This is a genomic window from Paenibacillus sediminis (assembly GCF_017873765.1).
GTDB classification, from domain to species: domain Bacteria; phylum Bacillota; class Bacilli; order Paenibacillales; family Paenibacillaceae; genus Paenibacillus_AG; species Paenibacillus_AG sediminis.
Genome location: NZ_JAGGKP010000003.1, coordinates 115,343 through 173,013 on the forward strand (window position 1 = coordinate 115,343; position 57,671 = coordinate 173,013).

The window sequence follows — 57,671 nt, forward strand, 5'->3', positions numbered from 1 at the left end:
TGCCTTATTTGTAAATAACAGCTCAGCAACTAAGCAGAGCTCTCTTTAATTTGCTCGATCCGTTTCTTGCCCCAATCATACATCATTTCAATAATCGGCAGCAGTGTCATGCCAAGCTCTGTCATCGAATACTCGACACGCGGAGGCACGTCAGGAATGACTTCCCTATGAATAATACCGTCCTCCATCAACTCTTTTAGCTGATTCGTGAGCATTTTGTGAGTGATCTTAGGGAACAACCGCTGCAGCTCACTAAACCGATGAGTCCCTTCCACACCAAGGTGCCATAAAATAACAACCTTCCACTTCCCGCTAATAATGGACAGAGTGAGCTCCTTTTCACAGTTGAAATCACCATTTTTAATTTTCTCGTGTATTTCCTTACGTAATGTATCTGCCATAGCCGTATAATCAGCTCCTTAAATCATAGGTTACTTTTGAGGTACCTCCGCACTAAAAAGTGCATTCTTCCGTATGTGGATGATTACCAGTACAATGATATCGTAATGAGGACGAAATGAAAAATTTCATTTATTCCTTTCAAATTACAATTATATATAGCCTAGGAGGATCATCATATGAGTAAAAAAGCTCTATTAATTATACCACCAGAACGCTTCAACGAGGATGAACTCAACCATCCGAAAGAAGAATTAGAAAAAGCCGGCATCGAAGTAACGATTGCCAGCACTGTAACAGGCGAAATTACAGGCGACTACGAAGGTAAAGCGACAGCTACGACTTTATTTAACAAAGAAACAGCTACCGACTATGACGTTATTGGCGTAATCGGCGGCAGCGGTACAGTTGATCACCTATGGGGCAACCAAGAACTTATTCAATATTTGCAAAAAGCATACGACCAAAAAGTACTCGTGACTGGCATTTGCGCTGGTTCCGTTGTTGTCGCAAAAACAGGTCTGCTTGAATCCAGACAAGGTACTTGCTACCCTGTTGACACAATGATCAATGAACTTAAAGCTAACAATGTTGAATACTTGGAACAAAATGTTGTCGCTTATGACGATGTCATTACAAGCAACGGACCCATGGGTGCGAAAGAATACGGTCAAACATTGGTTAAAGCATTAAGCTAATCGCTTGATCTGAAAATTCAATACGAAAACTAGTCAAAACTGCTGTCGATAAAAGTATTCATCGGCCGATTTTGTTTTAAACTTGAGTAATAAATTTCCATATGATAGGATAATATTGAATAAGGAGCCGTGCGTTAACACGACTCCCAGCACAATATCCGCTGTAAGAGCGGTAGGCTTCGGAAAGCTGATCGTAAAATAGACCGTTTCCTATGGGTAGGGCGGTCTATTTTCGTTTATTCAACGAAATCAGCGTTATGAGTAACAACCCGAAGGTCAGCATTAAACTTAAACCATCGAATCATCCTCATCATTATAACTTCTCAGATACCAGCTTCGCTTGGGTGAACAGCAGCAAATAATCGCGTCCGCCAGCTTTGGAGTCAGTGCCTGACATATTAAATCCGCCAAATGGATGGGTACCGACCAAAGCTCCTGTGCATTTGCGGTTAAAGTACAGGTTGCCTACAAAAAATTCCTCCCTTGCCTTCTCCAAATGAGCGCGGTTATTGGAAATGACAGCACCCGTTAGACCGTATTCGGTATTGTTTGCGATCTCGAGCGCTTCATCAAACGAAGAAGCTTTCATAAACGCCAAGACAGGTCCAAATATCTCTTCTTGTGCAATAGCCGCCTCTGGGTCAACGTCCGCGAATATCGTCGGCTCGATGAAATATCCTCTCTCATCTCCTGTGCTTCCGCCTTGAACAAGTCTTCCTTCTCTCTTGCCGATTTCTATATATTGAATAATTTTGTGATACGATCTGTCATCGATCACAGGACCAATATGATGAGCTAAACTCTCGGGGTTACCCATCGCTAATTGCTGTGTACGTTGAGCAACCTTTGCCAGTACAGTGTCATATACATCCTCATGCACAATAGCTCTGGAACAGGCGGAACATTTCTGCCCGGAAAATCCGAATGCAGATGCGGTAATCGCTTCTGCAGCAAGATCGAGATCACAGTCACTATCGACGATAATCGAATCTTTGCCGCCCATTTCTGCGACGACTCGCTTCAACCATTTCTGTCCTGGTACTGTTCTCGCTGCACGTTCATGAATACGAAGTCCAACATCGCGTGAGCCAGTGAAACTGATGAAACGAGTTAAGGGATGATCCACCAAATAATCTCCAACTTCTCCCCCAGGTCCAGGCAAGTAATTGACGACTCCAGGAGGGAGGCTGACCTCTTGGAGCAGCTCCACGAATTTAGCCGCGATGACTGGCGTATTGCTTGCAGGCTTCAGTACGACTGTATTTCCGGCGACGATTGCGGCAGACGTCATGCCAGCCATAATGGCAAGCGGGAAATTCCAAGGAGGAATGACGATGCCTACCCCAAGCGGAATATAGTACAGCTCATTGTCCTCATCACGAATGCGAGTGAGCTCCTGCGGTTCACTAAGTCGCTCCATTTCACGTGCATAGAACTCCATAAAGTCTATGGCTTCTGCCGTTTCTGCATCGGCTTCCGGCCATGTCTTCCCTGCTTCTACGACAAGCCATGCCGAGAACTCATGCTTTCTCCGGCGCATAATTGCAGCTGCTTTATATAGATAACGTGCGCGCTCGTGCGGGGAAGTTTTTTTCCATGTAGTGAAAGTATTTGATGCTGTCTGAATAGCCTTTTCGGCTAGATCTGTGTCTGCTTGCGATACGATGCCCACAACTTGATCAATACTCGCTGGATTCACCGATTGGAATTGGCGGCTCGTCGTTATTTGTTCACTTCCGATCACGAGCGGATACTCTTTGCCTAGCCAAAGCTTAACCTTCTGTAATGCCGTCTCGGAAGCTCGTCTTTGTCCTTCCTGCGCGAAATCCGTAAACGGCTCGTTCGTAAAATTTACTTTCATTCACCATTTTCCTCCTTATTTGTGGTCATATATAACCATAATCCTCTATATCTAACATATGCATAAAACAAGCAAGTAGAAATGATATCTATAAAACGTGTTTTTCTTACTATGTGGTAAAGGAGATTATTTGCATGGATTTAGGGACAAAGCTATTTCGAACGACACTATTAACGCTCGCAGGGAATAAGGCAGTAGAGTCATTCGCATTAAAATACGGGCTTAAATGGGGAGCGAATAAGTTCGTTGCGGGGAAAACGCTGGAAGAAGCTCTTGAACAGGTAAAGATTCTAAATAATAAAGGCATCAAAGTTACACTTGATCACTTGGGGGAAGGAATCCGTCAATTGGAGGAGGCTGCCTCCTTTAAAGATGAATATTTGCGGATTATTAAGGCGATTCACGCGGCGAAACTAGATTCCAATGTGTCCTTAAAACCAACACAAATGGGGCTGCAGCTAAATCCAGCTGCTTGTTATGAGAACATTCGGGAAATTGTGCGCGAGGCGAACAGATTAGGCAATTTTGTAAGGCTTGATATGGAGGACAGCCCTTACACCGAGGCGACGATCCATATCGTTCGCCGTCTGCATGCAGAGGGACTTACAAATGTGGGCACGGTCATTCAAGCTTATTTACATCGCTCTGAGCAAGATATACTCAAGCTTACCGCAGAACATATTTCGCTGCGCCTTGTGAAAGGGGCATACAAAGAACCGAAGCAAATCGCCTATCAAGAAATGTCACAGGTGAACGACAATTTCAGACGCATCATTCAAATGCGATTAGACAGCGGGGTCTATACAGCGATCGCGACGCACGATGATCGTGTCATTGAGTGGACGAAAAATTACGCAGCACAGCACAATATAAAGAAGGCAGCCTTCGAGTTCCAAATGCTCTATGGCGTGCGTATGCCGCTTCAAGAGGAGTTGGCCCGCGAAGGCTGCCGAGTTCGCTGCTATGTTCCTTATGGACGGATGTGGTATCCGTATTTCATCCGCCGATTGGCGGAAAGACCAGCTAATGTGCTGTTTGTCATTCGGAATATGATGAAGAAATAATTGGCTAGAATGGTTATTCCATCACATTATGTTCTTTTCTTGCGACACCAGAATCATAAGCAGCCTGTGTAACAGCATGCTTCACCTTTTCTACCACTTCGCTATTGAACACCGTTGGAACGATATATTGTTCATTCAGCTCGTGTTCTTTCACGACACTTGCAATCGCATGAGCCGCTGCCAGCTTCATCTGTTCTGTAATTCTCGTCGCTCTGCAATCTAGAACGCCGCGGAATATGCCAGGGAAGCAGAGAACGTTATTAATTTGATTCGGATAATCAGATCTTCCTGTTGCCATAATCCGTACATACGGTTCAGCCTCTTCAGGATCAATTTCCGGCATCGGATTCGCCATCGCGAACACAATGGCATCCGGTGCCATCTGCTTCACGTCCTCAACCTTCAGCAGGTTGGCGCGTGATACACCAATAAAGATGTCTGCACCCTTGATCACTTCAGACAGTGAGCCTGTTTCCTTGTTCGGATTCGTATAACTAGCATATTCATTCCACACTTCATTGTCATACCGTTCAGTAGATGTAATAGCGCCATTGACATCAACACCAATGACATTGCGAACACCTGCCGCGACGAGCAGTTGTGTACAAGCAACACCTGCTGCACCTACGCCGCAAATAACCACTTTGCAGTCTTCTAACTTTTTACCGACAATTTTCATACTATTAATGAGCCCTGCTAGAATGACAACTGCTGTGCCATGCTGATCATCATGAAAAACGGGAATATCCAGCTCTTCACTTAACCGTCTCTCGATTTCAAAACATCTTGGTGCCGCGATATCTTCCAAATTAATGCCGCCGAATACCGGTGCAATATTTTTGATCGTTCGAATAATTTCTTCTGTATCTTGTGTATCAAGACATATTGGAAATGCGTCGACGTCAGCTAGCTGCTTAAACAAGAGCGCCTTGCCTTCCATCACTGGAATCGCGCCAAGCCCTCCTAAATTGCCAAGTCCAAGTACAGCCGTGCCGTCCGACACCACTGCAATCGTATTGCGTTTGATCGTTAGAGAGAACGCCCTAGATGGTTGTTCATAGATCGCTGAGCAGATCTTAGCTACACCGGGCGTGTACACATGGGACAAGTCATCACGGTTTTTAATCGGTACTTTAGGTGCAATTTCAATTTTGCCGCCTAAATGCATGAGGAACGTTTTGTCCGATATGTTGACGACTTTGACGCCGCCCAGCTTGCCCAGCGCCTCAACAATCGTCTGTGTTACGAGTGCATCCTGTACTTTAAAGGTAATATCGCGAATCGTTTTCGACTTGCCTGCACGAATGACGTCCAGTGCGATGATGTCTCCTCCCGATTTGCCTATCGTTGTTGCGATTTCACCGAACGTAATTTTAGAATGATCGATTTCAAGTCGTACAATCATGTTCGTGCTTCCTGTTGAAAACTTTCCCATATCGGTTTCCCTTCTTTCACATCAAATAGATGTCTACGAGCTATATTTTCCATCAAAAGGGCTCTCATTTCAACCTGTTAATGACTGTTTTAACGTAAATCTATCATAGAACTGTAAATTTTTGTAGCAAAATTGGTAGATTTTACTTTATAATTCAGACAGGTTTCATGAACTTCTACCTCCAGGAGGTCAAAACAATGATTGAAGTCAAAGATCTGTCGAAAGATTACATCATTCTGAAACGCAAACCTGGACTAAGCGGTGCGATACGAAGTCTGTTTATTCGCGAGAAAGAGATAAAGCAAGCCGTGGATCATATCAGCTTCGAGATTAAGCCCGGGGAAGTCGTTGGTTATATCGGGCCCAATGGGGCTGGTAAATCAACAACGATTAAAATGTTATGCGGCATCTTGACTCCAAGCCATGGCGAGATTAGGGTAAACGGCGTTGTTCCTTATCAAAACCGCAAGCAAAATGCGATAAATATCGGAGCTGTATACGGGCAGCGGACACAGCTATTCTGGGATATACCCGTCCGTGAATCCTATGAATTACTCCGCCATATTTATGAAATTCCGAAAAATGACTTTGAAGCTCGGATGAAACATTTTACCGAATATTTAAATCTAGGTCCTATACTTGATATTCCCGTCAGGCAATTATCACTCGGTCAAAAAATGCGCTGCGAGCTTGCCGCTTCATTCCTTCACAATCCCGCAGTTGTGTTCCTGGACGAGCCTACAATCGGACTTGATGTCGCTGTTAAAGAAAACATTCGCAAGTTCATTCGGGAAATGAATCATTTATATGGCACAACAGTAATTCTTACGACGCATGATATGGAAGATATCGAACAATTATGTCAGCGAATTATTATTATCGATAATGGCTCTATTCTATACGATGGAGACCTTGTGGCCGTTAAAGAGCGCTTTGGACATCAAAGAACGATTCATTTCGAAATGCCGCAGACGGATCATTTCAAGCTGCCAGCTTCTCTTGAATCTACGGTAGACGTAGCAGAAATCACCGAATCGCGCGTCTCCTTATTATTCAGCAGCAGAGACATTAAAGGCGCAGAGGTGATTGCAATCATGATGGCCGAATATGAAGTGAACGATCTGACCATTAAGGATACTAGCATCGAAACGATTGTTAAAGAGATTTACGAACGAGGAATTTAATAAGATGAGAAAATACATAGCCATTTTCAAATCACAAATTCAAATTACTTTTGCATATTCAGCTTGGTTCTGGGCATCCATGATTTCAGCCGTATTTCAGCTCATTATATTATTCTACTTCTGGCATGCTGTCTATCAAAATTCAGACACAATCGGAAATATGAACATTAAACAAATGATCACCTATGTCATGATTGCTACCATTCTCGGAAAATTTATGAATGGTGCAGGTTCCCAGCTCGCCGGAGACATTAGAACAGGGCAAATCGCCACTGAGCTCATGCGCCCGTATAACCTTCTCCATAAATTGATGGCGATGGACCTCGGAGGGAAAACATCTGATTTTATTCAGAGTGCCGTCCCTTTGTTAGTCGTTGCCGGCCTGTTCTTCAGCATTACACTGCCTGAATCGTTAACTGCAGGCATATTATTTGTCGTGAGCAGTATTCTAGGTATTCTCCTTGCAGGCGTATTCGATTTAATTATCGGTCTGCTCGCATTTTGGACGATTAACACATGGGGACTGCGCATATTGCGTAACGCGATCGTTTTATTTTTCTCCGGATCGCTCATTCCAATTTCGCTTTTTCCCCCATCCATGCAGCTCATCAGCCAGTACCTTCCTTTCCAATCGATGGTTTACGTACCTGTGTCCATTTATACAGGCGCAATCAGCGGTCAGGACGCGTGGATGGCAATGGGTGCGCAGTTATTTTGGATCGTGTTCATATATGCTGTGCTGAGAGCCTCGTGGTCGCAAGCATTGCGTAAAGTGACGATTTTCGGAGGGTAGGAGTGAAAAGTATGGTGCGTTATATGAAGCTATATTGGCATTTCTTCGCTGCACAGGTGAAAGTGATGACCGAATATTGGGTCGATTTTATTATCGGCTTTATGTCGGTGTTCTTCATTCAGTTCACTTCTGTCTACTTCATCAAAGTCGTCTTTGACCACATTGATGTGCTTAACGGTTGGACATTCTATGAGATTCTATTCATCTACGGTATTGCTTCAACAGGCAGGTCGATTCATCAAATTTTCTTCGATAATTTGTGGCTCGTTGGCAGAGATTACATCCGGACAGGTAACTTTGACCGTTTATTAATTCGTCCGCTCAATCCCCTATTTCATCTCATTGCGGATAAAGTGCAGCAGGACGGTGTAGGAAATCTTGTACTGGGCACCATTCTACTTGGGATCTCAATGAATCACTTAGCGTTCGATTGGGGCTTTTGGGACATTGTTCTACTGATCGTAATGGTTATATCTAGCGGACTCATCTATTCAGGCATTAATTTATTTTTCGTAACGTTTTCTTTCTGGATGGTTGATAGTTTCCCGCTCATGCAGACCGCTTTTAACGTGAGCCAATTCGCTCGGTATCCGTTAACGATTTACAGCAAGCCGATTCGGATCATTCTAACATGGGTTGTTCCTTATGGATTTACTTCGTTCTATCCGGCAACGCTATTCACCGGTCATAAAAATTATACGACGCTAGCACTAATAACCCCTGCCGTAGCTGCCATCATATGCGTTATTGCCTATGGATTCTGGATCATTGGACTTCGAGCATATACGAGCACAGGGAATTAAAATAAGGGGCTACACTGTAGCCCCTTGAATGATTTTCTTCAAATACGTATGTCTTGCTACAAGAAAATAAACAGTCTGCATCGCTAAATAAACAAGCAGCACAATGCCAGCATACGTCCACACATTGAAGAACAAGATGTTGCTTAGTGCTTTCATCGCGAAAGCGGCATGAATCGCACCTACGACGCAAGGAACATAGAACAGAATTCCAATTTGTGACGTTACAATTTTCTTCAACTCACCAGTGGTGAGCCCAATCCGGTTCAATGCGCGAAATTGTGCTTGGTCCTCTTGAATTTCTGTGAACATTTTGAAGAACAATAAACTTCCTGACGCCATAAAGAACAACACACTGATAAAGATGGCAATAAACATCGTCAGGGCAGTCATTTGTTTTATGGCATAATAAGAATCTGTACGTAAATCTATGAGTGCACGTTTATTTTCCGGTACGAGATTGATGATTTGTTTAGCCGCTTCAAAGGCGGATGCGGACTCCCACTCTTTGATCTCGTAGCCGTACACCACTACTTTATCGGTATCTCTCGTTTTCGATGCGATTGCCTCATATTGATCATTATTAAGTACAGCAAGATAAGTAGACGGTCCGTACGCTTTCGTAATCATACCCGATCTTTCCCCTTCGAACTCCAGCTGCATAGGTTCTCCCGCTGCTTTTAAAGCAACACGGTCTCCCTTCGATCCAAATGACATAAAGGACTCCTTATAGGGGTGAACAATATAGGTGGATCCCTTACTGAGAGCAACGGGTTCGATACCTTCCATACGTGCGGCCTGCATATTATAATCCGTCTCCGAAATGAGCATGACCTTCTCCTCTTTTCCGGTCTTCGGAAAAGTCATTTCTGCCGTAACACCCACAAGCTTCAGTTCATAATCGAGCGTCAAATGATGCTGATGAATGATCCTTTTTACCTGATCAGGATCAATGACGTCATGCGAATTCAGCCCTTTCTCTACAAAGGCGATCGTTTGCGGCTGATGGTCAATGAGCTGCTGGCGATTTCCGCTGAAGAACACATTAATTGTACTCGATGCCGTTAGAATAACAGCACATAACAGAGTCACCAGAAACAACACCCGGGCATTATCTTTTATTTTGTGTGCCATTTGAGAGATGACAATCATATTCGTACTATGATAATGAATACTTTTTCTTTTCTTGAGCAAGTTCATGACAGCTACGCTTAATTGGGTGAACAGAAAATACGTTCCAATGATGACCAAAATAACGATCGGCTGCATCGTAATGATCATACTTCTTACATCCATCATGTAAGCCAGCACATAACCGGCTCCTAGACACGCAGCACAAAGCAGTACAAGCCACCTAGAAGCATGGGGCATTGTTTTCGGTTGTTTCGAAGCCTGCATTAGCTGGACAATCTCATCTCTTCCTACTCTTCTCATCGACAGGACGGTAATAAGCAGGAACAGAATCAAATAACCTCCGCCTGTAATGAACGCAGCCTTAACAGGAATATAGAATCCAATCGGATTGCTCACTTTCATAATATGAGAAATAGCCATGAAGAACAGTTTGCTGAACAAGATGCCAAGACCAATTCCCGCAGCCGAAGATGTTAAGCAGATCAGCATATTTTCATAGATGACAAGACGTCTCAGCTGACTCTTCGTAAAACCAAACAGAAACAGAAGTCCAAATTCCTTCTTCCTAGCTTTCAAAAATGCGGACAGCGAGTACAGCACAAAGAAAAACGAAAAAATAAAAATAATATACTCGCATATCATCATCCCGATTCTTACGCCGGAACCGCCCATAATTTCACCATGTATAACATCGGGATGAAAAATGAACGCCGAGAAAATGAAGAAAATCATAATCGAGAACGTACTGCTTAGAAAAAATGCGCTGTATTGATGCCTGTTGCCAATCACATTTTTAATAGCGAGCTGGCGAAACTTCATCGTAGTTCCCTCCTAGCACGCTGAGCGAATCTAATATTTGCTGGAAAAAGGCTTGGCGGTTCGCCCCCCTGCGAATCTCTGAAAATAACTTGCCATCCCGAATAAAAATAATACGTTTGCAGTAACTAGCAGCAAAAGGATCGTGCGTTACCATCATAATGGTCGACCCTCGCTGCACATTCAAGTGTTCCAGCGATTCCATCACGTCTTTCGCTGCTTTCGAATCAAGGCTTCCTGTTAACTCGTCAGCAAATAAGATCGAAGGCTTATGAATCATCGCTCTCGCAATGGCTGTTCTCTGCTTCTGACCGCCGGATACCTCGTAAGTTCGTTTATCAAGAATTTCACCAATATTTAAAATGTCCGCGCTATCCTTAAGCCTAGCTTCGATCTCCTTAATCGGCATATTGTCAAGCACAAGCGGCAAAATGATGTTTTCTTTAATCGACAACGTATCAAGCAGGTTGAAATCTTGAAAGACGAATCCGAGTTCACGCCGGCGGAATAACGCCAGCTCTTTATTGGAGAAGGCGTTAGGATCCACTCCATTCATTTGCACGCGTCCAGATGTCGGCTTATCTAATGTTGCCAAAATATTAAGCAGCGTCGTTTTCCCGCTCCCCGAAGGCCCCATAATCCCGACAAACTCACCTTCGCCAATTTGCAGATGAACATCTTCCAGAGCTTTAAACAGCATCTGTTTTTTCGTTCCATATATTTTCGCAATTCCTTCCGCCTTAAGCACCGTATCCTTCACCAATGGACCCTCCCTATGACTAGCTTCTATATTCAGTGTAAGGTATAAGGATATTTGCTCCCATCGTTTAACCTTTCAATTTGTATGCGAAACCTTACAATGATGTCACATTACTTGTTATTCGTGAAATGATGGATACTTTTATTGCGAAAAACAATAGTGAAAGTGGTGCCAATACCTTGTTCGGACGTTACGTTGATTGGATGACCCAAGCGTCTACATACTTCATGAGTCAAATAGAGGCCCATTCCCGTTGATTCTCCTGTTTTACGCCCATTTTCTCCAGTAAAGTAGGGGTCAAAAATACGCGGTAAATCTTGTTCAGGAATTCCAATGCCTTCGTCTGTAATCCGAATAGCGTACCCTCCATCGGTCTGCTCAATGTCGATGTATAATTTTTTGCTGCCGGGTTTTATTTTGGAATATTTGATCGCATTGGAGACGAGCTGGCTGCATACAAAAATGAGCCACTTCTCATCCGTTTCTACATACACGTTAGGACCAGAAATTTGGGGGAATATCGAGGAGCGAACGAGAGCTTGTTTATGTCCGTTTATAACGAAGCGGAGCAGTTCCTTCACATCTAGACGTTTAATTTGGACATCCATCTCGAATTTTTCCAGCCGGGCTTGATGGAGCATCATATCCAGGCCGTGAGCAAGGCGCTCATTTTCTTCTTGAACGCTTAACAGAAGCCGTCCTGTCTCATCCACCGTTTCCATCTGATCAGACTGTTGAACCAATAAGTCGATAACCGACACCGGAGTTTTCATCTGATGGACCCACTGGTTTATAAAAAGATTCCGTCCGTCTACGATCAGTCGTTGTTCATTCAGCTTGTCCATATACAATCTATACTGCGACTCCAATATGTACCGAAACGCATTTTGTTCGTAAGTAGCCCCCTCCTCCAAAGCGAGGACGGACTCAAGCTCTGCTCCATAAGCGCTCTGACGCATACGATTCAGTTGTTTCAAAAACGAGGACTGCCTCAAATAATCAATAACAAGTGCTAATAGACTAAAGAATGACGCCAAAATAAACATATAGATGATATTGCCTGTCGATACCTTTCCTACGTCTAGTGAAATAACGAGTATTAATATGAGTGCACACACCAAGAAGGTGACAACATAGATGATGCGGTCCAGCACAAATGTTCCGAAGTGATATGTCTTCCCGCTCATCCCTTATCCTCCGATTGCCCGCTATTCCACACCATATTTAGTCGATATCCTTGTCCTCTGACCGTCTCTATGGCATCATTAATGCCGATTTCCTCCAGCTTTTTGCGCAGACGCGTCACGTTGACGGTCAGTGTATTATCATCCACGAACTGTACGTCATCCCATAGCATCCCGAGCAGCTTTTCCCTGCTCATAATTCGCCCTGTCTTCATCGTAAGCGCATCAAACAATAGACATTCATTGCGTGTAAGGTCGACAATTTTCCCGTTCCATTCGAGACTGTTTCGAGTTCTATCAAACGACAATCCGTGTACATTCAAGGTATCGCTCTGCTCCTGAGAGGCTGAATATTCTCCATAGGCGCGGCGCAGCGCACTTTTTATTTTGGCAAGAACGATTTCTAGATGAAATGGTTTCGTAATATAGTCATCCCCGCCGTTTTCAATAGCCATGACCTGATCCATTTCTCCTGTACGCGCGGATATGAATATTATAGGGGCGTTCGATATCGTCCGAATTTGCCGACACCAATAAAACCCGTCATAATGCGGCAAGTTAATATCAAGCAGTACTAAGTCCGGCTTATGTTCTGCAAACTCTTGTTTTATATCATCCATGCGGACAGCCCGCACCGTATCGTAGCCGTACCTCTTTATATAGCTGCCTAATATTTCAGCGATTTTATCGTCATCTTCAACAATCATAATTTGATAGCCCATTTCAAGAATGACCTCCTGGCCCGTTGTACGCATATTATCTGTATACTACTTTCATTTCTCTAATCGTTTTTCGAGTGAGATACGCCATTCCTCCGCCAATTCCTCTACTTCTAGAATTTTGCGCATTGCGTCAACATCTTGCGGACGGCGGAAATACGTCTCATTCGTGTACATCACGGATATTTGTGCAGGATGCCGCTTGAGCAAAGTGATCTCAGAGTCTTTCCGTACGGTTCCTTCCTGCAAGACTCTGCATAGATAGCCTGTGAACCCTTCTTGGACCATCCTTTTCATAAGTCTGGGGAACCCAGTTCTATTCGTAATGGTGCTGCACGGAACTCTTGCCTGCGTCACTTGAATGACAGCATCGCCGCATTGATATACATCCCCAATACAGACATCCTCTTCCAGCATGTTCGTGACCGTTAAGTTCTCACCAAAAGTTGCTGGTGGGAGTTTAACGTCAAACTCTTGCTCCCAGAGGGCATAATGTTCGTAAGGATAAATGCAGACAGCCCGATCGCGTCCTCCGTGATGTTTCAAATCGGCAACGCCGTCGCCTCTGAAACCATCCACCGTTAAAAACACTTCTTCTATTTCTTCTTTACATATCGCTGAATCCATTTCCTTACCTTCGCTATACGTTACTTTCTTAGGCAAACCTACGGCTAAGTTCATGATTTTCACAGATTTGGACATGTACAATTCACCGCTTTCTATACAAAGAGTCTCATTCACCGTTTTTGTTGACAATATCTGTATTATACAATAACAATCAGAGGGATAAATGAAGATCAGAATATATTTAACAAAATTATATAAACTCGAGATAGCCTATCGCCCAAGCATTCCCTTTTCCTACTTCATAATGTGTGTTGTAGTCATTTATGAGAAGGAGTTGATTGATATTGGCGGTACGTGTTCTCGATAAAGCTGCAGTTCAACCGCGCAGCAGATTCAACTTATCCAGAGCCTTTACGATCCCCCGTTCACCAGGAAGAGTTACCATTGCAACGATTCGGCTAAGAATTCCTGCGAATTCAACGCCGAATCGCGTTGAATTAGTAGCAACTGTGGGAGTACGCGGAGTTAGAGGAATTGCTCAAGTTCTCTTTAGAATCTTCCGCGATGGAAGAGAAATTTTCAATACTAGACAAGGTATCGAATCCGATCCTGAATCTGAAGTAAACTATGTTGTAACGTTCCAGGGAATCGATAGAAATGTAAGTACAGGTAATCATGTATACACTGTGACTGCAGAAAATCTCACTGCAAATACGAGAGCTGATGTTGTTGGTCCTATTTCTTTTAGCGGATTAGCAGTTAGAACGAGAAGTTAACATTATTAAGTCATGAGTAACTGATTGTGGAACAATTTTATGTAAAATGAAATAAGCTGAGGACCTGCCCTAGCGGCAGACCTCAGCTTTGTCTATCTATTTATGAATTGTGATGGATTAATTTAAAATCATCATAATGGAATCCGGGAGCGACAACACACGAAACGAGGACAGGCTCATTGCCCAGCGGTCGTGCCATTTGCCATTCTGTTGCCGGTACAAGCACTTGCGGATGTTGACCATTCTCTACATCTGGCCCGAGCACAATTTCTTGTCTAATCTCAGGTGTCTCGCCGGTTCCGCCTAATGTGAGCACAATTGGACTTCCGGAATGCCATAACCACAGTTCGTCAGAAAGCACGGTATGCCAGTCCGAGAACTCGTCAGGATGGAGCAAAAAGTAAATGGAAGATGCCGCAAACCGCGGTCCAGAGTACGGCTTACCAAGCACCTCTTGCGGAATTTCAAATGAAGCTTTCCAAATCTCCTTATACCATCCGCCTTCGACATGCGGCTTCAAATCAAGCGCCTTCACCAAAGGCGAAATCTCTCTACCACTCTTATCCATCTATTAACCCTCTTTCTATGTATTCATAGACTTTATTTTACCAGTTAATTTGGAAAAGCATAAGTCTACCTCTTGTTCTCCAGCAATACGTCGATTTGGGATGCTGCTTGATCCAGACCTTCTTGGACGCCTATTTTTCCTTGGCGCTTGCCAAATATAACCTTCCATTGTAAATTATTAATAACCAAATATGAAAACGGGGGCTTGATGAAGTCAGGCTGAGATTGCGACCGTATGTCGCTGACCGTCGATCTGATCTGGGTAATGCCAGCGTAGAAATTTTGTGGTGTATGATTTTTTTGCATGCATACGTCTGCCTGCCCAGATTGGGGCAGGTTTTTTTGTTTTGCCTAATCTAATTCAAATCATGAGAGGAAGTTGAAGAACGATGACAAACCAATCAAGTAGAGCAGGACTCAAACTAACCGACATCTTAGTCACGATCGTCATTGCTGCCGTGTTCGGTGTTGTGTACAAAATTTGGGGACCGACGTACGATTTAATGAAGCCGTTTGGATTCCAAGCAGAGCAATTGATTTACGGCATGTGGTTCATTGCAGGCACATTTGCGTTCCTAATTATCCGTAAGCCAGGAATAGCGATATTGGCTGAAGTTGCTGCAGCTACAGTCAGTGCGTTTCTAGGCAGCGAATGGGGAATTTCCACGCTTGTTTATGGATTCATCCAAGGGCTCGGAGCCGAAATTATTTTCATGTTATTTTTGTATCGGTCTGCTAACCTTTTTACGGTTTCGCTGGCCGCAGCAGGGGCTGCAGCTGCATCTCTCGTCCTCGATTTCTCCTACGGATATATCGAATCGTTGTCCGCTTGGAACTATACCTTATTGATTGGCTTCAGACTGCTTGGCAGTATCGTGATTGCGGGAATTGTTGCCTATTATTTGGCGAAAGCACTAGAGCTCACGGGTGTAACCAAATCACTTCGTCCAGCGTCCAAGGACGATTATGAGGCTTTGTAATGATTAAGGACACACAGACAGCTGCGGGTATTACGAACCTCAGATTAAAATTTCCAGGGAATGACGCCTTGTTATTCAAAGGCTTGTCCCTTTCTGTTCAGAAAGGGGAAAAAGTGCTGCTGCTCGGTCCAAGCGGATGCGGGAAATCGACATTATTGCAAGTACTGAGCGGCTTGATACCGCGCTCCGTCGAAGTGCCGATGAAATGTGATGACGCCGTTATTCCAGTGCGTCCTGGCTTCATCTTTCAAGATCCCGATACACAATTTTGCATGCCTTACGCAGATGAGGAGCTGGCTTTCGTATTCGAAAATTTGCATGTAAAACCAAATGATATGCCAGCAAAAATTCGCCATTATTTAAATGAGGTCGGTCTTCACCTTGACGATCCGCATACGCTCATTCAAACGATGTCTCAAGGAATGAAGCAGCGACTAGCCATTGCTTCTGCACTGGCCATGGAGCCGGATGTGCTTCTCTTGGACGAGCCAACCGCGCTCCTTGACCAAGCAGGAACTGTACAAGTGTGGGATACCATTAAGCAACTAGCTTCTGACACCACACTCATTATTGTGGAACATAAAATAGATGAGATTGCAGATTATGTGGACCGAATCGTCGTCTTCTCCCCGGAAGGGAATATTATTGCAGATGGGCACGGCGAAGAAGTATTTGTCCGTCATAAGAAGCAGTTAGCTGATTACGGCATTTGGTACCCGGGTGTTTGGCAAGATTATTTGGAAGAGTATGGGCCGAAGGAAACTGAGTCAAATTCGGCGCAAAAAGAATATTATCATTCCGAGCAGATCTCGATTCCCATCATTGAACTAGAGCGGTTCAGCGCCCTTCGCTCTGGGGATCCCGTCATATATGTAGACAAAGTAAGTGTGTCGCCCGGTGATTGGATCGGTATAGTAGGAAAAAATGGCGCAGGCAAAAGCTCATTATTGTTAGCATTAATGCGACTGTTAAAGACGGAAGGCGCCTATCAATTCGAAGGAAAACAAGCAGGCAAAGTAGAACAGCTCGCTGAGAAAATCGCCTTTGTATTCCAAAATCCCGAGTTTCAATTTGTCACACATTCGGTTCAGGATGAAGTCGAATATTCGCTTTTGTTTGAACCTATGAATGCTGAGAAAAGACAGTCTAAGGTCAATGCCATGCTGGAGCAATTCGATCTGCAGTCTTATACCGATCGCCATCCGTACCAATTGTCCATGGGACAAAAGCGACGCCTCAGCGTCGCAGCCTCGATGATACGTGACCAAGCTGTACTGCTGCTGGACGAGCCTACCTTCGGTCAAGATGCAAAGAACACGTTTGCCATTCTTGAGAAGCTGGAGGAACTCAGAGCTCAAGGTACAGCAATCGTCATGGTAACGCACGACCTTGAAATTGTGAATCACTTTTGCACCAAGGTATGGAACATTAAGAATGGGAGGCTCTCCAATGCAGTTCATGATACAGCACGTAGAAACGTGGCTTCATCGCGTGAATCCCGCTCTTAAGCTTATTTTATTCACCTTATTTTTCGTAGCTGTTATCTTCATTCATAATCCAAATGTACTGCTCTATGTCACATGTGGAACAATGCTGATGTTGTTCTGGTCAGGACATCCTTGGAAAAGGGTACTGCTCTACGCATCTCCTTTTATCCTTGTCTTCATTTCCACATCGACTGGGATGATGTTCTTCGGAGAAGGCAAAATCACATGGCTGAAATACGGACTTATTCATATTACACAGGAAAGCTTTTACCGTGGTCTCCATCTTGGACTTCGCGCGCTCAGTCTAGCGGCAATCGGACTATTGTTTGGACTCACGACGCGCCCTGTAAATCTCTTTTATTCCTTGATGCAGCAGTTAAAGCTTCCTCCGAAATATGCTTACAGCTTCTTGGCAGCCATGCGAATGGTACCGATTCTAATTGAGGAATTTCAGACGCTCCGGCATGCATTAAAAATTAGAGGAACGAAGAGACAGGGACGTTTCCCTAATATATATAAGACGATCAAAAGATACTCAATTCCACTGCTCGCCCAAAGCATTCGCCGTGCCCAAAGAATCGCGGTTGCGATGGAAGCAAAGGGGTTCACGAACGACTCTAAACGGACTTACTATTACCGGATCGGATATTCCTTGGTCGACATATGGTTCAGCGTTTACTTCGTTATTCTGTTCGTGCTCGCGTATGAGCTTGGAGCATGGTTCCCCTTTGTTGGTATTACAGATGTGCGGTGAGTTATTTAAAAAATCCTTTAAATAAAACCCGTTATTGGTATTTCCATTATACCTCTCCTCTTCATTTTACATTCTGTTATACAGTATGAGAGGGGAAAAGAAGAAGTTCATGAGAAGACATAAAAAAATCCTTTATGATGGATGAACATCATCCAAGATAAAGGATTTTTTCGTTATTACGTAAACCTGTTATTTCAGTCGATATACCCGTGCTTCGTACGGATTCAAATTGAAGCCATTCGATTGATCTGCATAATTCGCAATAATCAATTCTTTGATTTCGGAAGATACGGATTCAGGAAGCTCGCATGTTACAGATTGATCAGATACGTTAAGTACAACAAGCCACTTCTCACCTTCAAACTCTCTGATATAAGCATAGATTTGCGGGTGATCTTCGAGGATCGGCTCATAGCTTCCGTATACCATCACTTGGTGTTTCTTTCTAAGCTGAATAAGCTTTTTGTAATAGTAGAAGACGGAATCTGGATCTGCCAAAGCATCAGCGACGTTAATTTGTTTATAGTTTGGATTCACTTTAATCCACGGCGTTCCGCTTGTAAATCCGGCATTGTCCGAATCATCCCACTGCACAGGCGTTCTGGAGTTATCGCGCGACAGATGGAGCAGACTCTCGAACACTTCCTTAGGATCTCTGCCTTTTTCCACTTCTTCTTTATATTTATTCTTCATCGCAATATCATTGTAATCATCAATGGAGTCAAAACGAACACCTGTCATGCCGATTTCTTCCCCTTGATAAATGTACGGCATGCCTGGCAATGTATGCAGCATAGTCGCAAACAATTTAGCGGACTGTACGCGATATTCCTTGTCGTTGCCGAACCGAGTTACAAGCCGTGTGTGGTCATGGTTGTTTAGGAACTGCGAGTTCCAACCTTTGCCCCACATGCCTTCATACCATCTCTTCTGAATATCTTTGAACTTCGCCATGTCCCAATACGCCATATAGTCACATACTTCGAAATGGAACAACGTATTCAGCTCACCGCGGTCTTCCCCTACGTACAATAGTCCGTCTTCAGGGGTAACAAACGGAATTTCTCCTACCGTAAACACATCATAGTGCTTCAGCACTTTGTCATGCATTTCCCCAAGATATTCGTGGATTCCCGGGTTATTCCCCAAGTAGGAAATATCTTCCGGATTCTCCGCATCTGGAAAACCTGCTTGCTTCGCCAGCAAATTAATGACGTCCATTCGGAATCCGTCGATGCCTTTATCGAGCCAAAAGCGCATCATGTCGTAAACTTCTTCACGAACCTTCGGATTTTCCCAGTTCAAATCGGGCTGCTGCGTTGCAAAGGAATGGAAGTAGTACTCGCCTGTTGTCTCATCATATTCCCATGTAGAAGGCGTAAAATAAGATCTCCAGTTATTCGGCTCTTTGCGCCAAATATAATAATCCCGCTTCGGATTATCTTTGGATGAACGCGATTCAATAAACCATGGATGCTGATCGGACGTATGGTTCACAACTAAATCCATAATCAGCTTCATGCCGCGGGCGTGAACTTCCTTAAGAAGTCGATCAAAGGTGTCCATCGTACCTGCTTTAGCCATCACGGACCGATAATCAGAAATATCGTACCCGTTATCTACATCCGGAGATCCGTAGATCGGATTCAGCCAAATGACATCAACGCCAAGCTCTTTAATATAATCTAATTTCTGAATAACGCCTTCTAGATCGCCATAGCCGTCGCCATCTGTATCATAAAAGCTTCTCCAATATACCTGATAGACAACTGCTTCTTTCCACCATGTTTTCTTCATGCCTACACTCCTAATTTTAGAACTGAATGACTTCAAAGCCAGTCGAGTTTTCAAGAATCTCCACGTTGAAGGAGTTCTCATCATTATGATTACGAGTCACTCTTACCGATAAATGCCCTGCTCCAATATGAATATGTTCCGTGGTCAGTTCATCCATATGTTCAGGCAAGAACGGATTAATCGATATTTGTCTAGTCAAGGCGTCAGGATTGAGTCCTAACATCGCTTGTAAGAACACAATCGATGTTGCCGCTGACCACGCTTGCGGCGAGCAAGTTGTAGGATATGATACTGGGTAGCCAAGCTCTGAGTCATGACCGCAGAACAATTCAGGCATACGCTGATATTCGAACGATTTGGATACTTCCAGCAGGCTGGAGATCACAATGCTCGCTTCTTTCTTGAAGCCTAGACGACTTAATCCGAGCAGAATCATCCCATTATCGTGAGGCCATACGCTGCCGTTATGGTAACTCATCGGATAATAACCGGCCGCTTCTGTGCTCATGGTACGAATGCCGTATCCGCCAAACATATCTTTAGCAACAAGTCTCTTCGCTACTTGCTCCGCTCGAGCTGCGTCTGGCAAGCCTGTCATTAATAGGTGCCCTGGATTCGAAGTCACCGTTTCTACTTTACGCTGCTCTTTATCCAGCGCAAGCGCGTAAAATTGTTCATCCTCCATCCAGAACGCTTGTTCAAACTTCGCTTTGAATTCTTCGGCTTCTTTCTCTAGCTTATTAGCAAGCGCCTTATCTCCCATTTGGGCGAAAATTGGCGCCAAGCTTGTTTTCGCTTGGTACACATAGCCTTGCACCTCTGACAGTGCAATCGGTGATGCCGCGTATTCGCCAGACTTGTGAACGATCGAGTTGCTCGAATCTTTCCAGCCTTGGTTCGGGAATCCCTTCTCCGCTTCTTGATGATACGTAAGGAATCCTGCTCCCGCTTGACTGAAGTGATCAATCCAGTCCAGCGCACGCTCTATATTTGGTTTTAATTCCTGAACGAGAGACAGGTCGCCCGTCCAGCGAACGTATTCTCCAATTAGAACTAGAAATAACGGTGTTGCATCTACCGACCCGTAATAAGGACCAAAAGGGGACTGATTCGTATTTACCAGTTCTCCAAAACGGATCTCATGCATGATTTTACCGGGCTGTTCATCGCGCCAAGCATCTACCTTATCACCTTGGTATGCAGCCAGCGTTCTGAGCGTCCCCTTCACGAGTTCCGGATTTAGCGGAAGCATGAATAACGAAGTGATGATGCTGTCTCTGCCAAAAGGAACGGCAAACCACGGCAATCCGGCCACTGGCATTTCTCCGTAACCGACATCTGTCATGAGCATGCGTAAATCTTGAACCCCGCGTTCGTACAAACCATTGAACACATCTGAATTTGACGTTACGCGAGTCGTGCCTCCGAGCCACTGTTCATAAGATTTCTCCAGCTTGGCCAGACCTTCTTCATAAGAAAGAATCGCACCCGCTTCGCCGTTTATTACAGGAGTAATGAAGAAGCAAATCTGCTTCGTCTCTTTACGCCCTAACGATAGATTAAAATGAACGGTGCCGCTGTCATCCAATTTCGACTCGTTCTGATCCCACTGAATGCGGGTCTCTCTAACAATATCGTCAGCTCCTTGATAGCGAATCGACAGACCGCGGTCTATCTTTTCTCGGCCAATCATTTGCCCTACTTCACCCGTGCGATATTTCCGTACAATGAACATGTCCTGAAAATCCGCATCAAAAGATGCAGAGAAATCAAATTGTACGGATTTTGGGAAAAAGTTCGTCAGCGTCATTCTCTCATACAGCACACCATCAACGATGAACCGTTCTCTGTGGATCTCAATAGCTCCCTCATCTTTCCGATCTTTCATTAGGCGAAAGGAAGCGACGTAGCTTCTATTAGCGGTAGAGGAGAGCAACGTTGGCTTCTCTCCATCTACGAATATTTCCATGCGGCTTAAAAACCGTGTATCCTTCGTGTATAAGCCGTGACCGCCTTCATTATTTCCAGTAATATCTCCATTGGTTTGCGACAGTAAAAATAAATCGCCTTCTTTAATAACACGGTATTCCATGAACTATGCCTCATTCCTATTGAAGTAGTGTAAGTGAGATCAGCCTTAGCCTTTTACCCCGGAACTCGATACACCCTCGATATATTGCTTCTGGAATATGAAGAAGAAGACCAATATAGGAATAGTCGTTAAGACGACCCCTGCCATAATCAGCGGTGTATTCTCAAAGAACATATCCTTCACACTGTTGAGTCCGACCACGAGTACATATTTCGCCGGATCGCTAGTCAGTGTACTTGGAATCAGATAACTGTTCCATGTACCTGAGAAAGCCAAAATCGACATCGTAATGAGCGGTGATTTAGCCAAAGGATATACGATGCGCCAGAATGCGCCTACTTTCGTTAATCCATCAAGTCTAGCTGCTTCAATGAACTCGTTCGGAACGCTGATGAAAAATTGTCTAAGCATGAAAATGTAAAGACATTGATACAGGAACGGAACAGTCAGCCCTGCAAACGAGTTAAGCCAGCCCAGATGAGCCACATTCACATAAACCGGAATCAAAATCATGTGATATGGAACCATCATCGTTGCAACAACGATCCAATAGATCAGTTTCTTACCCGCGAAATCCAATTTTGCGAGCGCAAAAGCAGCCATCGGGTTAATGATTAAGTTACCGACAATGACAATACCTGTCATAATCACCGTATTCAAAAGCCATTTAGGCACGTTATATGCGTCGTTAGTAAAGAACGTTTTATAATTGCTGAAGGTCCAGTGAGAAATCCCTACAATTTTATTCACATCTTGCATTGTCACGAAAGAAGTGTATAACGTATATAAAAATGGGAGAGCAAACAGTAATCCAACGATAATAATGAGCGTGTAATTACCAAACAAGAAGATGCCTTTTTTTGCTTTCAATGTTGTCACTCCTTATCATCCAACAATTTTTTTTGAAGGAATGTAATGATCATAATAATGAAGAAGAACAACACGACAGCTGCGCTTCCGTAACCAATATTCATATAGCGGATACCATTTTGATAGAAATAAGTAACGACCGTATTGGTAGCCCCTGCTGGTGATCCGAGCGCTCCATATCTAGAAATTGCGGCAATTTGGTCATAGATTTGGAACCCTAGGATGGTTGATACGGAAACAACAAAGAACGTAATTGGTTTAACATAAGGAACCGTAATATAACGGAATTGTTCCCACTTGGAAGCTCCGTCCATTTGACCTGCTTCATATAGATCTTTCGGAACTTCTTGAAGCGCCGATAGATAGACGATCATACTAAATCCGCATTGTTGGAAAATAAATAGGATAGCTACAAATAATAGAGCATAGTGCGTATCCGCATACCATGTCACATTACCGAAGCCGAATAAACCAAAGAACTTAGTCACAAATGTACCTTGCTTGAACAGCATCATAAATACGGTTGTTACTGCAATTTGAGAAGTAATATAAGGAATGAAAAAGACTGTTCTGAAAATGCCTTTTCCTTTTATTTTCTGATTCACTAGAATAGCCATGAGCAATCCTAAAATCGTCTGAACGGGTACAGCAATCACAACAATCTCCAAGGAATGCAGCACAGCTCGGTAAAACTCATGATCCTTTAATATATTGACGTAGTTTTGAAAACCGATAAATTTCGCTTGGTCGAGTGAAGCAAAGTTAGCATCCTGAAAGCTTCGAATGAATGATTGCAAGAAGGGATATAAGAACCACCATACCCATAACACTAAAAACGGTAAGGCGAACAGCCAACCAACTGCAAAATCTGAATCAACAATTGTACGGATCCATGATTGCTTTTTTCTGTTTACTTTATTTTCATAGGCAGCCATTGTGACCCTCCTAAAATCCATAATTTGTTATTAGGTCCCAAGAATACAACTGTTCCCGTTTCTCACAGGGGAAACGGGAACAGAGGGATAATTTAAGGTAATGAATTATTTAAATTGTTGTTGAATACCGTCAAGAACTTCTTTAGGAGATTTATTCGATCCACCTAAAACGGATGCTTCAATTTCATTTACCAATTCATCTTTAAATTTCTTCGTTTCTTCAGGGTATCCGAAGTCTGTGCTGTATTGTAGAGCTGGCTCTACCGCTTTAAACTCAGGATTTTCTTCAAAGAATTTCGAAGTCAGACTTGCTACCGCTGAGTTGTTGCCAAGCTTGATGAAATCTGTTTGTGTTTTTTCATTTGTCAAATAGGCTGCTGCTTGAAGTGCTGCTTGTTTGTCTTTAGCATCTTTCAATACGACGTAAGCATCGGAAATCATTGTGCTGCCATTCGTTGTACCTTTAGGTACTGGAAGAGCTACATATTTCAAATCTGGAGCTGCATCTTTCAAGAAGCCTTTATACCAGTAACCGCCTGTAGTCATCGCTGCTTTCTTGTTAGAGAATACTTCTCCGTCCCAACCATAACCAAGAGATTTAGGAGTTACAGCCACACCTTCTTTGTACATATCAAAGATTTTTTGCAATGCTTGTACGTTTTGATCGGAGTTGATTGTTTTACCATTGCCCCAACCGCCGCCATAGCTCTTCACATAGTTCGTAATGTGGTAAGCATCGATATTAATTGCAATACCGTAATGATCTTTGTTTGTCAGCTTCTTAGCTGCCGCTTCGACTTCATCCCAAGTTGTTGGATATGCGCCAAGCCCTGCTTTTTTCCACATATCTTCGTTAATGAAGAACATCGCTGGTGTACTGGAGTTTGGAATACCATATTGTTTGCCGTCCACTTTCCAAACATCTGTAACCGATGGAGTGTAGATGCTCATATCTACGCCTGCTGGTTTAATAAGGTCATCAAGCGGAGTGAACAATCCTTTTTTAATATATTCGTACGCGCCTTCGTTCGTAATTTTAATGAAATCCGGTGCTACACCCGCTGCAATTTCACCTGGAAGCGTGTTCCAGAATTGATCACTGCTCGGATATTGTTTAATTTTAAGTTCGATGTTCGGGTACTTTTGCGAAATGGAAGCCGCAGCTTCTTGATACACTTTGAGATCTTGCGCTGTTCCCCAGAAACCGAACGTAATCGTTGTTTTCTTATCGCTCTTCGTGCTCGTTTGATCACCGCTGCTAGCACTGTTGCTATTACCGCAGGCTGCTAAGCTAACTATTAAAATAAACGAAAGCACTAGCATTCCTGTAAGTTTTCCTAACTTCTTCATGCTTTTCCCCCCAAAATATTGTTCCATGTCACGAGATGATGTTAACGGTTTCACTCATCTCTGAAATTCATGTTACCGGTTTCAAGTCGAAAAAAAAATTAATCAAATGATGATTAATTTAATAAGATTGACTTTGTTTGTCGAATGATTCCGTTTTCATCTACTTTTTTTTAACCATATTTACTTTTCTTTAACAAAACCATTTAAACCGTTTCTTTTCGATAATCTTTCGGTGACATCCCCACAAATTTATTAAAAACAATCGCAAAATGAACTTGGCTGTTGAACCCCACCATTTCAGCGACTTCATATATTTTGTATTGATAATTCTTTAACAATTCCTTCGCCTTCTGGATGCGTATTTCGTTCAGATACGTAAATAATCCCCGCCCCACTTCTTGCTTAAACAGTCTGCTTATATAATTGGGGCTTGCATGGAACTGTTCTCCCAAGCTGTTCAAAGAAATATCTTCTTTATAATTTTTCTCTATATATTGCAGGATGTTTCTAATGAGCGGGCTATAGTCTTTATTTTTAACTGCATAACGACATTTCAACGTGTCACCGAACACTTTATGGTAAAAGGCAGAGCATTCGTTGAAATCGTCAATTTCCTCCAGTTTATTCCGGTACTCGAGATATTCCTCGCCATCTTCCATCATGAAGATTAAACCTTCGTAAATTTTTTTAACATCCTTTTCGCTCATGCACTCATATTTTCTAAGAAACTGCTCCCACTCTGTGAGATTACGGGCGAATTCGTCATACTTTTCATCTTTCAGTCCATTCTTCATGGCTACGATATAGGCGTTAAGCTGCTCTAATGTTTGTTCATTCGCCAAATGACGGTTCTTAAAATAGAAAATATAGTCCTCGGGATGATAGAACTTTTGCTCCAAAGCTTGCTTCGCTTGGCTAACCGCTTGTTTCATTCCATGAAAAGATTGAAATGGCTCACTCACTCCGAAAAACGTATCGATATTGACAAAGCGCTTTAGAGAACTGTTTATAAGCAATATAAAATCGTTGACACGCGTGAATGAAGCTTGTGCACTTTTGGATTCACTATGACTGATGATGACAGAAAATAAGTTATCCTCAATTTGTACAAACTCCACTTCTTTCTCTTTCGACAGCAGTTCCGATAAAATGTTCGCTATCGTATTCGGCAGAATGGATGCATTTTCTTTCGTATATCTCTTGAGAATCTGCGAATATTTACCGATCGTAAACAGCAGGACATACATATTGCCTTCCTTCAGCTTCGTTAGATGGGCTCCGTCGATATGGCCAGAGAGCATCTGCCGAAGGACCACTTCTTTATCACGAGACTCTGACTTATGTCCAGGAATCTCGCCTTGACTCATCTGATCTCTCTCTAATTCATCCTTAATCTTTCGCAGTACACTCGTCATTTCTTGTTCATTCATGCTTGGCTTATGGAAATAGTCAACGGCTCCGAGCTGCATTGCTTTTTTCACAAAAGTGAAATCATCGAAGCTGCTTAATATAATGACTTTCGCCTGAATTCCCTTTTCTCTCATCTCTAACAACACATCAAGACCGTCTTTTTTCGGCATCTTAATATCTAAAATAACGACATCCGGCTTCTGCTCCATCATGAGTCTCAGCGCTTCAATGCCATCAGCAGCTTCTCCAACAATGTGCATTCCATTTGCTTCCCACTCGATTGCGGATTTGATGCCAATTCGAACTAGCGGTTCGTCATCTACAATTAGTACTCTCATCACAGCTCACCTGATTGTTTGATTTTTGGATCATTTTTTATCGCTGGAATTACGATTTTTGCAGTTGTACCTTTCTTCTCTTCGCTTGTAATCCACAGGCCGTAGCCTTCCCCATAGTTCAGTTCAATGCGTTTACGAATATTTTTAATACCAATGGAATTTAGCTTGTCTATGGACCCTTGCTGCTTAAGCCCCTCTTGTTCGGTCTGCGACATTCCTCTGCCGTTATCAGACACAATCATGATGACGTAATCGGATTCCTCATATATTTCGATATTTAGCTTCCCTTTATAATCAATCTCATCGAAGCCGTGGAAAATCGCATTTTCCACTAAAGGCTGCAGCAAGAATTTCAACGTTTTATATTGAAGTACACCCGGTTCGATATGATAAGAAACTTCAAACTTATTCAAATACCGAAAATCTAATATTTTCGTATAGTTCTTAATAAAATCGACTTCTTCCTGAATCGTCACATAATCGCTCTCAGCTTTTGCCGTAAATTTAATAACGGAAGAAAAAGCAGTCAGCGCCTCTTCAATGCCCGTAGCACCCTGTATTTTCGCCATCCACTTAATGACATTCAAGGTGTTGTACATAAAGTGAGGTCTAATTTGCGATTGCAGCGCAAGCAGCTCTAACTGTTTCTTTTCTTGCTCTTCCGTATATATTTTTTGAATCAACCTTCTGATCTCTTTAAGCATATGATCTACGGTGAAACTGATCTTTCCAATTTCGCCTTGATGCACGTCCATCTTCACATCTAAGTTGCCTTGAGCGACGAGCCTCATTTTTCTCTCTAACATAGAGAGCGGTTTCGTAATACTCGTGGCAATATAAATGGATGCAATAATAGACAGTCCAAGAAAGATAAGTGATGAGATCATAATCGTTCTTAACATCACATCAAGTAAACCAAACAGTTCATTCTTTGGAATAATGGTGACGACAATCCAATTTGAAACATTCGATTTAGAGGTCATGATGTAATTATCTTTATTTTCTCTCGTTTCTTCCCCATCTAAGCTGATATGCTCAAAATCATGACCTAGTACATGAACAGCTGCCTGACCGATTTCGCTGCGATTTTTGCTGTACACAATATTTCGGTTTTCGTCTATTAAGTAGAACTTCGTATGATCCGTAAAGTGAATATCACGCCACAGCGTCTTCAGCTTATCGATTCCGATGTTGAGCATAATGAATCCTAGATTCTCTTTCGTATACGGGTCCACCACGGCCCGGCCGATCGACACAACCGGATCACCATAAAAGGACATTAACTTCTCTGGATGAACTCCAATTGGAACATAGAGTCCTTTTTTCTGCAATATTTTTTGAACGTACGGCTCATTGATGAATTCACTCTGTAAATAGTGATGGTTCATATAATCACCATTACTTCTGCCGACAACCATCTTATTTTTATTTTGATAAATGACAACCGAATCAATTAAATCCGTATAGAGCAGCATACCGTTTCGAATAATCTGATTTACGGTATCGAAATCCTTCTGCCTTTCGTACAGTGGATATGGCTCCTTGGTGTAGTCTTTTTTCATCACTTGAAAGATGTTTCGATCTTGCACGGGATACATCGATAATCGCAATAATGGATTAAGAGAGGTATCAATATTTTTCACAATTTGCTTGTTATTTTCTACTGCCGCATCCAGAATCATACTGCGATTGGAGTCTACATACAGCCAAGATAAAGCGCCGCCAATGATTAGAAAAGACGTAATAATAAAGCAAGAAAAAGCGATGATTAGCTTATATTTCAAACTTAAATTTGATAGTCTTCTTCTAATACCTCTCATAGGACAGTTCCTGCCTTCATTTTCAGAATCTTGATGCTATCCATCCTCATACTACTACACCATAGGCCAAATATCACCGAAAAAAATAGGACTTGCTTACAAAAATAAGCAAATCCCATTTAGATAACATTGTATAATCAACATTGACTATATGACCAAAAAATAAGGTGTCTTTCTACATACTATGCGGTTCGTCGTTTTGGAGAGCTTAACAATTTCTGCTCTGCTTCCCACCGGAAGGTAAACAGTGCGATGAGCAGGAAGAGAACGATATAAGCTGCAACAATCGCTATATTAGGCAACGTTTTCGCCCATCCTGTAAAAGAAGCTCTGAGCCCTTTGACCAAGTAACCAAGCGGAAAACATTGCCCTGCCGTCTTCAGCCAATGGGGCGCTCCTTGTAAACTGTAAAACATATCTGTACCAAATACCATAGGGATATAGAATAGATTTGAGATCATGTTGATCTGACCTTCATTGCGAGCGAGATTGGAGATGAAAAATCCGAATGCTGTCATACAGAGCGTTCCAGCTGCCAAATTGAGCAAAAGAAGCAAAATGGTTGTGAGTTCTGCTTCGATATCAAATACGAGTACCCCAGTGACAAAGACAATCGCATTGATCATTAGCCCAAGAAGCGTGCGAACTAAAGTCATCGTCAGAATGAATGAAATCGCAGGAAATGGCGTAAGCCGGAGCAGTTTATATACGCCGCGGTTTCGCTGCTGGTGCACTTGAAAGGCGATACCCGATACCCCCCAGAACAAAGTGCTTAATGCTAGAACACCTGTTAACAATCGGAACTGATAATCCGGTGAATCAAAATATAATCCGAGTCCTATGAGCAGGCCGATCGGAAACAAAATTGAATAAAACAGCGTAATAGGGTCGCGCAAAGATGTTATAAGCATAGAACGAAAAATCGTCTTCATCGAATGACAGCCTCCTTGGCAGTTAAATTTAAATACAACTCTTCAAGATGATCCACTCCGTACTGCTCGCATAGCTGTACAGGAGTTCCTTCTGCAATAATACGACCCTTGTCGATCATAATGACCTTATCTGCCAACTTATGAACCTCTTCCATATCGTGCGATGTAAATACAACAGATTTACCGCTGGAAGCAAGCCTGTCAATCACCTCGTGAATTTCGCGTCTTGCACGCGGATCAAGTGCAGCTGTTGGCTCATCGAGAAAAACAAGCTCTGGTTCGTGAACTGTCGCAATAGCAATCGCGAGTCGCTTCTGCTGTCCCCCAGAAAGTTTCGATGCCTCCGTGTTAGCTGCATCTTCAAGACCGCAAAGACGGAGCAGCTCGAGACCACGCTGACGATCCAGCTTCTTCTTATAAAGTGCGGCGAATAATCGCAAGTTCTCGTACGCGCTTAGTCCAGGGAAGAACGGAGTTGCCTGAAGCTGAACACCTACATAAGACAAATAATCTTTGCGCCAAAACTCAATTTGTCCTTCATCGGGTCTGCGCAGACCGAGAATCATATCGATCAACGTCGATTTCCCGGCCCCGTTCGGACCAATAATAGCAACAATCTCAGAAGCCTTTACCTGGATATCCACATGATTTACTACGGTTCGCGAACCGTACATCTTAGAAAGTCGATTCGCCTGTACAAGCATCTTTGCTTGATGTGTCATACACAACATCCTCCTCATTCATATAATTCACGCAGCTTTTGCAAAAAGCGCAGTTGAATTTCAAATTGATCATACATATTTTGGAATACGAGCCGAATATGTGCGGGTAAAGAAGTGTGGGCCGCTTTCTGCTCTTCCCCTCTCTTCATTTCCTCGTACTGCTCACGCAGAGCTTTCTCCTGAACGTTGATCGATTCCAAAATGACTTCCTTCGGCAGAAGCTCTAGGAATGAGATTGCCGTATAGAGCGTCGTTGGATACGCAACGGACGGTTCTACTAATGAACTCTTCAACAACTCGAAAAATTGCTCCCTCCCTTTGTCGGTTATTTTGTAAATCGCTTTGGCCCGGTGCCCCGTATGCTCCACGGCATCAATTTCCACAAGTCCGTCTGCCGTCATTGTTTTGAGTGAATGGTAGATCGAGCCGGGTAGAATACCTGCCCACTTATCTGTCTGTGATTGCTGCAGCATCTGCTGCATCTCATAGCCTGACATCGGCCGATATGTGAGCAGTCCAAGTACCATCAGGCGTGTCATTTGCATCAACTCCAATATTGTATATTCAACGTTGATTATTTAAGTCTGATCACAATATATCATGTTTGGATTCATTTGTAAATAGTGGAATTTTGAATAAAAGAAAAAAAAGTAAATCATACTACTTTATGCATATGGAGGTGTAATATTATGGCTAAAATGATCGAACGCGTGACAGCTGTTTCTCAAGGAATGCAAACGAAAGTAACCGCAGCAAATCATCAGCTCATTATAGATGAACCGCCATCGATGGGAGGAAAAGACGAAGGACCGAATCCACTGGCCACATTGCTCGCTGCACTGTCAGGGTGTGAGAATATTGTCGGCAACATCGTAGCCAAAGAAATGAACTTTGATTTGCAAGGAATCGAGTTTGATATTAGCGGCGAGTTCGATAACCGAGGTTTTATGGGCGATCCTAATGTGAGGCCGTATTTTCAAAAAGTTACGGTGAACGCCAAAGTGAAAACGAGCGAATCCGAAGAAAGAATTAAACAATTTCAACAAACAACGGATCTTCGTTGCCCTGTATTCACTACGTTAAAGGCCGCAAACGTCGAAATGGTTACCAATTGGACCAAGGCCTAAATGAAAAAGTGCCATGAAGCGGTCTACAATCTTCAGGGCACTTTTTCATATCGCTCAGGTCTCATTATAGGTTCTAAGCAGTCCTGTCTGAATATCAACCTGCGGCTGCCAGTCTAATAGTAAATGTGCTTTCGAGTTATCTAAGCAACTGTGCCTAATATCCCCTGCTCTCTCGGATGAATGAATAATATCAATAGGTCCATGAATGTTAGTTAGCATCTTCACTAAGTCATTTATTGATGTCCTTTGCCCAGTAGCGACATGAATTGCTTCTTGGTGCCCTCTCTCAATCGCCGCTATGTTCGCTTGAACAACATCGTCCACATACACAAAATCTCGTGTTTGCTGACCGTCACCATGAACGTGTATAGGCAGTTCGTTCTTTATTTTGTCTAGGAAGACAGCAACGGCCCCTCCTTCTCCTTTTGGCGTTTGTCTAGGCCCATACACATTTCCGTAACGAAGAATCGTATAGGAAAGTCCGTACATCTCATAAAATAGTCGGATATATGTTTCAGATGTCCATTTAGACAATCCGTAGAAAGAAATGGGCCCCTTCGGGTCTTCCTCAGAGATTACATTTTTCTGTAAATCTCCGTAAACTGCAGAAGTGGATGCGAAAATTATTTTTTTCACAGAGGCTTGCCGGCACGCTTTCAATATATTAATTGTTCCGGTTATATTTACATCGCTATCATGTCTGGGATCACGTATGGACTGCCCTACATCCGTTTGAGCAGCTAAATGAAACACGACATCAGGCTTCTCCCGCACAATAATTTCCTTGCTCTCTTTATTGCGTATGTCTTCATAATGAATGACAGATTGAAAGTTTATATTGTGCCGATATCCAGACGTCAAATTATCAATGACGTGTACCTCAAACCCTCTTGCTACAAGTTTATCGACAAGATGAGAGCCAATAAAACCAGTTCCCCCAGTGACAACAGCTTTCATAACACATCCCCTCTGTTTTGATAAATTATTGGCAGGTATTCTGTATCATCATATTCAGACCATGCAGGCTGAGTTTAGGTGAACGTCACTAGTAAAAATATTTAATTAAACCATTGATTTTATCGTTTGCTGAAACTCTTTTATGCAATCTGCTCTATTTTCAAAGAATCAGTCCGTTTATCCAAACATAATAAATTCCTTAGGCTTGATTGCCGTAGATCCTATCAGGCTAAGTGGTTTTTTTAATAAAACAATGATTACAGTGTGTCTTTCCCGGTTACTAATACTGATTTGACCGCCTCGCTGATTTCCTTATACCCTGTACACCGGCAAATGTTCGACTGCAACCAATCTGTAATGATCTCATCCGTTGCATCTGGGCGGTTCTGAATTAATGCATGGCAATTCATAATGAAGCCAGGAGTACAGTAACCACATTGAAAAGCCCATTTCTCAGCAAATGCCCTCTGAATGGGAGTATCTCTAAGACCTTCAATGGTCGTAACCTGTCTGCCCGCGGCTTCTACAGCAAGCATAATACACGATTTCATCGGCCAGCCATCCATGACGACTGTACAAGCACCGCAGTCTCCATTGTTACAGCCCGGCTTCGCTCCAGTTAGTCCCAGCTCTTCTCGCAAAATATGGAGCAGTGTGTCTGCTGGCCTAGCAACGACCGACCTTCCTTCCCTATTCACGTACAGTTCGATTTTCACCACATGAGCGCCATCTCGCATACTATCCGCCTCCAACTAGACGTATCGTGTCAAACAAGGTGTTCTTAAAGACAAATTCCCGGTACGCTGCCGAACCCTTGATGTCGTCTAATATCGGTGCAGGCAGATGATTGACTGCCTCCTCAACTCTTGATTGAAGTGGTATTTGGTGACGGTTTATTATTTCTTCGATCATTTGAGAACGGAATGGAAATGAGCAAACACCGCTAAAGGCTAACCGGATCATTGAATTCGTTCGAATCGCAGCTATAGTAACAAGCGGGTAATCAATTGCTGACACTTTTCTCTTCTTCACCGCCGTATACGGCATATGAATGTAGCTTGTATCGGTAATGGATTGGACAAATAATTCTCCCTTCCTTAGCTGCAGCTTTTGATTAAATATTTGATTTATTGGAACCTGCTGCATACCTCCTGGTCCCGCAATTCGCACTTCACTGTCGGTTAATAATAATGGCAGTACCGCTTCCCTATAAATAATTTGACTGCATATATTTCCGCCAAGTGTAATTTTGTTCCGTGAAGTCCGATCAGCAACGCCCGCTCCTGTCTCTCCAAGCAGCGGAAATAACCCCGAATCGTGAAGCTCCGACAAAGTTAAAGCGCAGCCGAGGATTAACTTCTCATTATGTATAGCAAGCGTGCTGCATTCAGGTATGTTCTTAATGTCAATGACAGCGCCGGTATAAATCTCATTTATTCTCCCTAGCGTAATAATTTCTGTTCCGCCGGAATAATAAAGCGGATGTTTGCCTTGATCGTCCAAAACCTTGAACAAATGAACGGCTTCCTGAATCGTAGACGGCTCATAATACTCAAAATTAAACGGTATCATATGGAACCCTCATTTTCGTTCTCCATATTCGCTCTGGAAACAACGGCAAATGATTAAGATGAACTCCGGCTGCCCTTGATAGAGCACTTGCGAGCGCAGCAGGCATGCCGATTAATCCGTGCTCACCCAGAGCCCTTGCCCCGAAAGGTGCTTCTAAGCATGGATTTTCTATAAATTTCACAATATATTCTGGGTTTTCCCCGTATCGAATGAGCGGATAATCACGCAGTGTAGGATTGAGAACGATTCCTTGATCGTTAAAAATAAACGTTTCCCGATTCCCGAAGCTAAGCCCCATACTCATCGCTCCCATAACTTGACCTTCCGCTCCTTTCGGATTCAGCACTTTTCCGGCATCGATAACAGAGATCGCCTTTAATATTTTGTAATTGTAATCCGAAATGTCCAGTTCAATTTCTACAGCCTGCGCGCTTACGTTCCATTCCGGACCAACTTCTCCAGTCTCAGGGTTTAGGTAAGTCATCTGCCTTTGGATATAATGGCCCCTGCCGATAATTTGGCCGCCTATTGAATTCCCATTTGGATAAGTATAGCCGTAACAAATATCTTTAAAATCGACATGAACGGCAGGATCAGATCTGACAAACACCTTCCCCCATCCCACCTCCAAATCTTCAGGATCTACGCGCAGCACACAACCTGCGATATCCAATAGCTGACGAATCGCATCATCTGCCGCCTTCAAAACCGCGCGTCCGCCCATAAATGTTCCTCGGCTTGCTACGGTCTTCCAATGTTCAGGCGTAATCGCTGTATCTATCGTAAATTTGACATGGATTTGACTTGGGTCCAGCTTCATTCTTTCAGCCAATATTTGTGCAAGTACCGTCTTCGTACCTGTGCCAATTTCGACGACGCCGCACTCTAAGTTCAAGCTGCCATCTGGATTGAAAGAAACGATCGCCCCTGAGCTGGCGTTCGGGTCCATCGACGAGTTTTTCCAGCCGCAGCTTATACCTTTGGATCTGACCTTGTTAGCATCAACCTGCTTCACCTTCCACTCGTCCCACCCGCTTAAATTGCGGAGCCTCCTCATACATTCTCTTAAATCACCTAAATTGCTTGAATTCAGCATGTTTCTCGTCGGACTCGTATCACCGGGAGTAACGATATTCATGGTACGAAGCTCCAAAGGATCCATGCCCAGCTTCTCAGCGAGCGCATCCATCGCTCTTTCGATCGCAAATGTAAGCTCCGCATGTCCGTAGCCGCGGTAGGCAGATGCATACGGATGATTTGTATATATGGTCATACAATCGCAGTACAAATTGTTAATGGCGTAGGGCCCTGTGCAATCAGCTGCCGCTGCTCTTGCAACGTCGCTGGACTTATCGTTGTAAGCTCCGCCGTCGAACCAATATATGATTTCAGCCGCCGTAATTTCCCCTTTGGAAGTGCTGCCGAGCTTCACTCTCGCTTCAAGCCCAATATGTCCTGGAGAAGTGACCATATCTTCCTCTCGGGTATTGATGATTTTCACTTTGCGTCCGCCGACCGCTTTCGAGGCTAAATAAGCGATCGGCTCAAGCTGAATGGCCGCTTTCCCGCCGTAGCCTCCTCCAACGAACGGTGTCTTGACGATAATCCAGCCAGGCTCGATATTGAAATATAGACCCATATATTTTTTGACCGCAAAAGGAGCTTGAGAGGAAGTCTCTATGACAATATGTCCGTCAGGTCTAATTTCGGCGACAGCGCTTCTCGTCTCCATCGCCGCATGGTCGGATGGGGCAAATGAAACCGTATTTTCAATAACGACTTCACTATCGCTCCAACCCTTCTCCATCTGCCCTTTTCGGATTTTAATCAAGCTCGCGACATTGGTGCCAGGAATCGGATTCACGCCATCAGCCGCTTTATATTGTCCTAAATTAGGATGAACTAGAGGCGCTCCCTTCCGTATCGCTTGCGTAGGCGAGTTCACGACCTGTAACGGTTCATACTGCACGATCATAGAATAAGCAGCTTGTTTTGCCGCCGCTTCGGTGTCCGCCACAACGACCGCAACGGTCTCCCCGAAAAATCTTACGCGATCCTTGGCGATAATCGGTCTGTCTCTGATCTCTTCGCCGGTTAACACATGGGAATCTTCTCCTGTTAAAATGGTGCGGACTCCCTTCACCTGCCAAGCAGCAGACGTATCTATATTCAAAATATTTGCATGCGCATAGGAGCTTGTCACCATGGCTGCGTGCAGCAGCCCAGATTCCGTATAGTCCCCGGTGTATTTGGCTCTTCCTGTTGCCTTATCGGGTGACTCCTTCTTTAAGATACTCTTGCCGACGACCTCCAGATGATCCATATGACTCACGCTTCCGCCCCCTTAACACCGGACTTCAGTAAATTATATGAACCCATCTGGGGAGCCATTCAATAAAAGAAAAGAGGCAGTCCCATCAGTCTTTGCAGACTTAGGACAACCTCTTCTAAAGGAGATAGGATATGTTTATTTCGGCCGTTCGATCTCAAATATTTCGCCCGCCAGACTCCGAGAGCGTAGTTACAAAGGCAACCGGTCTTGGAATAATACTGCCTATCAAAAATTTATAGTTGTCCTGTTCTGTTTGGCTTGCAGGATCAATTGAAATCATCATCATCATTCTCCTTCCTGTAACGTTAGATCATTGTAGCTCTGTTCATCTATTCATTCAATGATGTAGTTCTTTGAGCAGCTCTTCAGTATCCGTATATAAAGAAACAGCGTATTGATGCGCCTCCATACCCGCAGGCAAACTTGGCTGTAAGAGAACAGGATCATCATATAAAATACTGCGAGCAGTACCGTCTGTCAGCTCCTTAACTTTTTTCTCTAAATTAGAGATTTTATTCTTCCGATCTTTCCAGTACGAACTAATGGACTGCAGCTGACTCGCCCACATTGCCTGATCTTCCGCGGACATGTTCCCAGTGCGAGACCAGATTTCAATCATCTTTATAGCTTTCTCTATATATGCGGATGCATGCTTTAAATGGTGAAGATAGTCGCGATATGCCGTTAACAGAACAGCGCTTTTCTTAGAATATGGGTTGAACTTGATGCTCTTGAACCCTTTCTCCATGTCCTTACCGGACTGAAACAGCTCTTCTTGCAATGTATGCACCCCGTGGATAAGCTTCCGTCCTTCTCCTAGCTCACATCCGCTCTTAATCCAATCGGCGGCCTTGCTGAATTTTTGCGATAAATTATCGGTGAGCTGTACGAGTGAATCCCTGGCCTCTTTCGTGAAATCTGGGGGGAAAATAAAAATATGAACGAGCACGGCAAGCGCTGCTCCAATTACTGTATCTCGTATACGGTCTATTGGATAATGCCCTGATTGCTGCTCAAGAGCAAATACGAGTAAGAGACTTAATGCGACCTGGTGGATAATCACTTCGCTCATCTTGAATAGAGCCGGAATACATGTACCGATCAAGAAAAGAAAAGCTAACGCCCAGCCATTAATTGGGAGGATACTTGCGAGCATCGCCGCAATGACTACTCCAATAATCGTACCTATTGTGCGTTGGTAGGAAAATTGAATGGATTGCTGCACCGTCGTTTGTAAGCAAAGAATAACCGTAAGGGGCGCTAAATAAGGATGCTTAGAGCCTGCAAGTTCGGCGAGTTCCCATGATAATCCAGAAACTGCCGCCATTTTCAAAATTAAGATACCCGTGTTCATCACATAAAGCTTACGTTTCTGCTTTGTCTCGTTCATGCCTTTACTCCATACTCTTTTTGACTCTAGCGTTCGCTAACGATTCATTTTTTATAACCTCATTACATATGAAAAAGACATTGCCACAGCGTACATTCCGTAGAATTACGTGAGACAATGCCTTTGTTTATGGAGAATACCAAAGCGCAGCCTTCGATACTCGCCCAGCCGATTAATTCACAATAAACTTACTTGTTCTTTCTTGCAGACCTTGAGCTCGCAACGACAGTGAATCCAATACCGTAACTTCCGTATAGCTTTTTACGAATGGTCAACTTCATTTTGTTCCACCTCTCCTCTCCCTGTCTTATCTGAATCGAAAAAGCGGATGTAAAGCGAAAATATTATTTACCGAAATTACCGGAATTGTAATCGTCAAATGCTTGCTTGATCTCTTCAATCGTATTCATGACAAAAGGCCCATGTTGAACTACGGGTTCGCCAATCGGTTCGCCTGCAACGAGAAAAGCATGTAGTTTCTGCTGTGCACGAATCGTAACTTCGCTTTCTGACCCTTCCGAAGCGGACCCAAGCCATAATACTTGCTGCTTCTTGCCTTTCGTCTCCTCTGCTCCGAAGTAACCTTCTCCATTTACAACATAAATAAAGCCGTTATAACTGCTTGGGAGATCTTGCGTCATGGAAGCGCCCGGTTCCAAAATGATTTCTACGATCGTGACAGGCACATGATTAAGCGTGTTCGCTGCTACTCCATTAGATGAGCCAGAGAAGACTCTAATCAGCGCCCCTTCCTCCCGGAGCACCGGCATATCCTCTGCATGGAGATCTTGATACCTGGTCTCAACCATTTTCTTAGCGCTCGGAAGGTTAATCCATAGCTGCAGGCTATGTACGGTATCTCCAGGTACAGGTTGTTCACTGTGTATAATGCCTCTGCCTGCTGTCATCCACTGTAAATCTCCAGGCTTTAACAGACCCGAATTTCCCTTATTATCCAGATGCTCTAGAGTTCCTTCAAGTACAAATGTAACTGTCTCCATTCCCCGATGAGGATGAAAGTCAAATACCCCGCGTTCAAACTTGTCTTCCATCATCATCAAAAAAGGATCAAATTCAGCCCAGTTCCCCGGCGGCAATACGGGACCTGCGGTATGTTTGGCTGAATGTCTTTGGAGAGTTACATCCCATACTCGGCGAATTCCCCGCTTTACGGCTTTATTCATCTTATTACCTCCTCAAATTTTTGAAGATTACTAATAATTATATAGATACTAACATTTTTCAAGTTTTCGAATTTATTATACTCGTTTTATATTCATATATTCAATGTTCATTTTGCCTGCCGTAATCATACAAAAGCAGCTGCCGCAGAGAGGGGCTCTGCGGCAGCTGCTTTAAATTAAATCTTAGCTTAGATCATCCTAAGATAGCTCCCGAATACCTGTATTCGCCTTCACTAATATTTCATCGAACTTCGCATCGTCTTGCTTCGAAGAGAAATACGTTCCAATAAAGGCCCCTAAGAAACCTAGCGGAATGGATATAATACCCGGATTGGTCAGTTTGATAAGAGGCGTACCTACAAGTATCGCTTTACCGGCTTCTGGATTCCATACGTTAGGACTAACAGCAACTAGGATAAGAGCGCTGAACAACCCGAGAAGCATACCCGTAACCGCGCCAGAAGTATTGAACCGTTTCCAGAATACGGTGAACACCAGTACAGGCAAGTTCGCACTAGCCGCTACTGCAAATGCGAGCGCCACCAAGAATGCGACATTCATCTTTTGCGCGAATAGAGCGAGCAAGATCGAAATCACTGCAACACCAACGGAGGCTAACTTCGCCATTCTCACCTGCTCCTTCTCGGTAGCTTTCCCTTTGCGAACGATATGGCTGTAGAAATCGTGCGCGAATGCCGAAGCCGCAGAAAGCACTAGACCCGCGACAACCGCCAATATCGTTGCGAACGCAACCGCTGAGATAAAGGCAAACAGGAAATCTCCGCCAAGCGCTTTTGCAAGAAGAGGCGCGGCCATATTACCGGCAGCGTTCGCCTTCACAATAGCATCTTTGCCTACAAAAGCAGCTGCGCCAAAGCCAAGGAACAGTGTCATCACGTAGAACAGTCCGATCACCCAAGTAGCGACGACTACAGACTTGCGAGCTGTAGGTGCGTCTTTAACGGTAAAGAACCGGATCAAAATGTGAGGCAGTCCAGCCGTTCCTAGCACTAGAGCAAGGTTAAGCGAAATGGTATCAAGCCCATTCGCGAATTTATTGCGAGGGTTAAGGAATGCTTCCTTAAGCGGAGTTGCAGTCCGCATTTCGTTAAACATATGACCGACATTAAAATCAAATTTGGCAAATACGATTAACGAAATAATAAACGTACCGGCTATAAGCAGTATACATTTAATAATTTGTACCCAGCTTGTAGCTGTCATGCCGCCGAACACAACGTATACAGTCATCAGAACGCCGACAATAAGGACGGAAGCCGTGTAGTCCAGACTAGGAATAAGAAGAGTAATAAGTGCGCCTGCGCCAACCAGCTGTGCAATCATATAGAAAATGGAAATAACAATCGAATTCAGCGCTGCAACGCCGCGAATTTTCTTGTTATCGAAACGAGCAGCAATCATATCCGCCATCGTATATTTTCCTAAATTACGGAGCGGTTCTGCCACAAGATACAGTACAACCAAGTAAGCGACGAGGAATCCGATGCTGTAGAAAAATCCGTCAAAACCAAACAACGCGATCATTCCCGCAATACCTAAAAAGGATGCAGCAGACATGTAGTCTCCAGCAATAGCCAGACCGTTCTGCCAGCCTGTCAGTCCTCCGTTAGCGGTATAAAACTCGCTTGTCGTTTTTGTACGTTTGGAAGCATAATACGTGATGACGAGAGTACCAAGAACAATGATAAGAAATAGGAGAAATGCTGTATTCATCGATTATCCCGCCTTTCTTTCCGACGTTTGCACCTCTGCTTTAATCTCTGCACAAAGCGCGTCGAACGATTTTGATTTACTGGAATAGATCGAGCATAGAACCCATGTCATAATAAATTGGGTAGAGGCGAATACCCATGCCCAACTGATTGCACCGACCGCGGGTTTATTAAGAACTTCGGAGTATGCCGTTAGAACCGGAAGTGTAAAATAAAAGGCCAAGAAGAACAGTGTCATCGGAATGATAAACCGTTTCTTCTTCGTGATCAACTTGCGGAAAAGCTCTGAGCGGGCAACTTCACTGTACGTTAATTGCTTCTTACTCAACAGAAATCCCTCCACATTATGAATTGCGCTTAACCGATTGGACAAGTAATGTAAGCGCTTTAATATATTATAACGTGTCTTTGTTTCTTTGGATGAATTTAGGTGTAAAACGTCAAATTTCCATCCTCAAATACAAAAAAACAGTCCTGAGTGAAGTGACCCCTAAAAGTTAGACACGGCTATTTCATCAGGCAGATTTCTCAAAATGAGTTCGATATTGTATCGGACTCATTTTTAATTTTGCCTTAATCCGTTTCGCATTATAGTATCCTATATATTTTTCTAATTCTAGTTTAAAGTGTTCTACACTTTCGAATTCTTTGAAGTAGAGGAACTCTGATTTCATAATACCAAAGAAATTCTCCATCACGGAATTATCATAACAGTTTCCTTTACGAGACATACTTTGTAGAACGCTTCTTTCTTGTAGCGCATGACGATATTGCTTCATTTGATAGTGCCAACCCTGATCGGAATGCATGAGCAGTTGGTGGTCTTCTGGTAGGCGCTCTAAAGCCTTCGCCAACATCTCTGAAACAAGTGAATAAGTCGGTCGTGAGCCAATTGTGTATGTAATAATTTCTCCGTTAAATAAATCTAACACAGGTGATAAATACAGCTTTTCTCCGAATAATTTAAACTCCGTAATATCCGTAACCCATTTTTCATTCGGTGCTTCCGCCTTGAACTGACGATCTAGAAGATTGGGCGCAATTTTACCGACTGTACCTTTATACGATTTATACTTTTTCATACGTACAAGACATTTTAAACCAAGCTCTTTCATAATGCGTTGAACCTTCTTATGATTTACTTTCTTCCCACGATTCACTAGTTCATCACGAATACGACGATAACCATAGCGGCCCTCATGTTCATCGTAAATTGATTTGATTTCAGCCTTTAAATCGGCATCAAGATCTGGTCGGTTCATTTTCTTTACAAGATCATAATACGTGCTACGTGGAATGCCAGCAAGCTTCACGAGCACTTTCACCGGATATTTATGCCTTAACTCATAGACTACTTGAGCTTTGTCTTGCTTGGTGATTTTTCCTTGTTTTGAACTAAGGCATTCAACTTTTTTAAATACTCATTCTCCATTTCAAGTTGTTTAATTCGTGCTTCAAGTGTTTCGACAGATCCTTCAACGGAAGTTTGTTTTGCTTGTTTCGTTGGCTCTTTTTTCATCGGTGGACGCCCCTTTTCCTTCGAAACGAGTGCGTCTATTCCGAAAGTACTCAGCTGTATTCTCCATTTTCGAATCAATGCAGGAGATGAAATATTAAAGATTACTGCAGCTTCGTTTGGGGACGCCCCATTTTCGTTCATATAATTAAGTACATCCATTTTAAACTGCGTTGTGTAAGAAGTATAGGACTTTTCGAAAGCTGCTAATCCGTGATATTCATATTGTTTGATCCACATACGTACGACTTCCTTATTCGCTCCGATTGAACGAGCAATTTTATCCACGCTCTCTAATTGCTTCTGGTATCTAACCACTGCATCAATTTTATGTTCAACAGTAAATTTACTCATGAAAAAACTGCACCTCCAATTGTTAGATTGTGTTTAACAATTGGGGTGCAGTTCAGAGCGGACTGTTCAAAATATTGTATATGATCTACCCCTCTAATAGCTTGATCATATCTTTACCCGCAATCCGGGAAACTGGTATTTTCGTTCGACTCATATCACTGAGAATGGCGTTGTAAGCCCCGTTGAACCATGGCTCTATTTCTTGGATATAATCGAGATTCACGAGGTAGCTCCGATGGGTACGGAAGAATGCTGTCCCAAGCTTCTCCTCCAGCTCTTGCAGTGTCTGCTTTGTTGCATAAGACCGGCCATCAGTTAAATGAATAAGAGTCACCTTATCCTCCTTCACCGCATAGAGAAAATGTTCCGCCTCGAGGACAATGATCCGGCCGCCTTCCTCAACGAGCAGCTTATTTTTTTTGAAAGGGAGCACCTGTGGCGGTTCCATCTGCTTGGCTGCACCCAAAGTACTCCCGCTTTCTGCCTTCCTCGCCCTAATCCGCTCCAAAGTCCGTCTAAACCTTTCTTCATCATAGGGCTTGAGAAGATAATCAACGGCCTCTACTTGAAAAGCCTCCAGAGCATATTGATCGTAGGCTGTCGTAAATACAATAGACGGCTTTGGTTCCATCTGATGAAGCCTGTGAGCAGCCTGAATCCCGTTCATCTCAGGCATTTCGATATCCAGAAAAATGGCATCTGGTCGATGCTTCTCCGCTAGATCTAATGCCTCAATTCCGCTTGCAGCTGACGGGAGCAATACGACATCTGGCTCTTTAGAGAGCAGATAAATGAGTTCTTCCCTTGCCAGCCGTTCATCTTCGGCAATCATAATTCGAAGTATCATACAGATGTACTCCTTCTTTCCTTCCGGCATGGTATTGCAAACGTAACTTTTGTCCCGCCTTCCACTCGATTTCGATAGTTCAGCGAACATTCCGAACCGAGCAGACTAACTAGACGCTGATTTACATTATGAACGCCAAGACCTGTACTCTCGCTCCCCCTCATTGGGGCTGTGCCCAGCTTGTCTATGATGCTCTCCGGAATTCCGGTACCGTTGTCCTCTACGATGATCTTGACCATCTTCCCTTCCCGCTTAAGTTCAATGCGTATCCAGCCTCCGCTTGCCTTCTTCCTAAGGCCATGCTGGATGCTGTTCTCCACAAGCGGTTGAAGTGTTGAAGGCGGAATAAGAACCATTTCCAAACTCGGTGCCAGTACACATTCTACCTTGAGCTGATCAGCGAACCTGGTTCGAATGATCTCTAGATATGTATTTAAATGCTCTACTTCCTGATAAAGCGGGATAAGCGGCGACTGCGTCATCTTGAGGCTCATTCTCATGAACTGGCCCAGCTGTACAGTGACATGACGCGCGCTGTCTGGATCGATGCGAATAAGTGTAATTATGGAATTTAAAGTGTTGAACAAAAAATGCGGGTTAATTTGTGCTTGCAGCGCCCTTAGCTCTGCATCCTTCATAAGCGCTTCCAATTTCTCAGAGCGCGCGCTCGTTAACTGACTCGAGATCAGCTTGCTGAAGCCTTGGGCAAACTCCACTACTACCTTGTGAATCTGTTTCGGACTGCGAAAATATAAATTGATAAGCCCCGCCGTCTGACCAGATTGGTTGAATGGCATAATGATCGCTGCAGCCAGATCAGGATGATGCGGCTGAATGTGATCGGGGTGCAGGACAACTTGAATTTTCCCAGTAGCAATGGCTAGCCTAGACAATTCCGTTACGATCAATTCCCCAGGCAAGTGCCGAGATGTGCCGATGCCAACATGAGCCAGAATCCGCTCTGTATCCGTTACGGCCACCGCGTCAGCCTGCAATTCATTCATTAGAATCGAGGCAGTTGCTTCGGCTGTTACGTAAGTGAGACCTTGTTTAAGATGCGGCAGTACCATCTCTGCAATGTGGAAAGCCCGCCCAGTCTCAAGCGCAGCTGCCCGATCTTCCTCCTTCAAAGCTACGCGGATCATCGCGACGAAGATCGCAATGCCTACGCTGTTTGTTATCACCATAGGGACGCCTATACGATTGACGAGCGTTATTGCGGTGTCTGAAGAAGTCGTAAAAATAAGTACAATTCCGACCTGCAGAATCGGAGCAAACACGCCAATGAACATCGCTTTAATAGAAGAAATGACCCTTTCTTCATAAAAGAAACGAGCAATGAGCCCGGCGAGAAGTCCAATTACAGGAGTGGATACCGCATAGGACGCACCCGCAATACCTCCAATCAAATAAGCGTGGTAACCCGTCAATATTCCCGCTCCCGCACCAACGTAAGCCCCTCCAAGCAATCCTGCGATAACGACGCCGATGAGTGCAGAATGAGCCATAATTTCATTAGGGCCAAGAGATATAATCCAGAACGCCGACCCAGTCTCCTGCGGACTTACTACGACACCCGCATATGTACCTGCAATACCGATCAGCCCAAATAATACCGCAAACATACTTCCTGTCAGTATATTCATATCTCGATCAAGTATGTTGCGGAAAAGAGAGATCCGGGTCAATATAAACATAACAATTAGCAGCATCCCCATACGTTCGAACAATATAAGCGTGAGCTGTTCCAGACGTATTCCTCCCGCTAACCAGCAATATAAACCTTTTTATGTAAAATGATAAAATGTTTCTCAATTTTAGAATAAACTCTTATTTTCATCCAATCAATATAAAAAAAAGAACAGCCTTCGCAGAAACGATTCTCTTCTGCTAGCAGTTCTCACTTAAGATTACTTATTTTCTATTTGTACACCCTTTTTGAGCGTTTTCTGATTAGGATTCGAATTGACAAGCACGGGGAGCTGCTTCATATCCCTTACCATCGGAGAATTACACAGGCCACAAGTCGGCTCCGCCTCAAACGCAAAGTCATCCCTAATCCATCCGTTACAACCTTCTACCGTACATGACCAGATTGCCGTGTTTTCTTGTGGAATTTCTTCAAACGATTTTTTCCGTAAATACATGAATGCCCCTCCTTGCTTAATATATCTAACTGTCTAACAAAAAAATGCCCCTAACTATACGTTAAGGGCATCTTTTTGTGAATTACAATTTAACTACGTTTTCAGCTTGTGGTCCGCGGTTGCCTTGTACCACATTGAATTCAACGCGTTGGCCTTCTTCAAGAGTTTTGAAGCCGTCGCCAGTGATCGCGCTGAAATGCACGAATACGTCGCTTCCGCCTTCAACTTCGATGAAGCCGAAACCTTTTTCTGCGTTAAACCATTTTACTGTACCTGTTTGCATGAGATTACCTCCAAAATAAGATATACATGACCTTCTTTATTTCATGAAATAAAAAAATTCACATATTGCACAAGGTTATTGTGCCAAAACAACAACCCTCTACAATATGTGAATTCAGGTCACGATTTGTTAAACCAATAATAACATATTTCAGCTTAGATAGCAAATCATTGAAAAGTGGAAGGAAAGGAGAGAATTACCTCATCCTTTTTGCCACGTTTTTTCCCATCCTACGCGAAGAGGGCACCTGAATATTCGATATAAGAAGGACACTGCTTAGTATGGTCAAAAGACCAATAATCATACTTATGGAAATATGTTCATTCAAAAACACACTGCCCCAGATCATCCCAAACAGCGGCACCAATAAGGTCACAGTAAGTGTCGGAGTGGGTCCGATGCTGGATATTAAGTAGAAGTACAGCAAATATGCAATCGATGTACAGAAAATCGCTAGTCCAATTACCGAAAAAATTACGATCGGCGAAACGGAAACCAAAGACCTCGGCAAATGAAATAAAGTAAATGGAAGCAGTGCGACTGCCGCTCCAAGCTGCTGTCCTGTTGCCAAAGAAAGCGGAGAGACTCCCTCGAATGCTTTTTTCGAATATACCCCGGCGAAGCCATAGGATACGGTAGCTAAGATAGACAATATAACAGATATGATTACTTCACTTGTAAAAGAAATTGGACTCCATCCGACAAGAATGAGGACACCGATGATCCCCATCAGGAATCCGAAAATTTTCTTAAGCGTCATCTTCTCTTTCATCCATCCCCAAGCGACAAGCGCTGTAAACAGAGGAGTTAATGAATTCAGAATGGCAGATAACGAGGCATTTAAATAAAGAGCTGCCATCGCGATAAATGTGAACGGTATGGCTGCATTGAAAATGCCAAGAATGAGATATTGTTTCCACCTGCTCTTAAGGTCCAGCTTCTTGTGTGTAGCCACAAGATAAATGAGCAGAACCACTCCCGCAATGATGACACGAGCTTCAATGGTCAGAACAGGACCCAGGACAGGAGATGCGATCTTAATAAATAGAAAGGACGCTCCCCATAATGCCGCTAAACTAAACAAAGTAATGAAGTCTTTAAGTTTCATATCGTAATCCCCTTGCCGTTATTAAATTCAATATATGTCCCTTACTTGGTTGTAACATAATTTAGATTAAGATGCATTTCGAAATATTGCTCTTATATTCGTATAAAAATAAAGCCGCAAACCAGTTTCCTTCATCAGGGTCTGGCTTACGGCTTTTTTTTACTATCCGTACCTGTTTCAAATTAATAAGTTCTAGCTTCCAATCTGCGGGCGATGAGCGAGAGCATGTAATTGACGATAAAATACAGCGCTGCGGCAAGCAGGAGTGCCGGAATCGCGTAATCGAATTGATGACCGCTTAATATTTGCACATTATGCATCAGCTCCGGTAAAGAAATAATGATCGCAAGCGACGTGTCCTTGAGCAGTGAGATGAACTGGCTCACAAGTGGCGGCGACATTCGGCGCAGTGCCTGCGGCATCACGATATGTCTTAACGTCTGCATGTAACTTAGCCCAGACGAACGAGAAGCCTCAATTTGACCTTTGTCAATGGAATTCAATCCGCTGCGGACGATTTCTGCAATCATAGCACCTTCGAAAATGGTTAGTCCCGTAGCAGTAGCCCAGAACGCCGTCATGTTGATCCCTAACTGGGGAAGTGCAATTTTAATAAAAAAGATAATAAGCAACAGCGGCAAATTGCGAATGGTATCAATGATAATGGCCGTTACCTTAGCTAAGGCAGGAAACCTAGTATATCGTATCGTTCCTAGGACGGTTCCCAAGATAAAGCTGAAAATAATAGAAACAAAGGCAACTTCCAGCGTAATGAGGAAACCCTGCAGGATGAACTTTAAGTTAGTCAAAGAATAAGCTCCAATAAAATTCATAACAGTGTCCCTCCTCTTTAGCAAACTTTATGAACTCTTCGCAAAGCGGCGTTCCATATAATGAACTGCAAAACTAAGCGGAACCGTCAGCACTAAGTAAAAAAGCGCTACAAACGTATACACTGTTACCGGTAAGAACGTATCCGAGTTAATTAAATCGGCAAAATACATTAAATCCATTCCTGCCACGACGGCTAAAATCGAAGAATTTTTAACCAGGTTAATGAACTGATTGCCTACGGCTGGAAGTACAATTTTAATCGCTTGGGGCAAGATCACATACAGCATCGTTTGAACGTAGGACAGGCCCGAAGAACGTGCGGCTTCAGATTGTCCGCGAGGGACGGACTGAATGCCTGCACGGATCGCTTCGGCAATAAAGGAAGCCGTATATACAATAAGTCCGAGCGTACCGGATACGAATCCATCCAGCGGAACACCTAAAGATGCGGGTCCAAGATAGAAAAAGAACACGACAAGCAGCAGCGGAATGTTACGAATAAACTCGACATATACCGTCCCAATCCAATTCAGCGGTCTTACTGGTGATATTCGGAAAATGGCAATGATCGTACCGAGAATGAAGCAGCCGACAAGAGCCATTAGACTTACCTGTATCGTATTGATAAAACCTTCCCAGTAGCGGTCCCAGTTATTGATCACGACGTGAACATTAAATTTCTCCATAGCTGCCGTTCCCCCGCTTTTCGCCTTTCAAGATTTATTCAGTTATTTCTCTGGTTTTTGTCCCATCCACTCTTCATAGAGCTTGTCGTATTCACCGCTGTCTTTCATCTCTTTCAGCAAATCATTGACGGTCTTCACAAAGGCTGCATCTCCTTTGCGAATAGCCATGCCGTAAGGCTCCTCGGTAAATGTGCCGCCGACAATCTCATAATTCGGATCTTGCTTCTGCATGCCAAACAGAATCGCGTTGTCCGTCGTCAAAGCATCACCTTGGCCTGCTTTCAGCGCAGTAAAAGCATCTTGATAATTTTCAAATTCAAGTACCGTAGCATCTGGCGCCTTTTCCCTAATATTTTTAGCCGAAGTAGAGCCTTTAACGGTGAGCACTTTCGTGCCTTTGACAATGCTGTCAAGTCCCGTTATTGGACTGCCTTTCTTCACAAGAAGAGATTGGCCCGCGTTGAAATAGACATCGCTGAAATCAACCTGCTGCTTGCGCTCATCTGTAATCGTCATCGTCGCGATGATGATGTCGATGTCTCCGTTCTGGAGCATCGGAATACGTGTTTTAGACGTAACCTCTTTAAGCTCCAGTTTATTTTCATCACCGAGGATTTTTTTGGCTAATGCTTTGGCGATGTCAATATCAAAACCTTCAACCTTGCCAGACGCCGGGTCTTTCAGACCGAACAGCTTCGTATCGTACTTCACGCCTGCGATGAGCTTGCCGCGAGCTTTAATCGCATCAAGAGTGCTTTGAGCTGTCGTATCCCCCCCGCTGCTCGCTTTCGAAGCATCTGTACCTTCCGCCTTCTTATCTGCCCCGCATCCTGCTGCAAATAACAGCATCGCTAGCAGCAAAACTACCGCATTCCACCTAAGCGCCTTATTCATAAATACCTTTTTCATTTCTTTTGCCCCTTTCGGTTCACATGATATCTTAATGATGAATTAAACGGCTGAGAAACGTCTTAGCCCGGTCTTCCTGAGGTTTGGCAAAAAACTTAGATGACGGAGCTACCTCTAATATTTGCCCTTCATCCATGAAGACGACCCGGTCCGCCACTTCACGGGCAAACCCCATCTCGTGAGTCACAATGACCATCGTCATTCCTTCATGGGTAAGCGACCTCATGACGTCAAGCACTTCACCGATCATTTCTGGATCGAGCGCTGAAGTAGGCTCGTCAAACAGCATAATTTTAGGGTTCATCGTCAAACTGCGCGCGATGGCCACCCGCTGCTGTTGGCCACCAGACAACTGCGCGGGATAACTGTCTGCTTTATCAGCAATGCCTACACGCTTCAAGTACCTCATCGCCGTCTTCGTCGCTTCTTCTTTCGAGAGACCAAGTACCCTAGTCGGCGCCAAAACAATGTTGTCGATCACTTTCTTATGAGGGTACAAATTAAACTGTTGGAACACCATTCCGATATCTCGGCGAAATTGGTTAATATCTACCTTTTTCGTATGAAGCAGCGTTCCGTTTACAATTAATTCTCCGCTCGAGATCGCCTCCAGTCGGTTTATACAGCGCAGCAGTGTGCTTTTGCCCGATCCAGAAGGGCCGATAATAACGACAACCTCGCCTTCCTCAATCTTCAAGTTGATATCCCTCAGCACATGGAAGTTGCCATAATGCTTATTCACATCAATGAACTCGATCAGAGCCAGCCCCCCTTTCATTTCTCTTAACCTATTACCATATGTAAAATACGACCTCTTAAATACGTATTATTAAAGCTCTTAAAATATGATTAGTATATGCGGTGTAATAACGAGCCGCCAATCCAACAAAAAAGAACAGCTGTCACAGAGAAGAGCCTCTATGTCAGCTGATAAAAGGACGCAAACTGATTCGTTGAAGGAAACAACAAACCCCGACCTCACTTGGTCGGGGGTGTTAGTTCTTTTTATTACAGCGGCAAATCACGTTTTCTAAATACTTGAATACCGATCCCAAAGGAAACGAGTCCGATCACTAACAAAATGAATGACGCTCTCACCAGGTTACCATCACCAATGGCGATCTCGCTCGGTCTATAAAGGGAGAATATAGAAAGGTTTCTCATCCATGCAATTTTGTCGCTAAGCTTTCCAAGTAGATCTAAACTGAAGAAAATAAACGTAATCGCTCCGGACGTACCGAGTGCTCTTTTCTCATCATTCGAGATTGAAGATACCAAAAATGAAATGCCGCTGACGGCAAAGAAAAGCAGAAATGCAGCCAAATTCAGTTCAATGAATCTGGAAGGATCAAACCCGCTGCCATCTTTAATGAACCATGCGTAACCGACGAATCCGGAAATGGTCGTCACGGCCATAATAAGAAACAGTCCAGTAACTAATACGATCGCTTGAGTGATTGCAACCTTTCCTCTTGTGGTCGGTGTAGACAATAAATAAGCCATAGAACCTTGGTCAACCAATTTAGCTATGAGCTTCGTCGATAATAGAACACAGAAAATCGAAAGGATAAGAATTAATATTAATCCGTAGTATTCTCCGGATATGAAAGACTCTATATTTCCCAAACCGCCTTCCACCCCAAACACTCTACCCATGCCTTCTGGCATCGATTGTAAGAGATCGTTGATAGAATCTGAATTTTGAGCAATGCTGGGATACAGTCCGAACATAAGAAGAATATAGAAAGCCGACCCAAATGCATAGTTCATCACAGACTTCATATTCACTTTCATCATTTGTTTAAATAATGGAATATTCATTGCACGGTCCCCTTTCTATCGTAATAATTCATGAATATATTCTCTAAATTTTGTGTATACACATCAATATTTCGAATATTATACTTCGCCGTCTCCTCAGCGAACTTATTGTAATTGCCCTGAATAGCAACTCTGACTCGGTTTCCTTCACGCGATTCAATATGTAAACCTGAATTAGCAAAGGATTCGGCATCTGAACTATTGTCAAAAGTAACCTCGAAAAGTTTGCGCTGCATCGACTGCAGTTCGTGAATATCCTTCACCGTAATGATTTTACCGTCTTTAATAATGGCAGCTCGGTCGCAAGTTCGTTCAATTTCAGGAAAGCTGTGTGACGACATTAGAAATGTTGTCCCTTTCGCCTTTTCTTCGAGCACAATTTCAATGAACACCTTTTGCATCAGCGGATCGAGGCCTGACGTTGGCTCATCCAGTATAATCACTTCCGGACTATGCATAAATGCAGCCACAATGCCTACCTTTTGTTTCATCCCTTTAGACATTTTTCTGATCGGGGTATTCACATCGAACTGAAGGCGGTCAATTAGATTTTGGCGCTTCGATGTATCCTTAACTCCTTGCATTTCAGCCATAAAATCAAGAAAGGCTTTACCTGTCATCCCTTCAATAAAAGAAATTTCGCCAGGCAAATACCCGATATATTTCTGAACGACACCCTGCTCCTTCCAGGTATCTAATCCATGTACTTTCACGAAGCCCTTATCTGGCTTCATAAACCCCATAATATGCCGAATTGTCGTCGATTTTCCCGCTCCGTTTGGTCCTAAAAACCCGAACACTTCCCCTTTATTTACTGAAAATGAAACATCCTCAATTCCTTTTCCATTCGAAAACTTTTTCGTTAAATGCTCAACCGTTAACATCCTTGCACCTCCAAAGGTGAAATTATGAAATTTAATCGATTAAATATTTCATGATTATAGTACGCTTGAGAAACTCCGAAGTCAATAGAATTATGAAATATTTATATGTTATAATTTCATTAATATCTACGCATCATTATAGTGAGTTGGGGTGACAAATATGAATGGTTTTGAGAAGAGAGCGAAGCTCATCAAGCAGAAAATTATGAAGACCACATTAGATATGTTAAGAACGTGGGAGCCTAAAAAAATTCGGATCGCTGATATTGCAAAGCTTGCAAACGTATCGCAAGTCACCATATATAATTATTTCGGAAGTAAAGAAGCATTATTGCGGGAAGTACTAAAGGACTATGTAGATCGCTCCATTCAGCAATTTGAGGAATATATGAGAGGGGATCATTCATTTAAAGAAAAAATACAGTTCATGATCTTGCAAGAACAACAGTCTTATCAAACATTATCACCCCACATTATCAAAGAGTTAGTGTTAGACGACCTAGAAATATATCAATACGTTGAAGATCAGAAAAATAAGAGAGCGATCCCACTCTTCATTCAATTAATAAACGATGGAAAAGAAGCCGGTGAAATTTCACCTAGAGTGTCTATCCAAACGATTTTCACGTATATTGGTTTATACATGAGCCAAGCAAAAGAGCTGTATGATGCAGCCGAACAAAGCGGGGATCCAAAGGGATTCTTTGATGAGCTGATGCATGTATTCTTCTATGGTATTTGCGGGAAAGAATGAGTGTTATAACTATTTAGAGTTAATAAAAAATCGGCTAGATCAAATTTCACCCTTGATTTAGCCGATTTTTGATGATTTCAAATACGCTTACTTCTGACGCGCCGCCTTGATAAATGCTTCGCATAGTTTGGCCATGTCAGCGTCCTCTAACCACATATTTTCGGGATGCCACTGTACACCGACGGCAAAGCGATAATCTCGAGATTCTATGGCTTCAATGACACCATCTTGAGCAAATGCGCTGGCCGTAAAGCCAGGAGCAACGCTCTTAACCGCCTGATGATGAAAGCTATTTGTAAACACTCGTTCTTTCTGGAATATTTCATGCAGCTGAGTGTTTGGCTGTATGTCAACATAATGAGTTGGCTCTGGGCGAGGCGCCTTTTGCATGTGCTGACCTGAACCAGGCTCTTGTGAAGGAAGGTCCTGCACTAGCGTGCCCCCCATAGCCACATTCAACACTTGGACACCGCGGCATATGCCGAGAACCGGCTTGCCGAGAGAAAGTGCATGACGGATCGCAGCCATCTCAAGTCTGTCACGCTTCGGCATCACTTCGCCAAGCTTCGGATGCGGCATTTCACCGTACAAGTGAGGACCAATGTCTTCACCACCGCTAAATAGAACACCATCCACCCGTTCAATTAGTTCTTTAACAACCTCCTCATCTGACATGAGAGGAATAACAACTGGAATGGCCCCATAGCGCGCCAAACCTTCAAAATAACCATCAGCGACATAGCTCCCAGCCGTACCAGGTCTAATCGATACTAATGTGCTTGTAATCCCAATAAGCGGTTTGTAAGTCGTAGATTGAAATGTACTCATGATTTTCCCCTTCCCATCCATTCCTAAAGTCTCACCCTGCCAAGATCACTTCACCGTAATCGGTTTATCTAAAACGATGCCGTCCGCTTCAATCGTTAACGTCACTGTTCCTTTGCCAACGGGTGACAGTCGTCCGTCAGAACTTGCCTTTAATATGTGTTCATCACTGCTTCGATAAGTTACAGCGAGCGGCGTACTATGTAACCCATTGTCGTAGGTTAGAGTAGGGAAGACAACGATCGGATTTGGATAATTCGCCGGAATTTTGTCCCAACCCTTAACCTCTAGCTTAACTGGGCGCGGATGATGTTCTTTGCCGTAAAGCCCGAGCAGAATGTCATCGATTCGTCCTGCCCAAGCAGATTCATTGTGCACTCCGCCTTGCTCTTCATAATAACGGAAATCGCTACCTGGTTTATAGCCTTTTTCCTGAAGAGCTTGGATCATACTCCGTGCATCATCTACCGCATCAATGATTCCATCATTGTCGCGGTCGCTCGTCTCCTCAGCTGTTCCAATGTCGATCCACATTCGCAGCGGCTTCTTATCAGAGGATTGACGTACGATGCGCTCCATATATTTGTCATCCCACCAGAAAGAAGGAGAGACTGCACCGATTCGCGAGAACGTCTCCGGATGATTCCATCCAGCGTAGAAAGAAACAAGTCCTCCAAGCGAGGAACCGACAACACCGGTATGCTCAGCATTAGGCTTCGTTCGATAGTGACCATCGATATAAGGCTTGCATTCCTTAATGATAAAATTAATATACGCATCTGCCTTTCCGCCTGCGCTAAGTCCGGGACGTTCGATGTGAGTGGGAGCATACTCATTAAGCCGGTCGCTAGTATTTGAAATACCGACAACGATGATCGGCTCGAGTTTGCCTTCTGCAATGAGTCGATCAAGAGACTGTTTAAGTCCCCATTTCGTACTGCTTCCCCCATGCGTCTCGGTGAATAAATTCTGCCCATCTTGCATATAGAGAACCGGATAGCGCTGCCAGAACTTAAACTTATAGCCTGGCGGCGTATACACGTATAAATCTCGTTCTTTCTCCAAATGGTTAGAAGGGAACGAAGCGATTGTAACAAGCTGAGCCGTACGATTTGATACGATATGCCATCGTATTACGGCCGCTGCAATCAAGCAAATCAGTAACGTTAAGAGTGTTATTTTCCACATCACTATACCCTCGATCCTTTATTGATTCATAAGCCAAATGAACGCGTCAGGAAATCTTCTTTGCCACGATGTTTTCGAATAATCTCCCTTAGGATCGATGACTGTCTTAATTTGAGAGCTCTTAAGCCCACCATCGCTTTGTAGGAGTTGTGCCATCTCCTTCACGTCTCCTACTGCTGCCGGAAACTGTTCCTCTTTCTCCCCTGAGTCTAAATATACGGCCTTGAGCTTGTCCGCTTTCGTCTTGCGGATATAGTTCTCGTAAGGAGGCTTGTTAAAGGCGAACACAGGCGATAACGCCAATACTTTTCCGAAATGATCTGGATATTTTACAGCGGTATATAATGAAATATAGGCTCCTCCCATGGATGAACCTCCGATAGCTGTATGCTTGCTATCTGTTTGCGAACAATAATGCTCGTCTATGTATGGTTTTAATTCTTTCGCTAGGAAATCAGCATAAGCGTCGCCTTCCCCGCCGTCTCCGACTCCATTTTTCCAAGGCGCATATTCATTAAAACGTGTATTTGGGTCACTAGATATGCCAACGACAATCGTTTCCGGCGCTTTTTTACTCACAAATATCGATTCGAGCGCTTCATCCACCTGCCATTCCACATTATCAGAGGTAAACAGGCTTTGGCCGTCCTGCATATACAGAACGGGATAAGTCGCGTCCGATTTGTCATAGGAAGGCGGTAAATACACTCAAATGTCCCGTTTTCGATTGAGAGATTTCATCTCGAATTGAGGAAAGATGCAACATAGCAATATGAACATTGTCTACTTCATATAATTCCCCCTATAAATCTACTGTTTATTCTACAATAACGGAGGGGGTAATAGAAGGGAATATTAGTAAATAGTTATACTAGTAAAGCAGCTTATTGATATGGAAGCCGGAGTCTCCATTTATACCGAATGGCGAGCATACGAATAACGACTATACCTAGTACGACAAGCGTAAGCTGAAGCGGATTTGTCCAACCCAGCCAAACGCAAAAGCCGCAAAGGATCGTCAGCACAGCATGAATCTCTTCCTTCAAAGCAAGTGGTTTTCTCCCTGCCAAAAGGTCCCGAATCATCCCCCCGCCAAGACCCGTGAACATCGCCGAAAGCAGCATAATCCCTAAATGATCATGAACCTGTCTCGCCGACAGCGCACCATGTAATGCAAAAGAGGCAAGACCAATGGAGTCGAAGAATAACCCCCATTTTTTCCAATGATGAGTCCATTTTATCGGTAATAATACGATGATCGTGAGCGCTACTAATACCATGGAGATCGTAAATGGATCCCAAAGCGCGGATACAGGTGCACCGATAATGAGATTTCGAATAATTCCTCCCCCAAAGGAAGTCGTTAATCCGAGCACATAAACGCCTATAAATGAATATTCCGCTTCAAGCGCTACTAAAGCCCCGGTTGCAGCGTAAGCAATGATTCCAATGAAATGCAAGACTACCCAAGACATTCAAAACCCTCCATGATATGGTTATAAATAAAAAACTCCCCCATAAGGCACAGACCGTTTAGCGGCCTGTCATCCTTACAGAGGAGTAGTATATTAGCAATCCATACTAAAGTACCATTCCACGAATCAAGAGTCATAATTAGAACGATAACAATCCTTATTAACGCTCCATCCATATGACGCTTTACCATTATAAATGAATCTCTTCCTATCGACAATGCAAAATAATCGTATGCTTGTTTCATTTTGGAGTATTATAAGAAAAGGCAATTTAACAAAAGGATGAGATGGATTTGAAAAAAGAAACTTGCGTTAACGATTTCATAAGAAAAGTACGAAAAGAGCTATTCGGAAAAGGACCAGAACGGATCCAGACGAATTTTGTCGGCAATATGGCTGTCAGCATGCTATACGGCAACTTAACACCCACTGAAAAGTTTATCGCTCGTACCCCTGAAGGCAAAGAAATGGTACATACGGCACGCACACGAATGATTCAAGAGATTTACTCCAAACATCGGCCTGATGAACTTGAAGATGTCATAGGTTCGAAGTTCGTACATTTATTTTCGGATATCAATATTGATGATGATATTGCTGTATCTGTGTTCGTTTTCGATCGCGTCATTGAACCGTAAGTCTTGAGATATTAAATGTGAACAGGCAGCTCTGACAATTTTCGATCTACCCGCTTGGGCTAACGGACTGTAAGCCATAATCGGCATTTTGTGCTCTCTTTGCCAAAGCAGCAAATCATATTCTATCCCGCGTGAACCCAAATGGTAGAGCACTTGGTTTACGGTACAATGAGAACCTTTAGACAGACTATACAGCTCCTCCATATCATCGGTATCTAGATTAGAGACGCCCCATCTTAATATTTTCCATTGATTATAAAGCCGCAGCTCCTGCGTCTGTCATAATTACTATTTTCATAGAATAGTATGATAGAAACGATGTAGTTCACGAAGAGGAGGCAATCTTGTCATGATTGAAAACACGATTATACTGCCAGACGGAAGACAAATGGGATACGCGGAATACGGACGTAAAGACGGGACGCCCATTATTGCCATGCACGGTACACCGGGGGCTCGGGTGTCTGCTTTCTATTCGTTACTAGATCAGATCGCACAAAATCCATCCGTGCAAGCCTTGCGAATATTGGCGATTGAAAGACCGGGCTATGGTCTGTCTGATCCAAGCCCAGAGCGAACAATAGGCACCGTAGTTCAGGATACAATCCACTTTGCAGATGCCCTTGGATTGGAACGTTTCGGTCTTTTTGCCGGCTCGGGTGGCGCGCCCTACGCACTCGCTTGCAGTTATCAGTTTCCTGATCGCGTATCAAAAACGGCAATTACGGCAGGGCTTGGTCCGGTATATTTGCCCGAGTTTCGTGAAGGGCTATCCGCAGAAGAGCAAGCTTTACTGCATGCGTCAGTATTTGCACCAGAATCTATTTCCGCTTTCACAGGGAAAGCCCAAGCGGATCCTGCCG

The 57,671-nt window shown here is 43.5% G+C and carries 56 protein-coding genes, 3 pseudogenes and 1 riboswitch (1 of these 60 cut by a window edge); of the genes and pseudogenes, 13 read left to right on the forward strand and 46 right to left on the reverse strand.

Annotated elements, in window-relative coordinates:
* Positions 1-29: 29 nt before the first annotated feature.
* Positions 30-401 carry a winged helix-turn-helix transcriptional regulator gene (locus J2Z20_RS09160; protein WP_209848541.1) on the reverse strand — a complete coding sequence of 124 codons (372 nt, stop codon included), beginning with the start codon at positions 399-401 and terminating at the stop codon, positions 30-32.
* 177 nt (positions 402-578) lie between these two features.
* On the opposite strand from J2Z20_RS09160, the gene J2Z20_RS09165 reads away from it, so the two are divergent.
* On the forward strand, positions 579-1,097 hold the full coding sequence (locus J2Z20_RS09165; protein ID WP_209848545.1) for a DJ-1/PfpI family protein: 519 nt from the start codon (positions 579-581) through the stop codon (positions 1,095-1,097).
* Between the two features lie 226 nt (positions 1,098-1,323).
* Here the strand turns inward: J2Z20_RS09165 and J2Z20_RS18340 are convergent.
* Together J2Z20_RS18340 and pruA are read right to left on the reverse strand one after the other, a co-directional pair.
* Positions 1,324-1,392: pseudogene (locus tag J2Z20_RS18340) on the reverse strand (putative holin-like toxin); the annotation flags it as partial.
* 18 nt (positions 1,393-1,410) lie between these two features.
* A complete protein-coding gene (gene pruA, locus J2Z20_RS09170; RefSeq protein WP_209848548.1) occupies positions 1,411-2,958 on the reverse strand; it encodes an L-glutamate gamma-semialdehyde dehydrogenase in 1,548 nt (515 codons plus the stop codon).
* A 134-nt stretch (positions 2,959-3,092) separates the two neighbouring features.
* On the opposite strand from pruA, the gene J2Z20_RS09175 reads away from it, so the two are divergent.
* Positions 3,093-4,022 (forward strand): proline dehydrogenase family protein, encoded by a 930-nt coding sequence (locus tag J2Z20_RS09175; protein ID WP_209848551.1) that lies wholly within the window; start codon positions 3,093-3,095, stop codon positions 4,020-4,022.
* A 13-nt stretch (positions 4,023-4,035) separates the two neighbouring features.
* On the opposite strand, the gene J2Z20_RS09180 is transcribed toward J2Z20_RS09175, so the two are convergent.
* The gene (locus tag J2Z20_RS09180) at positions 4,036-5,427 is read right to left on the reverse strand and encodes an NAD-dependent malic enzyme (RefSeq protein WP_425342820.1); all 1,392 of its coding nucleotides are present in this window, start codon (positions 5,425-5,427) and stop codon (positions 4,036-4,038) included.
* Positions 5,428-5,654: 227 nt separating this feature from the next.
* Here J2Z20_RS09180 and J2Z20_RS09185 point away from each other — a divergent pair, with 227 nt between their 5' ends.
* From J2Z20_RS09185 to J2Z20_RS09195, 3 genes are read left to right on the forward strand one after another with little or no spacing between them, the layout of a single operon-like run.
* Positions 5,655-6,641: an ABC transporter ATP-binding protein gene (locus J2Z20_RS09185; protein WP_209848557.1), complete on the forward strand. Its 987-nt coding sequence runs from the start codon at positions 5,655-5,657 to the stop codon at positions 6,639-6,641.
* A 4-nt stretch (positions 6,642-6,645) separates the two neighbouring features.
* On the forward strand, positions 6,646-7,434 hold the full coding sequence (locus J2Z20_RS09190) for an ABC transporter permease (RefSeq protein ID WP_209848560.1): 789 nt from the start codon (positions 6,646-6,648) through the stop codon (positions 7,432-7,434).
* An 11-nt stretch (positions 7,435-7,445) separates the two neighbouring features.
* Positions 7,446-8,237 (forward strand): ABC transporter permease, encoded by a 792-nt coding sequence (locus tag J2Z20_RS09195; RefSeq protein ID WP_209848903.1) that lies wholly within the window; start codon positions 7,446-7,448, stop codon positions 8,235-8,237.
* Positions 8,238-8,246: 9 nt separating this feature from the next.
* Here the strand turns inward: J2Z20_RS09195 and J2Z20_RS09200 are convergent, their stop codons facing one another.
* The 5 genes from J2Z20_RS09200 to J2Z20_RS09220 form a co-directional block, all read right to left on the reverse strand.
* Positions 8,247-10,187: an FtsX-like permease family protein gene (locus J2Z20_RS09200; RefSeq protein WP_209848563.1), complete on the reverse strand. Its 1,941-nt coding sequence runs from the start codon at positions 10,185-10,187 to the stop codon at positions 8,247-8,249.
* Positions 10,162-10,884, reverse strand: coding sequence for an ABC transporter ATP-binding protein (locus J2Z20_RS09205; protein WP_209848906.1), 723 nt, complete (start codon positions 10,882-10,884; stop codon positions 10,162-10,164). The genes J2Z20_RS09200 and J2Z20_RS09205 overlap by 26 nt, the downstream gene beginning before the upstream one ends.
* Positions 10,885-11,054: 170 nt before the next feature.
* Positions 11,055-12,131, reverse strand: a complete 1,077-nt coding sequence (locus J2Z20_RS09210; RefSeq protein WP_209848566.1) for a sensor histidine kinase — start codon at positions 12,129-12,131, stop codon at positions 11,055-11,057.
* The gene (locus J2Z20_RS09215) at positions 12,128-12,850 is read right to left on the reverse strand and encodes a response regulator transcription factor (protein ID WP_209848569.1); all 723 of its coding nucleotides are present in this window, start codon (positions 12,848-12,850) and stop codon (positions 12,128-12,130) included. The genes J2Z20_RS09210 and J2Z20_RS09215 overlap by 4 nt, the downstream gene beginning before the upstream one ends.
* A 51-nt stretch (positions 12,851-12,901) precedes the next feature.
* Positions 12,902-13,549 carry an MOSC domain-containing protein gene (locus J2Z20_RS09220; RefSeq protein ID WP_209848572.1) on the reverse strand — a complete coding sequence of 216 codons (648 nt, stop codon included), beginning with the start codon at positions 13,547-13,549 and terminating at the stop codon, positions 12,902-12,904.
* Between the two features lie 209 nt (positions 13,550-13,758).
* Here J2Z20_RS09220 and J2Z20_RS09225 point away from each other — a divergent pair, with 209 nt between their 5' ends.
* Positions 13,759-14,190, forward strand: coding sequence for an exosporium protein C (locus J2Z20_RS09225; RefSeq protein WP_280921749.1), 432 nt, complete (start codon positions 13,759-13,761; stop codon positions 14,188-14,190).
* Between the two features lie 100 nt (positions 14,191-14,290).
* Here the strand turns inward: J2Z20_RS09225 and J2Z20_RS09230 are convergent, their stop codons facing one another.
* On the reverse strand, positions 14,291-14,758 hold the full coding sequence (locus tag J2Z20_RS09230; RefSeq protein WP_209848578.1) for a cupin domain-containing protein: 468 nt from the start codon (positions 14,756-14,758) through the stop codon (positions 14,291-14,293).
* Between the two features lie 186 nt (positions 14,759-14,944).
* A riboswitch (TPP riboswitch) is annotated at positions 14,945-15,054 on the forward strand.
* Between the two features lie 92 nt (positions 15,055-15,146).
* Here J2Z20_RS09230 and J2Z20_RS09235 point away from each other — a divergent pair.
* From J2Z20_RS09235 to J2Z20_RS09245, 3 genes are read left to right on the forward strand one after another with little or no spacing between them, the layout of a single operon-like run.
* Positions 15,147-15,737 (forward strand): ECF transporter S component, encoded by a 591-nt coding sequence (locus J2Z20_RS09235; RefSeq protein WP_209848581.1) that lies wholly within the window; start codon positions 15,147-15,149, stop codon positions 15,735-15,737.
* The gene (locus J2Z20_RS09240; protein ID WP_209848584.1) at positions 15,737-17,245 is read left to right on the forward strand and encodes an ABC transporter ATP-binding protein; all 1,509 of its coding nucleotides are present in this window, start codon (positions 15,737-15,739) and stop codon (positions 17,243-17,245) included. The genes J2Z20_RS09235 and J2Z20_RS09240 overlap by 1 nt, the downstream gene beginning before the upstream one ends.
* Positions 17,187-17,978, forward strand: a complete 792-nt coding sequence (locus tag J2Z20_RS09245; protein WP_209848587.1) for an energy-coupling factor transporter transmembrane component T family protein — start codon at positions 17,187-17,189, stop codon at positions 17,976-17,978. The genes J2Z20_RS09240 and J2Z20_RS09245 overlap by 59 nt, the downstream gene beginning before the upstream one ends.
* A 189-nt stretch (positions 17,979-18,167) precedes the next feature.
* On the opposite strand, the gene J2Z20_RS09250 is transcribed toward J2Z20_RS09245, so the two are convergent.
* The 10 genes from J2Z20_RS09250 to J2Z20_RS09295 form a co-directional block, all read right to left on the reverse strand.
* Positions 18,168-19,775, reverse strand: coding sequence for a glycoside hydrolase family 13 protein (locus tag J2Z20_RS09250; RefSeq protein WP_209848589.1), 1,608 nt, complete (start codon positions 19,773-19,775; stop codon positions 18,168-18,170).
* 16 nt (positions 19,776-19,791) lie between these two features.
* Positions 19,792-21,867 (reverse strand): amylo-alpha-1,6-glucosidase, encoded by a 2,076-nt coding sequence (locus J2Z20_RS09255; protein WP_209848593.1) that lies wholly within the window; start codon positions 21,865-21,867, stop codon positions 19,792-19,794.
* A gap of 45 nt (positions 21,868-21,912) precedes the next feature.
* The gene (locus J2Z20_RS09260; RefSeq protein WP_209848596.1) at positions 21,913-22,737 is read right to left on the reverse strand and encodes a carbohydrate ABC transporter permease; all 825 of its coding nucleotides are present in this window, start codon (positions 22,735-22,737) and stop codon (positions 21,913-21,915) included.
* A 5-nt stretch (positions 22,738-22,742) separates the two neighbouring features.
* Complete coding sequence (locus J2Z20_RS09265) at positions 22,743-23,672, reverse strand: carbohydrate ABC transporter permease (protein WP_209848599.1); 930 nt, start codon at positions 23,670-23,672, stop codon at positions 22,743-22,745.
* 105 nt (positions 23,673-23,777) lie between these two features.
* The gene (locus J2Z20_RS09270; protein ID WP_209848602.1) at positions 23,778-25,022 is read right to left on the reverse strand and encodes an ABC transporter substrate-binding protein; all 1,245 of its coding nucleotides are present in this window, start codon (positions 25,020-25,022) and stop codon (positions 23,778-23,780) included.
* Between the two features lie 203 nt (positions 25,023-25,225).
* Positions 25,226-26,770 carry a response regulator transcription factor gene (locus tag J2Z20_RS09275; RefSeq protein ID WP_209848605.1) on the reverse strand — a complete coding sequence of 515 codons (1,545 nt, stop codon included), beginning with the start codon at positions 26,768-26,770 and terminating at the stop codon, positions 25,226-25,228.
* Positions 26,770-28,590, reverse strand: coding sequence for a sensor histidine kinase (locus J2Z20_RS09280; RefSeq protein ID WP_209848608.1), 1,821 nt, complete (start codon positions 28,588-28,590; stop codon positions 26,770-26,772). Before J2Z20_RS09280 ends, J2Z20_RS09275 begins: the two co-directional genes overlap by 1 nt.
* A 182-nt stretch (positions 28,591-28,772) precedes the next feature.
* Positions 28,773-29,522: an ABC transporter permease gene (locus J2Z20_RS09285; protein ID WP_209848611.1), complete on the reverse strand. Its 750-nt coding sequence runs from the start codon at positions 29,520-29,522 to the stop codon at positions 28,773-28,775.
* Entirely contained in the window at positions 29,519-30,244 is a 726-nt protein-coding gene (locus J2Z20_RS09290) for an ABC transporter ATP-binding protein (RefSeq protein ID WP_209848614.1), read from the reverse strand. The genes J2Z20_RS09285 and J2Z20_RS09290 overlap by 4 nt, the downstream gene beginning before the upstream one ends.
* Positions 30,245-30,258: 14 nt before the next feature.
* The gene (locus J2Z20_RS09295; RefSeq protein ID WP_209848617.1) at positions 30,259-30,783 is read right to left on the reverse strand and encodes a PadR family transcriptional regulator; all 525 of its coding nucleotides are present in this window, start codon (positions 30,781-30,783) and stop codon (positions 30,259-30,261) included.
* A 150-nt stretch (positions 30,784-30,933) separates the two neighbouring features.
* Here J2Z20_RS09295 and J2Z20_RS09300 point away from each other — a divergent pair, with 150 nt between their 5' ends.
* Positions 30,934-31,371: an OsmC family protein gene (locus J2Z20_RS09300; protein WP_209848619.1), complete on the forward strand. Its 438-nt coding sequence runs from the start codon at positions 30,934-30,936 to the stop codon at positions 31,369-31,371.
* Positions 31,372-31,425: 54 nt separating this feature from the next.
* Here the strand turns inward: J2Z20_RS09300 and J2Z20_RS09305 are convergent, their stop codons facing one another.
* The 21 genes and pseudogenes from J2Z20_RS09305 to J2Z20_RS09405 form a co-directional block, all read right to left on the reverse strand.
* On the reverse strand, positions 31,426-32,328 hold the full coding sequence (locus J2Z20_RS09305) for a GDP-mannose 4,6-dehydratase (RefSeq protein ID WP_209848622.1): 903 nt from the start codon (positions 32,326-32,328) through the stop codon (positions 31,426-31,428).
* 257 nt (positions 32,329-32,585) lie between these two features.
* Positions 32,586-33,065, reverse strand: coding sequence for a (2Fe-2S)-binding protein (locus J2Z20_RS09310; RefSeq protein WP_209848625.1), 480 nt, complete (start codon positions 33,063-33,065; stop codon positions 32,586-32,588).
* A 1-nt stretch (position 33,066) separates the two neighbouring features.
* Positions 33,067-33,900 carry an FAD binding domain-containing protein gene (locus J2Z20_RS09315; RefSeq protein ID WP_209848629.1) on the reverse strand — a complete coding sequence of 278 codons (834 nt, stop codon included), beginning with the start codon at positions 33,898-33,900 and terminating at the stop codon, positions 33,067-33,069.
* Positions 33,887-36,223: a xanthine dehydrogenase family protein molybdopterin-binding subunit gene (locus tag J2Z20_RS09320; RefSeq protein ID WP_245252201.1), complete on the reverse strand. Its 2,337-nt coding sequence runs from the start codon at positions 36,221-36,223 to the stop codon at positions 33,887-33,889. The genes J2Z20_RS09315 and J2Z20_RS09320 overlap by 14 nt, the downstream gene beginning before the upstream one ends.
* A gap of 169 nt (positions 36,224-36,392) precedes the next feature.
* A pseudogene (locus J2Z20_RS09325) lies at positions 36,393-36,512 on the reverse strand (flavin reductase family protein); the annotation flags it as partial.
* 57 nt (positions 36,513-36,569) lie between these two features.
* Entirely contained in the window at positions 36,570-37,622 is a 1,053-nt protein-coding gene (locus tag J2Z20_RS09330; protein ID WP_209848632.1) for an FUSC family protein, read from the reverse strand.
* 344 nt (positions 37,623-37,966) lie between these two features.
* Entirely contained in the window at positions 37,967-38,806 is an 840-nt protein-coding gene (locus J2Z20_RS09335) for a pirin family protein (RefSeq protein WP_209848642.1), read from the reverse strand.
* A gap of 198 nt (positions 38,807-39,004) precedes the next feature.
* Positions 39,005-40,540 (reverse strand): solute symporter family protein, encoded by a 1,536-nt coding sequence (locus J2Z20_RS09340; protein ID WP_209848645.1) that lies wholly within the window; start codon positions 40,538-40,540, stop codon positions 39,005-39,007.
* A 3-nt stretch (positions 40,541-40,543) separates the two neighbouring features.
* Positions 40,544-40,867 (reverse strand): DUF485 domain-containing protein, encoded by a 324-nt coding sequence (locus J2Z20_RS09345; protein ID WP_209848647.1) that lies wholly within the window; start codon positions 40,865-40,867, stop codon positions 40,544-40,546.
* Between the two features lie 187 nt (positions 40,868-41,054).
* A protein-coding gene (locus J2Z20_RS09350) for an IS3 family transposase (protein WP_209848650.1) occupies positions 41,055-42,409 on the reverse strand; the annotation gives its coding sequence in 2 pieces (ribosomal slippage) (positions 41,055-41,956 and positions 41,956-42,409; 1,356 coding nt in all).
* 85 nt (positions 42,410-42,494) lie between these two features.
* Positions 42,495-43,256: a LytR/AlgR family response regulator transcription factor gene (locus J2Z20_RS09355; RefSeq protein WP_209848653.1), complete on the reverse strand. Its 762-nt coding sequence runs from the start codon at positions 43,254-43,256 to the stop codon at positions 42,495-42,497.
* The gene (locus J2Z20_RS09360) at positions 43,253-44,953 is read right to left on the reverse strand and encodes a LytS/YhcK type 5TM receptor domain-containing protein (protein WP_245252172.1); all 1,701 of its coding nucleotides are present in this window, start codon (positions 44,951-44,953) and stop codon (positions 43,253-43,255) included. Before J2Z20_RS09360 ends, J2Z20_RS09355 begins: the two co-directional genes overlap by 4 nt.
* 213 nt (positions 44,954-45,166) lie before the next feature.
* Positions 45,167-45,403, reverse strand: a complete 237-nt coding sequence (locus J2Z20_RS09365) for a cold-shock protein (protein WP_209848657.1) — start codon at positions 45,401-45,403, stop codon at positions 45,167-45,169.
* An 82-nt stretch (positions 45,404-45,485) separates the two neighbouring features.
* A complete protein-coding gene (locus tag J2Z20_RS09370) occupies positions 45,486-45,686 on the reverse strand; it encodes a cold-shock protein (RefSeq protein ID WP_209848661.1) in 201 nt (66 codons plus the stop codon).
* A gap of 196 nt (positions 45,687-45,882) precedes the next feature.
* Positions 45,883-46,794 carry a DMT family transporter gene (locus J2Z20_RS09375; RefSeq protein WP_209848665.1) on the reverse strand — a complete coding sequence of 304 codons (912 nt, stop codon included), beginning with the start codon at positions 46,792-46,794 and terminating at the stop codon, positions 45,883-45,885.
* 182 nt (positions 46,795-46,976) lie between these two features.
* Positions 46,977-47,627 carry an amino acid ABC transporter permease gene (locus J2Z20_RS09380; RefSeq protein ID WP_209848669.1) on the reverse strand — a complete coding sequence of 217 codons (651 nt, stop codon included), beginning with the start codon at positions 47,625-47,627 and terminating at the stop codon, positions 46,977-46,979.
* A gap of 27 nt (positions 47,628-47,654) precedes the next feature.
* Positions 47,655-48,314 (reverse strand): amino acid ABC transporter permease, encoded by a 660-nt coding sequence (locus tag J2Z20_RS09385; protein WP_209848671.1) that lies wholly within the window; start codon positions 48,312-48,314, stop codon positions 47,655-47,657.
* 42 nt (positions 48,315-48,356) lie between these two features.
* Positions 48,357-49,208, reverse strand: a complete 852-nt coding sequence (locus J2Z20_RS09390; protein ID WP_209848916.1) for an ABC transporter substrate-binding protein — start codon at positions 49,206-49,208, stop codon at positions 48,357-48,359.
* A 46-nt stretch (positions 49,209-49,254) separates the two neighbouring features.
* Positions 49,255-50,001 carry an amino acid ABC transporter ATP-binding protein gene (locus J2Z20_RS09395; protein ID WP_280921750.1) on the reverse strand — a complete coding sequence of 249 codons (747 nt, stop codon included), beginning with the start codon at positions 49,999-50,001 and terminating at the stop codon, positions 49,255-49,257.
* A 230-nt stretch (positions 50,002-50,231) separates the two neighbouring features.
* Positions 50,232-51,044 carry an ABC transporter permease subunit gene (locus J2Z20_RS09400; RefSeq protein ID WP_209848673.1) on the reverse strand — a complete coding sequence of 271 codons (813 nt, stop codon included), beginning with the start codon at positions 51,042-51,044 and terminating at the stop codon, positions 50,232-50,234.
* Positions 51,041-51,928, reverse strand: a complete 888-nt coding sequence (locus J2Z20_RS09405; RefSeq protein ID WP_209848675.1) for an ABC transporter ATP-binding protein — start codon at positions 51,926-51,928, stop codon at positions 51,041-51,043. The genes J2Z20_RS09400 and J2Z20_RS09405 overlap by 4 nt, the downstream gene beginning before the upstream one ends.
* Before the next feature lie 160 nt (positions 51,929-52,088).
* Here J2Z20_RS09405 and J2Z20_RS09410 point away from each other — a divergent pair, with 160 nt between their 5' ends.
* Positions 52,089-52,682, forward strand: a complete 594-nt coding sequence (locus tag J2Z20_RS09410; RefSeq protein ID WP_209848687.1) for a TetR/AcrR family transcriptional regulator — start codon at positions 52,089-52,091, stop codon at positions 52,680-52,682.
* A gap of 87 nt (positions 52,683-52,769) precedes the next feature.
* Here the strand turns inward: J2Z20_RS09410 and J2Z20_RS09415 are convergent, their stop codons facing one another.
* The 4 genes from J2Z20_RS09415 to J2Z20_RS09430 form a co-directional block, all read right to left on the reverse strand.
* Complete coding sequence (locus J2Z20_RS09415; protein WP_209848689.1) at positions 52,770-53,510, reverse strand: gamma-glutamyl-gamma-aminobutyrate hydrolase family protein; 741 nt, start codon at positions 53,508-53,510, stop codon at positions 52,770-52,772.
* Between the two features lie 45 nt (positions 53,511-53,555).
* Positions 53,556-54,695, reverse strand: a complete 1,140-nt coding sequence (locus tag J2Z20_RS09420; RefSeq protein ID WP_209848693.1) for an alpha/beta hydrolase — start codon at positions 54,693-54,695, stop codon at positions 53,556-53,558.
* 18 nt (positions 54,696-54,713) lie between these two features.
* Entirely contained in the window at positions 54,714-55,403 is a 690-nt protein-coding gene (locus tag J2Z20_RS09425) for an alpha/beta hydrolase (protein ID WP_209848696.1), read from the reverse strand.
* Between the two features lie 176 nt (positions 55,404-55,579).
* Entirely contained in the window at positions 55,580-56,170 is a 591-nt protein-coding gene (locus tag J2Z20_RS09430) for a trimeric intracellular cation channel family protein (RefSeq protein ID WP_209848698.1), read from the reverse strand.
* Between the two features lie 293 nt (positions 56,171-56,463).
* Here J2Z20_RS09430 and J2Z20_RS09435 point away from each other — a divergent pair, with 293 nt between their 5' ends.
* Positions 56,464-56,808, forward strand: a complete 345-nt coding sequence (locus J2Z20_RS09435; protein ID WP_415640020.1) for a Na-translocating system protein MpsC family protein — start codon at positions 56,464-56,466, stop codon at positions 56,806-56,808.
* Between the two features lie 48 nt (positions 56,809-56,856).
* Here J2Z20_RS09435 and J2Z20_RS09440 read toward each other — a convergent pair.
* Positions 56,857-57,060 (reverse strand): annotated as a pseudogene (locus J2Z20_RS09440) (aldo/keto reductase); the annotation flags it as partial.
* A 97-nt stretch (positions 57,061-57,157) separates the two neighbouring features.
* Between J2Z20_RS09440 and J2Z20_RS09445 the strand changes: the two are divergent.
* On the forward strand, positions 57,158-57,671 hold the 5' portion of the coding sequence (locus J2Z20_RS09445; protein ID WP_209848714.1) for an alpha/beta fold hydrolase. Its footprint extends 350 nt past the window's final position; 514 of the gene's 864 nt are visible here — the first part of the coding sequence; the start codon lies at positions 57,158-57,160; its stop codon lies off the right edge, out of view.

Bases quoted from the DNA above. Each gene is read 5' to 3' on its own strand.
- J2Z20_RS09205 (WP_209848906.1), bottom strand. From the start codon at position 10,884: ATGCTGTTTAAAGCTCTGGAAGATGTTCATCTGCAAATTGGCGAAGGT.
- J2Z20_RS09320 (WP_245252201.1), bottom strand. From the start codon at position 36,223: ATGGATCATCTGGAGGTCGTCGGCAAGAGTATCTTAAAGAAGGAGTCA.
- J2Z20_RS09195 (WP_209848903.1), top strand. From the start codon at position 7,446: ATGGTGCGTTATATGAAGCTATATTGGCATTTCTTCGCTGCACAGGTG.
- J2Z20_RS09160 (WP_209848541.1), bottom strand. From the start codon at position 401: ATGGCAGATACATTACGTAAGGAAATACACGAGAAAATTAAAAATGGT.
- J2Z20_RS09370 (WP_209848661.1), bottom strand. From the start codon at position 45,686: ATGCAAACAGGTACAGTAAAATGGTTTAACGCAGAAAAAGGTTTCGGC.
- J2Z20_RS09240 (WP_209848584.1), top strand. From the start codon at position 15,737: ATGATTAAGGACACACAGACAGCTGCGGGTATTACGAACCTCAGATTA.
- J2Z20_RS09220 (WP_209848572.1), bottom strand. From the start codon at position 13,549: ATGTCCAAATCTGTGAAAATCATGAACTTAGCCGTAGGTTTGCCTAAG.
- J2Z20_RS09430 (WP_209848698.1), bottom strand. From the start codon at position 56,170: ATGTCTTGGGTAGTCTTGCATTTCATTGGAATCATTGCTTACGCTGCA.
- J2Z20_RS09210 (WP_209848566.1), bottom strand. From the start codon at position 12,131: ATGAGCGGGAAGACATATCACTTCGGAACATTTGTGCTGGACCGCATC.
- J2Z20_RS09165 (WP_209848545.1), top strand. From the start codon at position 579: ATGAGTAAAAAAGCTCTATTAATTATACCACCAGAACGCTTCAACGAG.
- J2Z20_RS09200 (WP_209848563.1), bottom strand. From the start codon at position 10,187: ATGAAGTTTCGCCAGCTCGCTATTAAAAATGTGATTGGCAACAGGCAT.
- J2Z20_RS09395 (WP_280921750.1), bottom strand. From the start codon at position 50,001: ATGAAAGGGGGGCTGGCTCTGATCGAGTTCATTGATGTGAATAAGCAT.
- J2Z20_RS09340 (WP_209848645.1), bottom strand. From the start codon at position 40,540: ATGAATACAGCATTTCTCCTATTTCTTATCATTGTTCTTGGTACTCTC.
- J2Z20_RS09275 (WP_209848605.1), bottom strand. From the start codon at position 26,770: ATGAGAGTACTAATTGTAGATGACGAACCGCTAGTTCGAATTGGCATC.
- J2Z20_RS09270 (WP_209848602.1), bottom strand. From the start codon at position 25,022: ATGAAGAAGTTAGGAAAACTTACAGGAATGCTAGTGCTTTCGTTTATT.
- J2Z20_RS09330 (WP_209848632.1), bottom strand. From the start codon at position 37,622: ATGAACGAGACAAAGCAGAAACGTAAGCTTTATGTGATGAACACGGGT.
- J2Z20_RS09420 (WP_209848693.1), bottom strand. From the start codon at position 54,695: ATGTGGAAAATAACACTCTTAACGTTACTGATTTGCTTGATTGCAGCG.
- pruA (WP_209848548.1), bottom strand. From the start codon at position 2,958: ATGAAAGTAAATTTTACGAACGAGCCGTTTACGGATTTCGCGCAGGAA.
- J2Z20_RS09365 (WP_209848657.1), bottom strand. From the start codon at position 45,403: ATGTATTTACGGAAAAAATCGTTTGAAGAAATTCCACAAGAAAACACG.
- J2Z20_RS09335 (WP_209848642.1), bottom strand. From the start codon at position 38,806: ATGAATAAAGCCGTAAAGCGGGGAATTCGCCGAGTATGGGATGTAACT.
- J2Z20_RS09355 (WP_209848653.1), bottom strand. From the start codon at position 43,256: ATGATACTTCGAATTATGATTGCCGAAGATGAACGGCTGGCAAGGGAA.
- J2Z20_RS09375 (WP_209848665.1), bottom strand. From the start codon at position 46,794: ATGAAACTTAAAGACTTCATTACTTTGTTTAGTTTAGCGGCATTATGG.
- J2Z20_RS09245 (WP_209848587.1), top strand. From the start codon at position 17,187: ATGCAGTTCATGATACAGCACGTAGAAACGTGGCTTCATCGCGTGAAT.
- J2Z20_RS09315 (WP_209848629.1), bottom strand. From the start codon at position 33,900: ATGATACCGTTTAATTTTGAGTATTATGAGCCGTCTACGATTCAGGAA.
- J2Z20_RS09185 (WP_209848557.1), top strand. From the start codon at position 5,655: ATGATTGAAGTCAAAGATCTGTCGAAAGATTACATCATTCTGAAACGC.
- J2Z20_RS09295 (WP_209848617.1), bottom strand. From the start codon at position 30,783: ATGACACGCCTGATGGTACTTGGACTGCTCACATATCGGCCGATGTCA.
- J2Z20_RS09255 (WP_209848593.1), bottom strand. From the start codon at position 21,867: ATGGAATACCGTGTTATTAAAGAAGGCGATTTATTTTTACTGTCGCAA.
- J2Z20_RS09390 (WP_209848916.1), bottom strand. From the start codon at position 49,208: ATGAATAAGGCGCTTAGGTGGAATGCGGTAGTTTTGCTGCTAGCGATG.
- J2Z20_RS09215 (WP_209848569.1), bottom strand. From the start codon at position 12,850: ATGGGCTATCAAATTATGATTGTTGAAGATGACGATAAAATCGCTGAA.
- J2Z20_RS09175 (WP_209848551.1), top strand. From the start codon at position 3,093: ATGGATTTAGGGACAAAGCTATTTCGAACGACACTATTAACGCTCGCA.
- J2Z20_RS09400 (WP_209848673.1), bottom strand. From the start codon at position 51,044: ATGAATATTCCATTATTTAAACAAATGATGAAAGTGAATATGAAGTCT.
- J2Z20_RS09285 (WP_209848611.1), bottom strand. From the start codon at position 29,522: ATGAAGACGATTTTTCGTTCTATGCTTATAACATCTTTGCGCGACCCT.
- J2Z20_RS09380 (WP_209848669.1), bottom strand. From the start codon at position 47,627: ATGAATTTTATTGGAGCTTATTCTTTGACTAACTTAAAGTTCATCCTG.
- J2Z20_RS09405 (WP_209848675.1), bottom strand. From the start codon at position 51,928: ATGTTAACGGTTGAGCATTTAACGAAAAAGTTTTCGAATGGAAAAGGA.
- J2Z20_RS09310 (WP_209848625.1), bottom strand. From the start codon at position 33,065: ATGCGAGATGGCGCTCATGTGGTGAAAATCGAACTGTACGTGAATAGG.
- J2Z20_RS09250 (WP_209848589.1), bottom strand. From the start codon at position 19,775: ATGAAGAAAACATGGTGGAAAGAAGCAGTTGTCTATCAGGTATATTGG.
- J2Z20_RS09415 (WP_209848689.1), bottom strand. From the start codon at position 53,510: ATGAGTACATTTCAATCTACGACTTACAAACCGCTTATTGGGATTACA.
- J2Z20_RS09190 (WP_209848560.1), top strand. From the start codon at position 6,646: ATGAGAAAATACATAGCCATTTTCAAATCACAAATTCAAATTACTTTT.
- J2Z20_RS09235 (WP_209848581.1), top strand. From the start codon at position 15,147: ATGACAAACCAATCAAGTAGAGCAGGACTCAAACTAACCGACATCTTA.
- J2Z20_RS09300 (WP_209848619.1), top strand. From the start codon at position 30,934: ATGGCTAAAATGATCGAACGCGTGACAGCTGTTTCTCAAGGAATGCAA.
- J2Z20_RS09265 (WP_209848599.1), bottom strand. From the start codon at position 23,672: ATGGCTGCCTATGAAAATAAAGTAAACAGAAAAAAGCAATCATGGATC.
- J2Z20_RS09305 (WP_209848622.1), bottom strand. From the start codon at position 32,328: ATGAAAGCTGTTGTCACTGGGGGAACTGGTTTTATTGGCTCTCATCTT.
- J2Z20_RS09230 (WP_209848578.1), bottom strand. From the start codon at position 14,758: ATGGATAAGAGTGGTAGAGAGATTTCGCCTTTGGTGAAGGCGCTTGAT.
- J2Z20_RS09180 (WP_425342820.1), bottom strand. From the start codon at position 5,427: ATGATTGTACGACTTGAAATCGATCATTCTAAAATTACGTTCGGTGAA.
- J2Z20_RS09290 (WP_209848614.1), bottom strand. From the start codon at position 30,244: ATGACACATCAAGCAAAGATGCTTGTACAGGCGAATCGACTTTCTAAG.
- J2Z20_RS09410 (WP_209848687.1), top strand. From the start codon at position 52,089: ATGAATGGTTTTGAGAAGAGAGCGAAGCTCATCAAGCAGAAAATTATG.
- J2Z20_RS09280 (WP_209848608.1), bottom strand. From the start codon at position 28,590: ATGAGAGGTATTAGAAGAAGACTATCAAATTTAAGTTTGAAATATAAG.
- J2Z20_RS09385 (WP_209848671.1), bottom strand. From the start codon at position 48,314: ATGGAGAAATTTAATGTTCACGTCGTGATCAATAACTGGGACCGCTAC.
- J2Z20_RS09360 (WP_245252172.1), bottom strand. From the start codon at position 44,953: ATGTTTATATTGACCCGGATCTCTCTTTTCCGCAACATACTTGATCGA.